Source organism: Lichenibacterium minor (assembly GCF_004137685.1).
Classification (GTDB): Bacteria; Pseudomonadota; Alphaproteobacteria; order Rhizobiales; family Beijerinckiaceae; genus Lichenihabitans; species Lichenihabitans minor.
Map to the genome: position 1 here is coordinate 1 of NZ_QYBB01000011.1, position 56,211 is coordinate 56,211.

Annotated in this window: 52 protein-coding genes and 3 tRNA genes (1 of these 55 only partly in view); 35 read left to right on the forward strand and 20 right to left on the reverse strand. The window is 71.5% G+C overall.

The genetic code is table 11. From position 1 onward, the window contains the following. Positions 1-113: 113 nt before the first annotated feature. The 4 genes from D3273_RS11400 to D3273_RS11410 all read left to right on the forward strand — a co-directional run bounded on the left by D3273_RS11400 (position 114) and on the right by D3273_RS11410 (position 2,173). Positions 114-190 (forward strand) — tRNA-Met (locus D3273_RS11400). A 218-nt stretch (positions 191-408) separates the two neighbouring features. Next, positions 409-720, forward strand: a complete 312-nt coding sequence (locus tag D3273_RS11405; protein WP_129226601.1) for a hypothetical protein — start codon at positions 409-411, stop codon at positions 718-720. Positions 721-956: 236 nt separating this feature from the next. Further along, the gene (locus D3273_RS29615; protein WP_281011255.1) at positions 957-1,079 is read left to right on the forward strand and encodes a hypothetical protein; all 123 of its coding nucleotides are present in this window, start codon (positions 957-959) and stop codon (positions 1,077-1,079) included. Then, positions 1,076-2,173: a substrate-binding domain-containing protein gene (locus D3273_RS11410; protein ID WP_129226603.1), complete on the forward strand. Its 1,098-nt coding sequence runs from the start codon at positions 1,076-1,078 to the stop codon at positions 2,171-2,173. The genes D3273_RS29615 and D3273_RS11410 overlap by 4 nt, the downstream gene beginning before the upstream one ends. Before the next feature lie 258 nt (positions 2,174-2,431). Here D3273_RS11410 and trpE read toward each other — a convergent pair whose 3' ends face one another. Beyond that, on the reverse strand, positions 2,432-3,949 hold the full coding sequence (trpE, locus tag D3273_RS11415; protein WP_129226605.1) for an anthranilate synthase component I: 1,518 nt from the start codon (positions 3,947-3,949) through the stop codon (positions 2,432-2,434). A gap of 2 nt (positions 3,950-3,951) precedes the next feature. Next, complete coding sequence (locus tag D3273_RS11420; RefSeq protein WP_129226607.1) at positions 3,952-5,859, reverse strand: peptidylprolyl isomerase; 1,908 nt, start codon at positions 5,857-5,859, stop codon at positions 3,952-3,954. Between the two features lie 152 nt (positions 5,860-6,011). Between D3273_RS11420 and D3273_RS11425 the strand changes: the two genes are divergently transcribed. Continuing rightward, a complete protein-coding gene (locus tag D3273_RS11425; RefSeq protein ID WP_129226609.1) occupies positions 6,012-6,992 on the forward strand; it encodes an aldo/keto reductase in 981 nt (326 codons plus the stop codon). A gap of 24 nt (positions 6,993-7,016) precedes the next feature. Here the strand turns inward: D3273_RS11425 and D3273_RS11430 are convergent, their stop codons facing one another. Continuing rightward, the gene (locus tag D3273_RS11430) at positions 7,017-8,645 is read right to left on the reverse strand and encodes an adenylate/guanylate cyclase domain-containing protein (RefSeq protein WP_129226611.1); all 1,629 of its coding nucleotides are present in this window, start codon (positions 8,643-8,645) and stop codon (positions 7,017-7,019) included. A gap of 115 nt (positions 8,646-8,760) precedes the next feature. Here D3273_RS11430 and tpiA point away from each other — a divergent pair, with 115 nt between their 5' ends. From tpiA to D3273_RS11460, 6 genes are all read left to right on the forward strand, one after another. Further along, entirely contained in the window at positions 8,761-9,516 is a 756-nt protein-coding gene (gene tpiA / locus D3273_RS11435) for a triose-phosphate isomerase (RefSeq protein ID WP_129226613.1), read from the forward strand. Positions 9,517-9,636: 120 nt separating this feature from the next. Beyond that, entirely contained in the window at positions 9,637-10,029 is a 393-nt protein-coding gene (secG, locus tag D3273_RS11440) for a preprotein translocase subunit SecG (protein ID WP_129226615.1), read from the forward strand. Between the two features lie 155 nt (positions 10,030-10,184). Next, on the forward strand, positions 10,185-11,813 hold the full coding sequence (gene pyrG, locus D3273_RS11445) for a CTP synthase (RefSeq protein WP_129226617.1): 1,629 nt from the start codon (positions 10,185-10,187) through the stop codon (positions 11,811-11,813). Between the two features lie 82 nt (positions 11,814-11,895). Continuing rightward, entirely contained in the window at positions 11,896-12,777 is an 882-nt protein-coding gene (locus D3273_RS11450) for a VOC family protein (RefSeq protein WP_129226619.1), read from the forward strand. Continuing rightward, positions 12,774-13,616, forward strand: a complete 843-nt coding sequence (gene kdsA / locus D3273_RS11455) for a 3-deoxy-8-phosphooctulonate synthase (RefSeq protein WP_129226621.1) — start codon at positions 12,774-12,776, stop codon at positions 13,614-13,616. Before D3273_RS11450 ends, kdsA begins: the two co-directional genes overlap by 4 nt. A 167-nt stretch (positions 13,617-13,783) precedes the next feature. Next, complete coding sequence (locus D3273_RS11460; RefSeq protein ID WP_129226623.1) at positions 13,784-14,749, forward strand: lysophospholipid acyltransferase family protein; 966 nt, start codon at positions 13,784-13,786, stop codon at positions 14,747-14,749. On the opposite strand, the gene queF is transcribed toward D3273_RS11460, so the two are convergent. The 6 genes from queF to D3273_RS11490 form a co-directional block, all read right to left on the reverse strand. Next, positions 14,731-15,189, reverse strand: coding sequence for a preQ(1) synthase (queF, locus tag D3273_RS11465; RefSeq protein ID WP_129226625.1), 459 nt, complete (start codon positions 15,187-15,189; stop codon positions 14,731-14,733). The genes D3273_RS11460 and queF overlap by 19 nt on opposite strands. Positions 15,190-15,293: 104 nt before the next feature. After that, positions 15,294-16,181 (reverse strand): glucosamine kinase nucleotide-binding domain-containing protein, encoded by an 888-nt coding sequence (locus tag D3273_RS11470; protein ID WP_165359462.1) that lies wholly within the window; start codon positions 16,179-16,181, stop codon positions 15,294-15,296. Between the two features lie 289 nt (positions 16,182-16,470). Beyond that, positions 16,471-17,223 (reverse strand): sulfite exporter TauE/SafE family protein, encoded by a 753-nt coding sequence (locus D3273_RS11475; protein ID WP_129226629.1) that lies wholly within the window; start codon positions 17,221-17,223, stop codon positions 16,471-16,473. Next, positions 17,220-18,173, reverse strand: coding sequence for an aldo/keto reductase (locus tag D3273_RS11480; RefSeq protein ID WP_129226631.1), 954 nt, complete (start codon positions 18,171-18,173; stop codon positions 17,220-17,222). Before D3273_RS11480 ends, D3273_RS11475 begins: the two co-directional genes overlap by 4 nt. Before the next feature lie 25 nt (positions 18,174-18,198). Beyond that, positions 18,199-18,441, reverse strand: a complete 243-nt coding sequence (locus D3273_RS11485; RefSeq protein WP_129226633.1) for a hypothetical protein — start codon at positions 18,439-18,441, stop codon at positions 18,199-18,201. A gap of 217 nt (positions 18,442-18,658) precedes the next feature. Further along, a tRNA-Ser gene (locus D3273_RS11490) sits at positions 18,659-18,745 on the reverse strand. A gap of 291 nt (positions 18,746-19,036) precedes the next feature. Between D3273_RS11490 and D3273_RS29620 the strand changes: the two genes are divergently transcribed. From D3273_RS29620 to mazG, 10 genes are all read left to right on the forward strand, one after another. Next, positions 19,037-20,116 carry a septal ring lytic transglycosylase RlpA family protein gene (locus tag D3273_RS29620; RefSeq protein ID WP_281011257.1) on the forward strand — a complete coding sequence of 360 codons (1,080 nt, stop codon included), beginning with the start codon at positions 19,037-19,039 and terminating at the stop codon, positions 20,114-20,116. A 92-nt stretch (positions 20,117-20,208) separates the two neighbouring features. Further along, positions 20,209-21,435 carry a D-alanyl-D-alanine carboxypeptidase family protein gene (locus tag D3273_RS11500; RefSeq protein ID WP_129226635.1) on the forward strand — a complete coding sequence of 409 codons (1,227 nt, stop codon included), beginning with the start codon at positions 20,209-20,211 and terminating at the stop codon, positions 21,433-21,435. After that, positions 21,432-22,103 (forward strand): dTMP kinase, encoded by a 672-nt coding sequence (tmk, locus tag D3273_RS11505; RefSeq protein ID WP_207210766.1) that lies wholly within the window; start codon positions 21,432-21,434, stop codon positions 22,101-22,103. Before D3273_RS11500 ends, tmk begins: the two co-directional genes overlap by 4 nt. Next, positions 22,100-23,158, forward strand: a complete 1,059-nt coding sequence (locus D3273_RS11510; protein WP_129226637.1) for a DNA polymerase III subunit delta' — start codon at positions 22,100-22,102, stop codon at positions 23,156-23,158. Before tmk ends, D3273_RS11510 begins: the two co-directional genes overlap by 4 nt. A gap of 17 nt (positions 23,159-23,175) precedes the next feature. Beyond that, positions 23,176-24,729: a methionine--tRNA ligase gene (metG, locus tag D3273_RS11515; RefSeq protein WP_129226639.1), complete on the forward strand. Its 1,554-nt coding sequence runs from the start codon at positions 23,176-23,178 to the stop codon at positions 24,727-24,729. Beyond that, complete coding sequence (locus D3273_RS11520; protein WP_245501119.1) at positions 24,726-25,541, forward strand: TatD family hydrolase; 816 nt, start codon at positions 24,726-24,728, stop codon at positions 25,539-25,541. Before metG ends, D3273_RS11520 begins: the two co-directional genes overlap by 4 nt. Positions 25,542-25,551: 10 nt before the next feature. Beyond that, positions 25,552-26,352, forward strand: a complete 801-nt coding sequence (locus tag D3273_RS11525) for an MBL fold metallo-hydrolase (RefSeq protein WP_129226641.1) — start codon at positions 25,552-25,554, stop codon at positions 26,350-26,352. Next, on the forward strand, positions 26,349-26,939 hold the full coding sequence (locus D3273_RS11530; RefSeq protein WP_129226643.1) for a GNAT family N-acetyltransferase: 591 nt from the start codon (positions 26,349-26,351) through the stop codon (positions 26,937-26,939). The genes D3273_RS11525 and D3273_RS11530 overlap by 4 nt, the downstream gene beginning before the upstream one ends. Positions 26,940-27,959: 1,020 nt before the next feature. After that, positions 27,960-28,631 (forward strand): cold-shock protein, encoded by a 672-nt coding sequence (locus tag D3273_RS11535; protein ID WP_129226645.1) that lies wholly within the window; start codon positions 27,960-27,962, stop codon positions 28,629-28,631. A gap of 104 nt (positions 28,632-28,735) precedes the next feature. Continuing rightward, a complete protein-coding gene (gene mazG, locus D3273_RS11540; protein ID WP_129226647.1) occupies positions 28,736-29,557 on the forward strand; it encodes a nucleoside triphosphate pyrophosphohydrolase in 822 nt (273 codons plus the stop codon). A 54-nt stretch (positions 29,558-29,611) separates the two neighbouring features. Here the strand turns inward: mazG and hflX are convergent, their stop codons facing one another. The 7 genes from hflX to dusB form a co-directional block, all read right to left on the reverse strand. Then, positions 29,612-30,985, reverse strand: coding sequence for a GTPase HflX (gene hflX, locus D3273_RS11545; RefSeq protein WP_129226649.1), 1,374 nt, complete (start codon positions 30,983-30,985; stop codon positions 29,612-29,614). Positions 30,986-31,028: 43 nt separating this feature from the next. Beyond that, positions 31,029-31,316 (reverse strand): RNA chaperone Hfq, encoded by a 288-nt coding sequence (gene hfq / locus D3273_RS11550; protein ID WP_129226651.1) that lies wholly within the window; start codon positions 31,314-31,316, stop codon positions 31,029-31,031. Positions 31,317-31,577: 261 nt separating this feature from the next. After that, positions 31,578-32,945 carry a nitrogen assimilation response regulator NtrX gene (gene ntrX / locus D3273_RS11555; protein ID WP_129226653.1) on the reverse strand — a complete coding sequence of 456 codons (1,368 nt, stop codon included), beginning with the start codon at positions 32,943-32,945 and terminating at the stop codon, positions 31,578-31,580. A gap of 5 nt (positions 32,946-32,950) precedes the next feature. Continuing rightward, positions 32,951-35,215, reverse strand: coding sequence for a sensor histidine kinase NtrY-like (locus tag D3273_RS11560; protein WP_245501120.1), 2,265 nt, complete (start codon positions 35,213-35,215; stop codon positions 32,951-32,953). A gap of 161 nt (positions 35,216-35,376) precedes the next feature. Further along, entirely contained in the window at positions 35,377-36,864 is a 1,488-nt protein-coding gene (gene ntrC, locus D3273_RS11565; RefSeq protein ID WP_129226655.1) for a nitrogen regulation protein NR(I), read from the reverse strand. A gap of 34 nt (positions 36,865-36,898) precedes the next feature. Next, entirely contained in the window at positions 36,899-38,074 is a 1,176-nt protein-coding gene (locus tag D3273_RS11570; RefSeq protein ID WP_129226657.1) for a two-component system sensor histidine kinase NtrB, read from the reverse strand. Continuing rightward, positions 38,071-39,033, reverse strand: coding sequence for a tRNA dihydrouridine synthase DusB (gene dusB, locus D3273_RS11575; protein WP_245501131.1), 963 nt, complete (start codon positions 39,031-39,033; stop codon positions 38,071-38,073). Before dusB ends, D3273_RS11570 begins: the two co-directional genes overlap by 4 nt. Before the next feature lie 314 nt (positions 39,034-39,347). Here dusB and D3273_RS11580 point away from each other — a divergent pair, with 314 nt between their 5' ends. Continuing rightward, on the forward strand, positions 39,348-40,544 hold the full coding sequence (locus tag D3273_RS11580; protein WP_428977770.1) for a bifunctional 2-C-methyl-D-erythritol 4-phosphate cytidylyltransferase/2-C-methyl-D-erythritol 2,4-cyclodiphosphate synthase: 1,197 nt from the start codon (positions 39,348-39,350) through the stop codon (positions 40,542-40,544). A gap of 4 nt (positions 40,545-40,548) precedes the next feature. After that, entirely contained in the window at positions 40,549-41,037 is a 489-nt protein-coding gene (locus D3273_RS11585) for a CinA family protein (RefSeq protein ID WP_129226663.1), read from the forward strand. An 18-nt stretch (positions 41,038-41,055) separates the two neighbouring features. On the opposite strand, the gene D3273_RS11590 is transcribed toward D3273_RS11585, so the two are convergent. After that, positions 41,056-41,517 (reverse strand): type II toxin-antitoxin system RatA family toxin, encoded by a 462-nt coding sequence (locus D3273_RS11590; RefSeq protein WP_129226665.1) that lies wholly within the window; start codon positions 41,515-41,517, stop codon positions 41,056-41,058. 250 nt (positions 41,518-41,767) lie between these two features. On the opposite strand from D3273_RS11590, the gene D3273_RS11595 reads away from it, so the two are divergent. From D3273_RS11595 to D3273_RS11610, 4 genes are all read left to right on the forward strand, one after another. Continuing rightward, positions 41,768-42,328, forward strand: a complete 561-nt coding sequence (locus tag D3273_RS11595) for a polysaccharide biosynthesis/export family protein (protein WP_129226667.1) — start codon at positions 41,768-41,770, stop codon at positions 42,326-42,328. 86 nt (positions 42,329-42,414) lie between these two features. Then, entirely contained in the window at positions 42,415-43,575 is a 1,161-nt protein-coding gene (locus tag D3273_RS11600) for a glycosyltransferase family 4 protein (protein ID WP_245501132.1), read from the forward strand. A gap of 71 nt (positions 43,576-43,646) precedes the next feature. Continuing rightward, on the forward strand, positions 43,647-45,158 hold the full coding sequence (locus tag D3273_RS11605) for an undecaprenyl-phosphate glucose phosphotransferase (protein WP_129226837.1): 1,512 nt from the start codon (positions 43,647-43,649) through the stop codon (positions 45,156-45,158). Beyond that, positions 45,148-46,416, forward strand: a complete 1,269-nt coding sequence (locus tag D3273_RS11610; protein ID WP_129226671.1) for an O-antigen ligase family protein — start codon at positions 45,148-45,150, stop codon at positions 46,414-46,416. Before D3273_RS11605 ends, D3273_RS11610 begins: the two co-directional genes overlap by 11 nt. Here the strand turns inward: D3273_RS11610 and D3273_RS11615 are convergent. Then, positions 46,406-47,677 carry a glycosyltransferase family 4 protein gene (locus D3273_RS11615; protein WP_245501121.1) on the reverse strand — a complete coding sequence of 424 codons (1,272 nt, stop codon included), beginning with the start codon at positions 47,675-47,677 and terminating at the stop codon, positions 46,406-46,408. The two genes, D3273_RS11610 and D3273_RS11615, sit on opposite strands and share 11 nt — an antisense overlap. A 207-nt stretch (positions 47,678-47,884) precedes the next feature. On the opposite strand from D3273_RS11615, the gene D3273_RS11620 reads away from it, so the two are divergent. From D3273_RS11620 to D3273_RS11640, 5 genes are all read left to right on the forward strand, one after another. After that, positions 47,885-48,448: a fasciclin domain-containing protein gene (locus D3273_RS11620; RefSeq protein ID WP_129226673.1), complete on the forward strand. Its 564-nt coding sequence runs from the start codon at positions 47,885-47,887 to the stop codon at positions 48,446-48,448. An 11-nt stretch (positions 48,449-48,459) separates the two neighbouring features. Then, positions 48,460-48,894, forward strand: coding sequence for a DUF423 domain-containing protein (locus D3273_RS11625; protein ID WP_129226674.1), 435 nt, complete (start codon positions 48,460-48,462; stop codon positions 48,892-48,894). A 168-nt stretch (positions 48,895-49,062) separates the two neighbouring features. Further along, on the forward strand, positions 49,063-49,611 hold the full coding sequence (locus D3273_RS11630; RefSeq protein ID WP_129226675.1) for a sigma-70 family RNA polymerase sigma factor: 549 nt from the start codon (positions 49,063-49,065) through the stop codon (positions 49,609-49,611). Continuing rightward, complete coding sequence (locus D3273_RS11635; protein WP_129226677.1) at positions 49,608-50,330, forward strand: anti-sigma factor; 723 nt, start codon at positions 49,608-49,610, stop codon at positions 50,328-50,330. The genes D3273_RS11630 and D3273_RS11635 overlap by 4 nt, the downstream gene beginning before the upstream one ends. 173 nt (positions 50,331-50,503) lie before the next feature. Beyond that, positions 50,504-51,121: a sigma-70 family RNA polymerase sigma factor gene (locus D3273_RS11640; protein WP_129226679.1), complete on the forward strand. Its 618-nt coding sequence runs from the start codon at positions 50,504-50,506 to the stop codon at positions 51,119-51,121. Between the two features lie 597 nt (positions 51,122-51,718). Here D3273_RS11640 and D3273_RS11645 read toward each other — a convergent pair. Further along, the gene (locus tag D3273_RS11645; RefSeq protein WP_165359463.1) at positions 51,719-53,194 is read right to left on the reverse strand and encodes a porin; all 1,476 of its coding nucleotides are present in this window, start codon (positions 53,192-53,194) and stop codon (positions 51,719-51,721) included. A gap of 806 nt (positions 53,195-54,000) precedes the next feature. Between D3273_RS11645 and D3273_RS11650 the strand changes: the two genes are divergently transcribed. From D3273_RS11650 to D3273_RS11660, 3 genes are all read left to right on the forward strand, one after another. Continuing rightward, positions 54,001-54,094, forward strand: a tRNA-Ser gene (locus tag D3273_RS11650). A gap of 37 nt (positions 54,095-54,131) precedes the next feature. Continuing rightward, positions 54,132-54,704, forward strand: a complete 573-nt coding sequence (locus tag D3273_RS11655; RefSeq protein WP_245501134.1) for a DUF2147 domain-containing protein — start codon at positions 54,132-54,134, stop codon at positions 54,702-54,704. A gap of 53 nt (positions 54,705-54,757) precedes the next feature. Beyond that, positions 54,758-55,027 carry a hypothetical protein gene (locus D3273_RS11660; RefSeq protein ID WP_129226685.1) on the forward strand — a complete coding sequence of 90 codons (270 nt, stop codon included), beginning with the start codon at positions 54,758-54,760 and terminating at the stop codon, positions 55,025-55,027. A gap of 60 nt (positions 55,028-55,087) precedes the next feature. Here D3273_RS11660 and gatB read toward each other — a convergent pair whose 3' ends face one another. Further along, positions 55,088-56,211, reverse strand: the 3' portion of a protein-coding gene (gatB, locus tag D3273_RS11665) for an Asp-tRNA(Asn)/Glu-tRNA(Gln) amidotransferase subunit GatB (RefSeq protein WP_129226687.1). The gene runs 361 nt beyond the window's last position; the window shows 1,124 of its 1,485 coding nt (coding positions 362-1,485); its start codon lies beyond the right edge, outside the window — the gene reads right to left on this strand; the stop codon is at positions 55,088-55,090.

A 56,211-nucleotide genomic window follows, 5' to 3' on the forward strand; every position in this document is an offset into this window, starting at 1 on the left:
TCAAGGCCCGGGAGAGTCGGTCGCCGCCAGGCCCGCCAAGATCAACGGAACACTTCACTCGACACGACAACCGACACGGCGGCGGACCCCGCACGGGACCGACGCCGGGGCGACGCGGGGTGGAGCAGCCCGGTAGCTCGTCAGGCTCATAACCTGAAGGCCGCAGGTTCAAATCCTGCCCCCGCAACCAACCATCACCATCCCGAAAGCCCCGAGGCCCACACCTCGGGGCTTTCGCGCGTCAAGGCGACTGTCGAGCGCCGACGTGAGGCGTCCCGCTGCGCGAGAGGCGTTCGCCCGTTCCGACGTGACATGACCGCGGCGACCTCACGCCCGTGTTGACAAAGCCACGTTTCGTTACCGATATCGAAGCACGAGCAGCGCGAGACTGCCGCCAAGGGGATCGGAATGCCGGACGGTGTTCTCAGCTACGACGTCGTCGAGACGTTCGGCGCCACGCGCTCTTTCCAGGACGTGTCCCTCGATGTCCGGCGGGGTGAGGTGCTGGCTTTCCTCGGCGACAGCGAGCCCGGCCTGCCCGCCCTGACCGACGGTGCACCCTATCGCGCCTGGACGCCGCCCGGCGGCCGCTTCGCCGTCCCTTCATCCGCCAAGACTTCGGCTGCGTCGAATGGAGAACGGCGGCCGACACTCTCGGCTTCGGCGACCGCACCCGTCAGGGCGCCGACAGTCGGTACGCCGCCGACCGCGTGGCGGTGATGCGGGACGGGCAGACGGTCGACGGGTTTAACATCCCCGACACGGACCCGTCCGCGCTGCGGGCGGCCCCGCTGACCTCGAAGGGTTCCAAGCAGCCGAGTTCAGTCCAAGTCCCGTGCGGCTCGGCGTCGAGGGACGCGTGGCGCCGGGGACCGGCACGACCGCCTTCGCGGTGCGCCTCGGCAAGCGGCGGCGGCGGCTCGTGCCATGCCGAGCCGCCGTTCGAGGAAACGGGGTTGCTCGTCGCCACGGGCATCTCTGGCTGCGCCCAGCGCGGTCTCGCCGCGGCGGTGGGCGCCGCGCTGCTCGATAAAACGAGGGCCGCCACGGCCCCGATCACCAAGGAGGAAATGCGATGAGATCGATGCTTCTGGGCGCCACGGCCGCGCTGGCCCTGTTCGCCGCGGCGGGCGCGCGCGCCGATGAACTCGCCGACGCCAAGGCGAGGGTCGCGGCTGCGACCGCGCGTGTCACCAAGTGGGACGGCCCGACGGCAGGCCCCAAGGCCGCGACGGACAAGACGATCATCTATATCGCGGGCGACCTCCGAAACGGCGGCACCGAGGGCGTGTCGCGCGGCGTCGGAGAGGCCGCGAAGGCGATCGGCTGGACGCTGCGCATCCTCGATGGGCGGGGCGACATCTCGGCGCGGACCGCCGCGGTGAACCAAGCCATCGCGCTCAAGCCCGATGGCATCGTGCTCGGCGGCTTCGACGCCGTCGAACAGAACGCCGCGCTGGCGACCTTGAAGGCGGCCGGCATCCCCTACGTGGGCTGGCACGCCACGGTGGCGCCGGGGCCGGACCCCACCACCGGCATGTTCGCCAACGTCAACACGAGCATCTCCGACGTGGCGCAGACCGCGTCCGACCTCGCCATCGTGGCCTCGAACGGCAAGGCGGGCGTCGTGATCTTCGGCGATTCTAACTACGAGATGGCCATCGGCAAGGCACGCATGATGGAGGCCGACATCAAGAAATGCTCCGGCTGCGCCGTGCTGAGCCTCGAGGACTCGCCGATGACCGAGGCCTCGACCCGCATGCCGCAGCTCACCACATCGCTGTTGCAGCGCTACGGCGCCAAGTGGACCTACTCGTTGGCGGTGAACGACCTCTATTACGACTTCATGGCGGCCTCGCTCGGCGCCGCCGGCGTCGACGGTGCGGGAGCACCACACAACATCTCGGCCGGCGACGGCTCGGAATCGGCCTTCCAGCGCATCCGTGCCAAGGACTACCAGATCGCCACGGTCGCCGAGCCCCTGACCGAGCAGGGCTGGCAACTCGTCGACGAACTGAACCGCGCCTTCGCGGGACGACCCTGGTCGGGCTACGTGTCGCCGGTCCACGTCGTCACGGCCGAGAACATCGCCTACGATGGCGGGCCGCGGAACCTGTTCGACCCCGACAACGGCTACCGTGACGCTTACAAGAGGATCTGGGCCGGATCCTAGTCGACCGACGCCCGGGGACGCTCGCGCCATCCCGTGTTGCCGACGCGTTCGTCCAGGGTCGGGCGCCCACCCTGGCTACGGAGCACGATCGAGCGGTGCGGCACGCCTCGGGCCCATCGACGACGTGCCGTCCTCGGAGACCGGCTGGCAAAGCCTCGACCGCGTGGCGAGCGCGAAAGCGCACCGCCGCTCGTGCGGCGCAAGAAGGCGGAGATGCTGTACGACCGCCGGTGCGATCGGGAAGGGCGGTGCCCCGCCTCACTGCCCCCGCCGGCCGGCCGTCGCGAAGCGCAGGGCCTCCTCGGCGGCGCGCACCAGCGCTTCCGCCTTGTTGACGCATTCGGTGTTCTCCGATTCCGGGACGGAATCGTAGACGATGCCGGCGCCGGACTGGATATGCATCGTCCCGTCCTTGATGACCGAGGTCCGCAGCACGATGCAGGTGTCCATCGTGCCATCGGCACCGAAATAGCCGATGCAGCCGCCGTAGATCCCGCGCTTGTCGTGCTCGAGTTCGTCGATGATCTCCATGGCGCGCACCTTCGGGGCGCCCGACACCGTGCCGGCCGGGAAGCCCGCCGCCAGCGCGTCGACGATGTCCCGGTCCGGCCGGAGGCGCCCCTCGACGTTCGACACGATGTGCATGACGTGGCTGTAGCGCTCGATGAAGAAGCGATCCGTCACCTCCACCGAGCCGATGTCCGCCACGCGGCCGACGTCGTTGCGCCCGAGGTCGAGCAGCATCAGGTGCTCGGACCGCTCCTTGGGATCGGCCAGCAGCTCCGCCGCCAGCGCCTCGTCCTCCGCCGGCGATCCGCCCCTCCGCCGCGTCCCCGCGATCGGCCGGATCGTGACGATCCCGTCGCGCACCCGCACCAGGATCTCGGGCGACGAACAGCAGATCTGGAACGTGCCGAAGTCGAGGAAGGACAGGTAGGGCGCGGGATTGATGCGCCGGAGCGCGCGGTAGAGCGCGAAGGGCGGAAGCGCGAAAGGGGCGGAGAAACGCTGTGACAGCACCACCTGGAACACGTCGCCCGCGCGGATGTACTCCTGCGCGCGCTCGACCATGCCGAGGTAGTCGGACACGGGCGTGTTCGAGGTGGGCCGTTCCGCCGGCGACAGCGGGTCCGCCGCGGCGCCCGGATGGGCGAGGGGCGCTTCGAGTTCGCCGATGACGCGGTCGAGCCGGCCCGCCGCCGCCTCGGCGGCCTGCCGCGCGGAAACGCCGGCCCGCGGGCGGACGGGGGTCACCACGATCATCTCGTCGCGCACGCTGTCGAACACCACCATCACGGTGGGGCGGACCAGATGGGCGTCGGGCACGCCGATCGGGTCGGGCTTGGCGGGCGCCAGCCGCTCCATGTGGCGCACCATGTCGTAGCCGAGGTACCCGAACACGCCCGCCGACATGGGCGGCAGGCCCGCCGGCATGGGAATGGCCGATTCGGTCAGAAACGACCGCAGCGCGTCGAGCGGCGTGCCGTCCAACGGCCGGAACGCGCCGGCGTCGGTCGCGGCGTCCCGGTTCAGCTCCGCCTGCGGCCCCGTGCAACGCCACACCGCGTCGGGGTCGAGGCCGATCATCGAGTAGCGGCCGCGGGTGGCGTTGCCCTCGACCGACTCCAGCAGGAACAGGTTGCCGGCGCGCTTGGAGGCGAGCTTCAGGTAGGCCGACACCGGGGTTTCGAGGTCGGCGACCAGCACGGACCAAACCACGGTGGCGCGCCCGGCCTCGTAGGCCGCCGGGACCGCCGCGAATCCTTGGTGGCCCATGGTCAATAGCCCGCGCCCGAGGAGGCCTGCTGCACGGCGGCCTGGTTGACCTTGGTGCCGAGCTTGGCGCCGAGCGTCCCGAGGTAGTCGTTGATCACCGCGTCCTGCAGCGCCGCGCCGTAGCGCTGCGCGATCCGCTTGATGTTCTCCGCGTCGGGGTCGAGCGGCGGCGTCACGCTGTCGATGACTTTGAACAGGGTGCGGCCCGTGGGGCCCGTCGCCGCCGACCCGGCGGAGCCCACCGGCACGTCGAAGGCCTTGGCGACCACGCCCGGGGGCAGGCCGGCCGCCCCGGCCCGCTTGGCATCGGCGACATGCTCGACGGCGAGGCCGAGCGACGCGGCCACGCCCTCCATGGTCTGCGTGCCGGCGTCGATGTCGCGCACGAGCTCGGCCGCCTTGGCGTCGAGCCGGCGCGACGTTTCCTCCTCGGTCCACACGGCCTGCACCTTGGCCTTGGCCTCGTCGAAGGTCAGCGGCCGGGCCGGATCGATGCCGGCCACCTCGAACCAGACCGTGCCGCCGTCGGGCGTCGACAGCGTGTCGTTGTCGACGCCGATGTCGGACGCGAAAGCGGCCTTCAGCAGGTCCGGGCCGTCGACCAGGCCCGCCACCGGCGCCCCGTCGCGGCCCTTGCCCTGCGCGTCGATCGTGTCGATCGTGCGGACCTGCAGGCCCGCCGCCGCGGCGGCCTCGGCGAGCGTCTTGCCGGAAGCGCGCGCGTCCTCGATCCGGTCGTGCAGCGCCGTCAGGGCCGCCCCGGCACGGCGGCCGGCGATCTCGCGCTTCAGGTCCGGCGCCACGGCGGCGAAGGGCTGGGTCGCGCCCGGCTCGACCGCGTCGACCTGCGCCACCACGGTGCCGAACGTGCCCTTGACGGGATCGGTGATGCCCATGGCCGGCAGGCCGAAGGCGGCGTCCGCCACCGCGCGGTCGAAGATGGCCTCCTTGGCCACCGTGCCGAGGTCGACGAGCTTGTCGCCGAGGCCGTCCGCCTTGACGGCGTCGGCGAAAGGCTCTCCGGCGCGCACCCGGCGCACGAAGGCCGCCGCCGCGTCCTCGGTGGGGAAGACGACCTGGCTGACGTGGCGCTTCTCGGGCGTGGAGAAGCGCGCCGCCTTGTCCTTCTCGTAGAGCGCCTGGGCGTCGGCCTCCGAAACGTCGTCCGGCTTCGCGACCGTCGCGGGCGTCACGGCCAGCACGACGAGCTTGCGGTACTGCGGGGCCGTGAAAGCGGCCTTGTGGCCGTCGTAGTAGGCGCGCGCCGCCGCGTCGTCGGGCACCGGCGCCGGCCCGGCCGCCGATGCCGGCAGGGCGATCGCGTCGAGGCTGCGGGTTTCGTCCTCGTAGCGGTGCAGGGCGTCGATGGCCGCCGTCGGGGCCTCGATGCCGCCGATCAGCGCCCCCACCAGCTCCTGGCGGAGATAGGTGCCGCGCTGTTCGCGGATGAAGCTCGCTTCCGTGAAGTTGTTGTCGCGCAGCACCTCGTTGAACCGCGCGCGATCGAAAGCCCCGCCCGGCCCGGCGAAGGACGGGTCGGACAGGATGCCCTTGGCGATCTGCCGGTCCGAGATGGCGAGGCCGAAGCTCTGCGCCCGGTCGTCGAGCGCCGCGTTCGACATCAGGCGCGACAGCACCCGGGCGTCGAGGCCGATGCGGTGCGCCTCCTCGTTGGTGACGGCGCGGCGCGTGCGGCGCTGGATGTCCTGCAGGTCGGCTTGGTAGGCCTGCCGGTAGGCCGCGGTGGTGATCGTGACGTCGCCCACCTGCGCCACCGCGTTGGCGCTCCCGCCGCGGAACGGGTCGCCGATGCCCCAAATCACGAAGGCGATGAGGATGACGCCGAAGATCAGCGTGGTCAGCGCCTTGCCGATCCAGGTCGATTGTGCGGCGCGGATGCCTCCGAGCATGGGGTCGTTTCTCGCGGTGGAGGGGGCGGGCGCGGGGTCGCGCGACTGGGGCGCAGATCTATAGGCGACGGCACGCCAGCGCAACGCGGGCGGATCTTTCGACGACCGCCCCGGATTCCCGACCCATGAGAGCGGGCCGGAGATCGAACGAGATGGAATCCATTAACCTGGGGCGGACGGGACTGAAGGTGTCGCGGCTCTGCCTCGGCTGCATGACCTACGGCGAGCCCGGGCGCGGCAACCACCCGTGGACGCTGCCGGAAGCCGAAAGCCGGCCCTTCCTGAAACGGGCGCTCGACCTCGGCATCACCTTCTTCGACACCGCGGACGTGTATTCCGACGGGTCGAGCGAGGAGATCGTCGGCCGGGCGCTGGTCGATTACGCGCGGCGCGACGGGATCGTGCTGGCCACCAAGGTGCACGGGCGCACCCACCCCGACGCCAACGGCGCCGGCCTGTCGCGCAAGCACATCATGGCGTCGATCGATGCCAGCCTGAAGCGCCTCGGGACCGACCACGTCGACCTGTACCAGATCCACCGCTACGACCCCGACACGCCCATCGAGGAAACCCTGGAAGCGCTTCACGACGTCGTGAAGGCCGGCAAGGCGCTCCACATCGGGGCGTCGTCGATGCATGCGTGGCAGTTCTGCCGCTCGCTCCACCTGGCGGACCGCCATGGCTGGACCCGCTTCGTATCCATGCAGAACCATTACAACCTGCTCTACCGCGAGGAGGAACGCGAGATGGTGGCGCTGTGCCGGGCCGAGGGCATCGGCATGATCCCGTGGAGCCCCCTGGCGCGGGGCCGCCTCACGCGGCCGCCCGAGACCAGGACCGACCGGGCCGAAAGCGACGCCTTCGGGAAAACGCTGTACGGCGGTTTCGAAGCGTCGGACCGGGCCGTCATCGACCGCGTGGGCGAGATCGCGGAGGCTCGCGGCGTGCCCCGCGCCCAGGTGGCCCTGGCCTGGCTCCTGTCGAAGCCCGGCGTGACCGCGCCCATCGTCGGAGCTTCGAAGCCCGCCCACCTCGACGACGCCGTGGCGGCCCTGGAGCTGACGCTGTCGGCGGAGGAGGTCGCCCGCCTCGAAGAGCCCTACGTCCCCCACGCGGTGGCGGGCTTCGCGTAGAAGCGCTCGCCGGCCTGGGGCCGGTCAGCCCGGCAGGGCGTCGAGGAAGAACGTCGACATCGTGCCGCGGCCCTTCACCTGGATGGGCGCCCGCGCTTCGGCGCCGAAGCGGCCGCCGAGGGCTGCCAGGGTTTCCCCCGTGACGTGGACGCGGCCCGCCTCGCTCATCGCTTCCATGCGGCTCGCCACGTTCACGGTGTCGCCCCACACGTCGTAGATGAACTTGTCCTTGCCGATGATGCCGGCCGCGACGGGCCCCGTGTGGAGCCCGATGCGGATGCGCAGGTCCTGGCCCATCGCACGGCTGGCTTCGGCCACGGCGGCCGGCATGCGCAGCGCCATAGCGGCGGCGCGGGCCGCGTGGTCGCGGCAGGCTTCCGGCAGCCCGCCCGCCGCCATGTAGGCGTCGCCGATCGTCTTGATCTTCTCGAGCCCGTGTTCCGCCGTCAGGCGGTCGAAGCGCGAGAAGATGCCGTTCAGGAGCTCCAACACCACGTCGGGCGGCAGGGTGGCGGTGGTCTGGGTGAAGTCGACGAGATCGCTGAACAGGATGGTGGCGGAGGCGAAGCTGTCGGCGATCACCGATTCGCCGTTGCGGAACCGTTCCACGACGCTGCGGGGCAGGAGGTTGAGCAGCAGCCCTTCGGACCGCTCCTGCTCGGTCCGCAGCTTCTGCGTCGTCGCCTGGTCGCGGTCCCGCAGGAACTTGCGCTCCAGCGAGGCCGTCATCCGGGCGCGCAGCAGCACCGGGTTGATGGGCTTCGTCAGGTAGTCGTCGGCGCCCGACTCGATGCAGTGGACAGCGCTCTCGATCTCGTCGAGCGCCGAAACGATGATCACCGGCAGGGCCGCCGTTTCGGGCGCGCCCTTGATGCGGCGCAGCACCTCGATGCCGCTGACGCCCGGCATGAGCAGGTCGAGCAGGACGAGGTCGAACTCCGTGCCCTCGAGCAGCTCCAGCGCGCCTTCGCCGTTGTCGCAGCTCGTCACCTCGTGCCCGTCGCGGCGCAGGCGGCGCGACAGGAGGTCCAGCGTCGACGCGTTGTCGTCGACGACCAGCACGCGGCCGAGCGCGCGAGGCCCGGTCACGGCCGGCTCCATCAGGACGGAGCGGATCGCCTCCATGGGCTCGTGCAGGGCGGAATCGTGGTCGAGCAGCCGTTGGGCTTCCTCGCCGCGGCCCTGGTGGGCCAGCCGCATGAACTCCACCATGGCGTCGATCTGCGCCAGGAGCCGCCGCGCCGCGTCGAGCATGTCGGCGAGCGTGCCCGCCTGGGCGGCGCCGGCCGCGCCCTCGATCTCCTCGGCGAGCAGCTCGCCGTAGCCCAGGATGGCGGTGATGGGCGTCCGCAGCTCGTGGCGGAGGTGGCTCGACGCCGCAGCGGCGTCGCGCCCTTCCATCAGGTTCTCGGTCGCGGAAGGGTCGAAGAGGGACCGGACCATGGCGTCGAGCCGCGCCGCGGCGGCGGACAGCCGGCCCACGTCGGCGCGCGAAGCCTCGTCGGGCCAGTCCTCGGCGAGCAGCGCCGCCAGGCCCGTGATGGCTTCCACCGGGGCCTGGAACTCGGCGCGCGCGAACACCGCCAGCAGCCGGGGCAGGGCCTCCCCGGCGGGGTCCGAGCCGTCGATCTCGCGCCCCCCTGGGTCCGACAAACTTCCACCTCGAGGGCTCGGCGGAGGCGGCCGCGCGCCGGGCTTTGCAAGCCGCGATGCCGATGATACCCCGCCCCGGCCGTCCCCTCAATGCTCCAGGCAGGAATCCTCCACCATGGCCACCTCGCGCCCCCTGCTCGCGGGCAATTGGAAGATGAACGGCACGCGGGCGTCGCTGTCCGAGATCGCCGCCCTGCGGGACGCCGTGGCGGCCGGCCGAACGCGCGGGGCCGACGTGCTGATCTGCCCGCCGTTCACGCTGGTGATGGCGGCGGCCGACCTTTGCGCCGGCACGGGCCTGATGATCGGGGGGCAGGACTGCGATGCACACCCCGCCGGCGCGTCGACGGGCGACGTGTCGGCCGAAATGCTGCGGGACGCCGGCGCCGGCGCCGTGATCGTCGGCCATTCCGAGCGGCGCGCCCATCGCGGCGACACGGATGCGGTGGTCCGCGCCAAGGCCGAAGCCGCCGGGAGGGCCGGGCTGATGGCGATCCTGTGCGTCGGCGAAACGCGGGCCGAGCACGACCGGGGCGAAACGCTGCGCGTCATCGGCCGGCAGATCGACGATTCGGTCCCGCCGAGCGCCAGTGCGGCAGGCCTGGCGCTGGCCTACGAGCCGGTGTGGGCCATCGGCACCGGGGTGGTGCCGTCGGCGGACGACATCGCCACCGTGCACGCCTTCATGCGCCGCCGGCTGCGCTCGCTGCTCGGGGCCGAGGGCGGCGGCGTGCGCCTCCTCTACGGCGGCTCCGTCAAGCCCGACAACGCCGCCGAAGTGCTGGCCGTGGAGCACGTCGACGGGGTCCTGGTCGGGGGGGCGAGCCTGAAGGAGGCGGAGTTCCTCGCCATCGCCGAAGCGCGGCGGTGACCGGATCCGGGCCGCGTCGCCGGGCCGGAAATTTGCATCGCGGGGCCCATGGTGTATGGGAACCGCATTCTTTCCGATCGCCCCGGCGAGCCGGCGCCGGCCGCCCCCCGAGTGTCACAGATGCAAACCGTCCTGATCGTGTTCCACCTGATGATCGTGATCGCGCTCGTGGCCACCGTGCTGCTGCAGCGGTCCGAGGGTGGTGCCCTGGGCGTCGGCGGGGGCGGCGGCTTCATGACCGGCCGCGGCCAGGCCAACGCGCTGACGCGCGCGACCGCCATCCTGGGCACGCTGTTCTTCGTGACCAGCCTCGCCCTGACGCTGCTGGCCCATTACAACCGCGCCCCGAAGTCGCTGCTCGACGCCCCCGCCGCGTCCCGCGCGACGCCGGCCGGCGCCGTGCCGGTCCAGCCCGGCTCGACGCTGATGGACCAGCTGAACCAGATCGAGAAGCAGAAGAGCGGCGCGGCCCCGGCCGCCCCGGCGCAGCCCGAGGTGCCGAAGTCGCAGTGACGGCCTCGGCCTGACATGAGGGGAGGGGCGGCTTCGACGGCCGCCCCTTCGTCGTTTCCGCAGGGCCGATCCCCGGATCGGCCCATCGCATGATCGGTGCGCCGCGGCCGTGAGGTCGGCCCGGCGCGCCCGCGTTGAGACAGGTGTTGAACCCGATGGCACGCTACGTCTTCATCACCGGCGGCGTGGTGTCGTCGCTGGGCAAGGGCCTCGCGTCGGCGGCGCTGGGCGCCCTGCTCCAGGCCCGCGGCTACACGGTGCGGCTGCGCAAGCTGGATCCCTACCTCAACGTCGACCCCGGCACGATGAGCCCCTACCAGCACGGGGAAGTCTTCGTCACCGACGACGGCGCGGAGACCGACCTCGACCTCGGCCACTACGAGCGCTTCACCGGCCGACCGGCGACCCGCGCCGACAACATCACCACCGGCCAGATCTACCAGGACATCATCGCCAAGGAGCGGCGCGGCGACTTCCTCGGCGCCACCGTGCAGGTGATCCCCCACGTCACGAACCACATCAAGGAGTTCGTGCTGGAGGGCAACGACGACATCGATTTCGTGCTGGTCGAGATCGGCGGCACCGTCGGCGACATCGAGGGGCTGCCCTTCTTCGAAGCCATCCGCCAGCTCGGCAACGACTTGCCGCGCGGCCACGCCGTCTACGTCCACCTGACGCTGCTGCCCTACATCCCGACCGCGGGCGAGCTGAAGACCAAGCCGACGCAGCATTCCGTGAAGGAGCTTCGCTCCATCGGCATCCAGCCCGACATCCTGCTGTGCCGCTCCGACCGGCCGATCCCCGTCGAGGAGCGCCGCAAGCTCGGGCTGTTCTGCAACGTCCGCGAGGACGCCGTGATCGAGGCGCGCGACGTGGCCTCGATCTACGACGTGCCCCGCGCCTACCACGAAGCGGGGCTCGACCGGGCGCTGCTGGCGGCCTTCGACATCGCCCCCGCGCCCAAGCCCGACATGACGCGCTGGAACGCCGTGACGGAGCGCGCCCTCAACCCGGAAGGCGAGGTCCGCATCGCCGTCGTGGGCAAGTACACGGGCATGAAGGACGCCTACAAGTCCCTCATCGAGGCGCTGATGCACGGCGGGCTCGCCAACCGCGTGAAGGTGAAGCTCGACTGGATCGAGGCGGAAGTCTTCGAGGGCGACGGCACGGCGTCGCAGCTCGAGGACGTCCACGCCATCCTGGTCCCGGGCGGCTTCGGCCAGCGCGGCGCCGAGGGCAAGATCGCCGCGGCGCGATTCGCGCGCGAGCGCAGGATCCCGTATTTCGGCATCTGCTTCGGCATGCAGATGGCGGTGATCGAGGCCACGCGGGCGCTGGCCGGCGTCGCGGACGCCAATTCCACCGAGTTCGGCCCCTGCGCCGAGCCGGTCGTGGGCCTGCTGACGGAATGGATGCGCGGGAACGCGCTGGAGCAACGCCTCCACGACGGCGACCTCGGCGGCACGATGCGGCTCGGCGCCTATCCCACCACGCTGGGGAGCGGCACCAAGATCGCCGCCATCTACGGCGGCACCGAGATCACCGAGCGCCACCGCCACCGCTACGAGGTCAACACGGATTACCGCGCCCGGCTCGAAGCGCACGGCATGGTGTTCTCCGGCCTGTCGCCCGACGGGCTGCTCCCGGAAACGGTGGAACTCGCCGACCACCCGTGGTTCATCGGCGTGCAGTACCATCCGGAGCTGAAGTCGCGCCCCTTCGACCCGCACCCGCTGTTCGCGAGCTTCGTGGCGGCGGCGCTGACCCAGTCGCGCCTGGTCTGAACGGGGGTCGGGCGGCTTCGCCGCCGGACTGCCCGGCCCGTACGCTGCGGGCGAGGGCGCCATCCGGAGGGGGACACGAGCCATGCGGGCCATCGACCATCTCGTGCTCGCCGTCCCCGACCTTGCCGCCGCGGCCGCGCGCTACCGGGCGATGGGCTTCACGGTCGGGTCGCGCAACCTCCATCCCTGGGGCACCGAGAACGCCGTCGTGCAGCTCGACGGCAGCTACCTCGAACTGATCGGCCTGTCGGATGGGTTCCTCCCCCCGCCGCCCGACCACCCGGCGGCGCCCTTCGCCGGCCCGGTCGCCGCCGCGGTGGCGCGGGGCGGCGGGCTCCCCCTCGTGGCGCTCGGCTCCGCCGACGCCGACGCCGATGCGGCGCGCTTCCGCGCGGCCGGGCTGGGGCAGGGGCGGCGCCTCGACTTCCGGCGTGCCGCGGCGTCACCGGACGGCACGGCCGCGACGCTGCGCTTCGGCCTCGCCTTCGCCGCCCTCCCGACCCTGCCCGAGGCCGGGCTCTTCGCCTGCCGGCACCACCAGCCCTTCGGCGATGCCGCCGGGCGGCGGCACGTCAACGGCGCGCTCCGGCTCGGCGCCGTCGTGCTGGCCGCCGACCGCCCCGGCGCCCTCGCCCCCGCGGTCGGGGCCGTCGTCGACGCGGCGGCGGGCGGGCCGGCCGGGCGCCCGACCTTCGACACGCCCACCGGCCAGCTTGCCATCATGACGCCCGCCGATGCCGAGGCGCGCTACGGCGCCGGCGCCGTCGCGGGCCGCTTCGCCGCCGTCGCGCTCGTGGTCGCTGCGCTCGCACCCGTGCGCGCGCTGCTCGACCGCGCCGGCATCCCCCATGCCGAGGTCGCCGGCGCCGTCGTGGTGCCGCCCCATGCCGCCTTCGGCGTGGCGCTGGCCTTCGCGCCCGCCCCGTGCCATTCCGGGCCCCGCAACGGGGACGCGGCGGCATGACGAACAACGGCGAAGTGGTGGTGGGGCAGGGGCCCCGCGCGGTGCGGATCGGCAACCGGCTGCCGCTGGCGCTGATCGCCGGCCCCTGCGCCATGGAAAGCCGCGACCACGCGCTGTTCATGGCCGACGCCCTGGCGGCCCTGGCCGAGCGGCTCGGCATCGGCCTCGTCTACAAGAGCTCCTTCGACAAGGCCAACCGCTCCTCCGCCGACAGCGCCCGCGGCATCGGCCTCGACGCCGCCCTGGCGATCTTCGAGGCCGTCAAGGCGCGCACCGGCCTGCCCGTCCTGACCGACGTCCACGACGCCGCCCAATGCGCGCCCGTGGCCGAGGTGGTGGACGTGCTGCAGATCCCGGCCTTCCTGTGCCGGCAGACCGACCTGCTGCTCGCCGCCGCCGCCACGGGCCGCGCCGTGAACGTCAAGAAGGGCCAGTTCCTGGCCCCGTGGGACATGGGCAACGTCGTCGACAAGCTGGTGGGCGGCGGCAACCCGAACGTGCTGGTGACGGAGCGGGGCGCCTCGTTCGGCTACAACACGCTGGTGTCCGACATGCGCGCCCTGCCGGTGCTGGCCGCCACCGGCGCGCCGGTGGTCTTCGACGCCACCCATTCCGTGCAGCAGCCCGGCGGGCAGGGGAAGACGTCCGGCGGGCAGCGCGAGTTCGTGCCCGTGCTGGCCCGCGCCGCCGTGGCGGTCGGGGTCGCGGCCGTGTTCATCGAGACCCACCAGACGCCCGGGACGGCGCCCTCCGACGGGCCCAACATGGTGCCGCTCGACGACATGGAAGGGCTGGTCGCCACGCTGCAGCGCTTCGATCGCCTCGCCAAGGCGCTTTAGAACGGATCGCGATCGGGTGGAGTCACCTGGTCGCGTGAACATGACCTTAAAAACAGGGAGCTAGTGCCGGCATCGCGGGCCGAGGCGAGCGGCACCGGCTCCAGGCCGCGGCGGGGCGTCGTCCCGCGTCATCTCGCCTTCACGCGGGCCTGCTAGGCACGACAGCCATGAGCGACCCGAACTTCAGCTACGCCGACGACGCGATGCCGCCCGTGAAGCGCGGCCTCATTCGCCTGGTCGAGGCCGCCACCGGCCAGCGCCAGCTGCGCCGGCTCTACCTCGACAACCGGCGCCACGGCGTCGCGGGCGAGAGCTTCTTCGCCGCGGCGGTGCGCAGCCTGAGGCTCGACGTCCGTTTCGACCCCGCCGCGCTGGCCGCCATGCCGCGCACCGGCCCTGTCGTCGTGGTGGCGAACCACCCCTACGGCGTGCTCGACGGCATCGTGATCTCGTGGCTGGTCGGGCAGGTGCGCTCGGACTTCCTCGTGCTCACCAACGCCGTGCTGCTGCGGGCGCCCGAGATCGCCGCCCACGTGCTGCCGATCGACTTCGCCCCGACCGAGGGCGCCACGCGGACCAACGTCGCGTCGCGCGCCGCGGCCCGCCGCCACCTCGATGCAGGCGGCTGCGTTGTGGTGTTCCCGGCCGGCGGCATCTCGACGGCGCCGGACCGGCTCGGCCGCGAGCGCGCCACGGACGGGCCCTGGCAGCCCTTCACGGCGCAGCTCGTGCAGCGGTCCCGCGCCACCGTGGTGCCGGTGTGCTTCGAGGGGCAGAACAGCCGCCTGTTCCAGATCGCCAGCCACCTCAGCCCGGTCCTGCGCCTGTCGCTGATCTTTCACGAGGTGAAGAGCCGCATCGGCAGCGCCATGCTGGTCGCCGTCGGGCGGCCCGTGCCCTTCTCGGCCCTGCCGGCCTGCCTCGACCGCCAGGCCCTGGCGGACCACCTGCGGGCGCTCACCTACGGGCTCACGCCAGCCTTCCCGCAGCTCGCCCTGGCGGGACCCGCGGCGCCCGCCCGCCCGCGGGGCGCCGGGGAGCCGCTGCTCGGCCTCAAGCGCCGGATGTCCGACGGCCGGCGGGCGGTGGCGCGCAAGCTGGCGGGGCGCCGCGGTCAGCCGCGGCCGCGATAGGGCGGCACCCCCTGGTCGGGCAGCCAGAGCCCCTCGGGCGGCGCGCCGGTCTGCCAGAACACATCGATGGGGATGCCGCCGCGCGGGTACCAGTAGCCGCCGATGCGGAGCCAGCGGGGCAGCAGGAGCGACTGCAGCTCCTTGCCGATCCGCACCGTGCAGTCCTCGTGGAAGGCACCGTGGTTGCGGAACGACGTGAGGTACATCTTCAGCGACTTGGATTCGACGAGCCAGCCGTCCGGCACGTAGTCGATGACGATATGGGCGAAGTCGGGCTGCGCCGTGACGGGGCACAGCGAGGTGAACTCGGGCGCGGTGAAGCGCGCGAGGTAGAGCGTGCCGGGATGCGGGTTCGGCACGCGGTCGAGCCGGGCTTCCTCGGGCGAGCCGGGCTGGGCGACGGTTTGGCCGAGCAGCGTCGGCGTGAGGGGATCGGACAAGGCTGGACTCGCGGGGGCGGGGCCGCCGGCGCGGCCTTCGTGGCCGAGTTAGTCCCCCCTCCGCCCCCGCACAAGCCTTCTGCGCACAGCCAGCGCCCCGGTGCTCAGGGCAGGCGGCCGCCGGCCAGCAGGACGGCGCCGTCCCGCGCGTCGGCGTGTGGCGGGGCCAGCGCGTCGGCGACCGCGGCGGGCAGGTAGGGCCGCACCGCAGAAGCCCCGCCCCCCACGAGGCAGATCCGGTCCGCGCCGAGCCGCCGCACCGCGGCGACGAGTTCGGCCAGCGACGCCGCGGCGCCGCGCACGATCGACAGCGCCACGGCGTCCCCCCCGGCCGCCGCGGCGAAGCAGGCGGGCGCTTCCGCCCCGTAATCCGCCGAGCGCGCCGCGAGGCCCCAGCGGATCACCGCGGCGGGATCGTCGCCGAAGCGCGCCATCAGGCTTCGGGTGAAGGGCGTGTGGGGCTCCAGGCCGTCGTGGGCCCGCAGGGCGCGGCGCCACGCGTCGAGCCCGATGCGGGCGCCGGACCCGTCGTCGCCGAGCACGAAGCCGCGGCCGCCGACGACGATCTCGCGCCCACCCACCAGGGCCAGGCCGGCGCTGCCGGTGCCGGCGATGACGAGGCCGCCGTCCGCCCCGCCGTGGGCGCCGAGGCAGGCCGTCACGGCGTCGTTGGACACCCGCACCTCGGCGAAGCCCGGGAGCGCCGCCGCCACCTCGGCCGCGATGGCGGGCGACGACACGCCGGCGAGCCCCAGGCCGACCCGCAGGCGCCCGCCCGCATCGGACTGGAGGCCCGCCGCGGCGAGCGTGGCGCCGATGCAGTCCCGGACGGCGGCGAGCGCCCCGGCGAAGTCGAGGTAGACGTTGGCGCTGCCGCCGACCGCCTCGCCCAGCACGGCACCCGCGCCGTCGCGCAGCCGCGCCCGGCAGGTCGAGCCGCCGCCGTCGATGCCCATGAACAGGGCAGGGGCCTTCTCTTCCGTGCCGGCCATCGTCCCGTTCCCCTTCCCGCCAGACTGTTCCCGGGCTGTAGCGCCCGCTTGCCCGCGCGCCAAGGCGGAGCGGACCTCGTCGGGCGGCCGTTTCACGGGGTGTCGTTCGGCATGAAGAACGATGTTCCGTGAAACGAACGACTCCGCGGGCGCAGACGGGCGCGCGCGCCGTGGGGCGCGGCGCGCCTCGGGGGCGGTGGGCATGGGGGCCGGCCGGAGCGGAGCCGCGGCGCCGCGCGGGCGGCGTCCCTCCCCCGTCGCGGGACGGGCATCGTCGATGACGGGGTAATCAGACGGGGTGGGCGAACAGGCCGATCGTCAGCATCACGCCGATCGCGACGACGCCGACGCGCAGCAGCTTCTCGTCGACCCGGCTCAGCATCCAGGCACCGGCGAGGCCGCCCAGCACGGCGCCGACGCCGAGGGCCAGGGCCGACACCCAGGCCACGGAGGGTGAAAAGGCGAAGATCGCCACGGCGGCGGCGTTCATCACCCCGGCCAGCACGTTCTTGGATGCGCCGGCGTTGCGGGTCGGCAGGCCCGCAAGGGTCAGGGCGGCGAGCATGAGGAAGCCGATGCCGCCGCCGAAATAGCCGCCATAGACGGCGATGAGGAACTGCGCCCCAGCGGCCTGGGCGGCCGTCAGGTGCACGGCGGCGGCGTCCGCGCGCCTGCGGCCGAAGGACCCGTAGGCGAAGACCGCGGTGGCGAAGAGCACGAGCCAGGGCACGAGCCGCGCGAAGAACGAGGCCGGCGTGACCAGCAGCAGGACCCCGCCGGCCGCGCCGCCGACCAGGCTGATGCCGAGCAGGGCCCGGAACGACAGGTTCTGGGCCCCGCGGACATGGGCGCGCCCGGCGAAGCCGGTCGACAGCTGGCCGGGGAACAGCGCGATGGTCGATGTGATGTTGGCGGCCCGCGCGTCGAGCCCGCTCAGGATCAGCGCCGGCAGGGTGACGAACGACCCTCCCCCGGCCAGCGCGTTCTGCGTGCCGGCCCAGAGCCCGGCGGCGAAGAGCAGGGGGAGGCCCGTGCCGGTCATGCGGGGGCGGAGGCGGCGGCGAGCTCGGCGCGGTCGCCGGCCGACAGGTCGAGCGAAGCCGCGGCGGCGAGGTCGCGGAACTGGTCGAGCGACGTCGCGCTGGCGATCGGCGCCGCCACCGACGGCTGCGCCATCAGCCAGGCGAGCGCCACCGCGGCGAGCGACGCCCCGCGCCGCGCCGAAACGGCGTCGAGCGCCCCCAGGATGCGCAGGCCGCGCGGGTTGAGGTGCCGGCCCATGTTGCCGCCGCGCGTGCTTTTCCCGAAATCGGCCTCCGAGCGGTATTTGCCGGTGAGGAAGCCGGATGCCAGGGCGAAATAGGGGATCACGCTCACGGCCTCGGCGACGCAGAGGTCTTGCACGGCGCCCTCGAACCCGGACCGGACCGAAAGGTTGTATTCCGGCTGCAGCGTTTCGTAGCGCGGCAGCCCCCGCGCTTCGCTGATCGCGAGCGAGGTGCGCAGCCGGTCCGCGGAAAAGTTGGACGCCCCGATGATGCGGACCTTGCCGGCCTTCACGAGGCGCGCATAGGCGTCCAAGGTTTCCTCGATCGGCGTGTCGCCGTCGTCGGCATGAGACTGGTAGAGGTCGACGTAGTCGACGCGCAGGCGCTTCAGCGAGCCGTCGATCGAGCTCTCGATATGGGCACGGTCGAGCCGGCCCGCCCGGTCCGGCTGTCCCATGCCGACCTTGGTGGCGAGCACGATGCGGTCCCGCCCGCCGCGCGACGCGAGCCAATCGCCGATGACCGTCTCGGATTCGCCGCCGACATGCCCCGGCACCCAGCGGGAATACACGTCGGCCGTGTCGATGAAGTCGAAACCCGCGCCCACGAAGGCGTCGAGGAGGGCGAAGGACGCGTCGCGGTCGGCCGTCCAGCCGAAAACGTTGCCGCCGAAGCACCAGGGCGCCACGGCGATGTCGGATCGACCCAGTCTGCGCTTCATCATCGGTGATGCCCTCCCGCCGTCCGCGTCAGCCGCCGACCGCGTCCCTGACGCATTTCGTCGTGAACGACGTCTTGGCCGCCCCGGCGAGCTTCTTGCCAGCCGCGGCCGCGTCGCAGGACGCCGCGGCGTCGCGCCGGCATTTCCCGAGGAAGCTGGTCTTGGCGGCCCCGCCGAGTTTCTTGTCCGCCGCGTTGGCGGTGCAGGTGCCGTCCGCGTGGGCGGCCGACAGGCCCGCCATCAGGGCGGCGGCGATCAGGACGGCTTTCATGGCGTTTCCCCTCGCATGCGGGCCCGCGATGGCGATTCGGACCGCCCGCTGCCGGGCCCCGGCGGCAGGAGCCTTGCACCCGAACGGGGGAGCGTCAATTCCGGGGTCGGGCATCGAAGCGGCCCCGAGCGGCGCACCGGCATCCGACGCCGACCGAACGCGACGCTGTGCTCGCCGGCAAGCGAGGGGGACGGCGGGCACCGGGCCGGGCTGCCGGCGGACGGGGTGGGATTCGAACCCACGGTAGGCTTGCACCCACGGCGGTTTTCAAGACCGCTGCCTTCAACCACTCGGCCACCCGTCCTCGCCGGCACCATAGTGCAGGTCCGCCCGCCTGGCCATCGTGATCTCGGGCGAGGGACCTTGAGCTGTGCCGTAATTCGACCTCATTCCAAGGGCGAAACGGGGCAGGGCCTGGCGCCCCGGCGGGCGTGGCGCGGACGGCGGCGCGTTTAAGCCTTCCGAAAGCGGCGGGGCCGAAAATGCTGTGTATCGACAGTCCGAACCGCTCGCACCGGCCCGCCGCCCTCCCCACCGGGACGGTGCGGGGCGGAGATCGGAGCGCCTGCGTCCGAGCAGGATCCCGCGTCAGACCATGAAGTTCCCGGCCGCCGCGCTTTCCGCCACCGCCCCGCCCGCCCCCGCCGCCCCGATGGCCGCCGCCCTGCGCTGGGGCGCCCTAGCGGTCTGCGCCGCGGCGCTGGCGGGCTGCGCCACGCAGCCGTCGCTGAACCCGGGCCGGCCCGGGGGCGGCCGGTATTTCGACCCGATCCTCGGTGTCTGGGCCAGCCCGCGCCTCGTCGAGGACGGGCAGGCGGTGCCGCGCGGCGGCGGCGGATACCTCGTCGGGCGCCCCTACACGATCGGGGGCCACACCTACGTTCCCAACGCCGACCCGAAGGGATATGCGGCCGTGGGCACCGCGTCCTGGTACGGCGACGCTTTTCACGGCCGCCGCACCGCGAACGGCGAAATCTTCGACAAGGGCTCGATCTCGGCCGCCCACCCGACGCTGCCTTTGCCGAGCTACGTGCGCGTGACGAACCTCAAGAACGGCCGCTCGCTGATCGTGCGGGTCAACGACCGCGGACCCTATCACGGCGGGCGGGTGATGGACGTGTCGCAGCGCGTCGCCGAAGCGCTGGCCTTCAAGACCGAGGGGACAGGCCGCATCCGCATCGACTATGTCGGGCGCGCCAGCCTCGCCGGCGCGGACGACGACAGGCTGCTCGCCACCCTGACCACCGACGGCCGCCCGGCGCGGCTCGACGGCATGGCCGAGCCGGCGCGGGTCGCCGACGAGGCGCTGCCGCCCCCGCCCGACGGTCCCTCGCCGCTGCCCAACATCCCGGCCCGCGTGGCGTCCCTGCCGATCTTCCGGCGCGGCCACGCCGCCGCGGTGCCGGTGGCGGGGCCGATCGACCCGGTCGTGCCCGCGCCGGCGCGCCCCCTCGCGGCCCCGCTCCTCCCCAGGCCGTTTCCGGCGCCCGCCCTCCGCGGCAGGGCCGGCGGCGGGCGGGATCCCTTCTTCAAGCCGCTGTTCCCGCCGCCGAAATCCGAACCGGCGCCGCGCGCGACCCTGTCCTTCGCGGGACCGGCGCGGCGGGTCGAGGCTGGAAAGCCGGGCGGAGCGGTCCCGCACCGAAAGCCGGTGGCCCACGAGGAGGCGCGCTGACGGGCGCCATCCGGTCCTTTGGCCGCCGGGCCGGCCGGGCTACACTGGCCCCGGGCGCCGCTTCCCGCCGCTGTCCCGACGCGAGATCCCCCGTGCCGACGCGCTTCTTCCTCATCGCCGCCCTTCTGGGTTGCGCCGTTCCCCCGGCGCGCGCCGCCGAAGCCTTCCAGACCGCGGCGCCCTTCGCGCTCCTGCTGGATGCCGACACCGGCTCGGTGCTGTTCGACAAGAACGGCGACAAGCAGATGGCGCCCGCCTCGACGACCAAGATCCTCACCGCCGAGATCGCCTTCCGCGAGATCAAGGAAGGGCGCCTCAAGCTCGACGACGTGTTCCTCGTGTCTGAGAACGCGTGGCGCTCGGGCGGGGCCAAGTCGGGCGGTTCCACCATGTTCGCGGCACTGAACAGCCGCATCCCGGTCGAGGACCTGATCCAGGGCCTCGTGGTCCAGTCCGGCAACGACGCCGCGATCGCGCTCGCCGAGGGCATCTCGGGTTCGGAGGACAGTTTCGCGGCCCTGATGAACCGGCGGGCCCACGAGCTCGGCATGGACCATTCCGTGTTCAAGAACCCGTGGGGCAGGGGGGACCCGAACCAGCGGGTGACGCCGCGCGACATGGCGACCCTGGCCCGGCACGTGATCCACACCTATCCGGACTTCTACCGCTACTTCGGCGAGCGCGAGTTCACCTGGAACAGGGTGCGCCAGCTCAACCGCAACCCGCTGCTGGGCATGAACATCGGGGCCGACGGGCTGAAGACCGGCGACATCGCCGAAAGCGGCTTCGGCCTGGTCGGATCCGCGGTGCAGAACGGGGAACGGCTGATCGTGGTCGTCAACGGGCTGCGCACCGCGAAGGACCGCGCCACCGAAAGCTTCAAGCTGCTGACCTGGGGATTCCGCAATTTCGAGCCGCGCGACCTTTACGGCGCCGACGAGGTGGTGGGCACCGCACAGGTGTTCGGCGGCGAGGTCGGCGAGGTGCCGCTCGTCGCCGGGGCCCCCGTGAAGCTGCTCGTGCCCCGCGGTGCGGGGGAAACGCTGTCCGGCCGCATCACCTATCGCGGGCCGCTGCGGGCGCCGGTGCAGCAGGGCGCCACGGTGGCGGAGCTGCATGTCGCGCACGACGGAGCCGACATCCTCGTCGTGCCGCTGAAGGCGGCCGCGGCGGTGGGCACCGGCTCGCTGCCGCGCCGCGCGCTCGACGCCGGCTGGGAGCTCGGCGCGACCCTGATCCGGCAGAATTTCGGCCGCCCGCCCGGCGCGGGGGCCGGGCCGGGGGGCCGGGCCGAACAGCCGGCGGGGGCGGCGCCGTGACGGCGGGGCAGGGCGGCTTCATCACGCTCGAGGGCGGCGAGGGCACGGGCAAGTCCACCCAGGCGCGGCGCCTCGTCGACCGCATCCGCGGGCTCGGCCTCGACGCGGTGGCGACGCGCGAGCCCGGCGGCTCGCCCCGCGCCGAGCTGATCCGCGACGCGCTGCTGTCCGGCGCGGTGAAGCCGCTCGGCCCGGTGGCGGAAGCCATGATGTTCGCCGCCGCCCGCATCGACCACCTCGACGTCACGATCCGCCCTGCCCTGGCCCGCGGCGCCTTCGTGGTCTGCGACCGCTTCGCCGATTCGACGCGCGTCTACCAGGGCGCGCTGGAGGGCGTCGACGCGGGCCTGCTCGCGGGCCTCGAGCGCGTGGCCGTGGGCCCGACGATGCCGGACCTCACCCTCGTGCTCGACCTCGACGTCGCCATCGGGCTCGCCCGCGCTCGCGCGCGGCGCGGGGCCGGCGCGGCGGACCGGTTCGAGCGCGAAGCGGACGGGTTCCACGAGGGGCTGCGACGGGCCTTCCTCGAGAACGCCGAGCGCGAGCCGGAGCGCTGCCTCGTGGTCGACGCTTCGGGCGACGCCGACGCCATCGCGGAAACGCTGTGGCTGATCGCGCGGGCCCGCTTCCCCGCGCTACGCCGACCCAACCCGGGAGCGCGGCCGTGAAGGACGGCGAGGCCGCCCCCGAAAGCGACCGCGCCGAAGGCGCCCCGCACCCGCGCGAAACGGCCGGGCTGTTCGGGCAGGCGCGCGCCGAGCGCGAACTTCTCGACGCTTACCGGGCCGGCCGGCTGCACCACGCGTGGCTCATCGGCGGCCTCGCGGGCACCGGCAAGGCGACGCTGGCCTGGCGCTTCGCCCGCTTCCTGCTGGCCAACCCCGATCCCGCCGCGGGCGCGGTCCGGGACGCGGCGGACCTGCGGGTGCCCCCGGACCATCCCGCGGCACGGCAGGCGGCGGCGGGCGCGCCGGGCGACGTCGCGGTGCTGCGGCGCGGCTGGAACGACAAGACCGGCAAGTTCTTCTCCGACATCCGCGTCGACGAGGTGCGGAAGATGTCCGGCCTGTTCCAGCAGGCGAGCCGGGCCGGCGGCTACCGGATCTGCATCATCGACACGGCGGAGGACCTCAACACCAACAGCGCCAACGCGCTGCTGAAGCTCGTCGAGGAGCCGCCCTCGCGCTCGCTGTTCCTGATGCTGGCCCACCACCCCGCCCAGGTGATGCCGACGCTGCGCTCGCGCTGCCGCAAGCTCGCCCTGGACCCGCTCGGCCCCGCCGACGCCGTCGCGGCGCTGCGGGCGCTCGGGGCTCCCTGGTCGACGATCGAGCCCGCGACGCTCGACGAGGCCGTGCGGCGGGCCGGAAACTCCGTGTCGGGCACGCTGCCTTATCTCGGCGGCGAACGGCTGAGCCTCGACGGCGACACGGCGCGCCTGCTGGCGCGGCTCCCCGAGGTCGATTGGGCCGGGCTTCACCGCCTGGCGGACCGGATCGGGTCCGACGAGGACGATTTCGCGGTGCTGACGGGCGCCATCCTGGACTGGCTGCACGAGCGCCTGCGGGCCGGTTCGGGCGGGGCCCGCCGCCTTGCACCCCTGGCCGAGGTATGGGAGAAAGTCCGCCGCTCCGCGCGCGACACGCTGGCCCTTAACCTGGACAAGAAGACGTTCCTGTTCTCGACCTTCGCGGATCTCGCCCAGGCGACGCGCGCGCTTTGACCCCAAGAAGAAGCTTCATGGCCCCGCGCCCCACCTACTGCATTTCGTCCGCCATCCCCTACGCCAACGGCGCCCCGCACATCGGCCACGCCTACGAGCGGATCGCCCAGGACGCCATCGCGCGCTTCAAGCGGCTCGACGGTTTCGACGTGCTGAGCCTGTCGGGCATGGACGAACACGGGCAGAAGATGCAGCAGACGGCGGCGCGCGAAGGGCTGACCCCGCAGGGGCTCGCCGACCGCACCGCCGAACAGTTCCTGTCCATGAACCGCCTGCTCGGCACCGAGGCCGACGACGTCGTGCGCACGACCGAGCCCCGGCACCGCGCCGCCGCGCAGGAGATCTGGCGCCGCATGGAAGCGCGCGGGGACGTGTACCTGTCGAGCTACAAGGGCTGGTATTCGGTCCGCGACGAAGCCTTCCACGACGAGGCCGACCTCGTGCCGGGCCCCGACGGCACCCGCCTCGCCCCGACCGGAACGCCGGTCGAATGGGTCGAGGAGGAAAGCTGGTTCTTCCGCCTGTCGGCCTACGGGGACCGCCTGCTGGCCCATTACGCCGCGAACCCCGATTTCGTCACCCCGGAGAAGTACCGCAACGAGGTCGTGAGCTTCGTGTCGCGCGGGCTGAACGACCTGTCGATCAGCCGCACGGCCTTCGACTGGGGCGTGCCGGTGCCGGGCGATTCGAAGCACGTGATGTACGTCTGGGTCGACGCGCTGACCAACTACCTCACCGGCACGGGCTTTCCCGACGCGTCGGACCCGCGCGCGCGCTTCTGGCCGGCGGACGCCCACCTCATCGGCAAGGACATTTCCCGCTTCCACGCCGTCTTCTGGCCCGCCTTCCTCCTGTCGGCCGGGATCCCGCTGCCGCGCCGGGTGGTGGTGCACGGGTTCCTGTTCAACAAGGGCGAGAAGATGTCGAAGTCGGTCGGCAACGTCATCTCGCCGACGACGCTCGCCGAGCATTACGGCGTGGACCCGCTGCGCTACTTCTTCCTGCGCGAGGTGCCCTTCGGCCAGGACGGCAGCTATTCGCACGAGGCCATCGTGGCGCGCATCAACGCCGACCTGGCCAACGGCATCGGCAACCTGGCGCAGCGCTCGTTGTCGATGATCGCCAAGAACTGCGGGGGCAGGGTGCCGGACTGGGGAACGCTGACGGAGGCCGACCGGGACCTGCTCGGCGAGGCCGACGCCCTGCTCGACCGCGCCCGGGACGCCATGGCCCATTACGCGCTGCACGATTACCTCGCCGCCGCGTGGCGGGTGATCGCCGCCGCGGACCGCTACTTCGCCGGCGAGGAGCCCTGGGTGAAGCGCAAGACGGATCCCGTCCGCATGGGCACGGTGCTGGCCGTGGTGGCCGAAGTGGTGCGCGAGATCGCCATCGTGGTGCAGCCCGTGATGCCCGGCGCCATGTCGCGGCTGCTGGACTTCCTGGCCGTGCCGGCCGAGGCTCGCGACTTCGCCCATTTCGGGCCCGAGCATCGCCTGACCCCGGGCACCGCCCTGCCCGCGCCTTCCGGCGTGTTTCCCCGCTACGTCGAGGCGGAGCCGGCCGCGTGACGCTGACCGACAGCCATTGCCACCTCGACTTCCCCGAGTTCGCGCCCGAACTCGACGCCGTGGTGGAGCGCGCCCGCGCGGCGGGCGTGGCGCGCATGATCACCATCTCGACCCGCGTCGCGCGCAACGGCGACATCGTCGCGCTGGCCGAGCGCTTTCCCGACGTGTTCTTCACCGTCGGCACGCATCCGCTGCAGGCCGCCGAGGAACCGGACGTTTCGGTGGAGCGCCTGGTCGCCCTGTCGGCGCATCCCAAATGCGTCGGCATCGGCGAAGCGGGGCTCGACTACCATTACGACGCGGCACCGCGCGACCTGGCCGACCGGGTATTCCGCACCCACATCGCGGCGGCCCGCGAAACGGGTCTGCCGCTGGTCATCCATTCGCGCGACGCCGATGCCGACATGGCCGCGACCCTCCGCGACGAGATGGGCCGCGGGCGGTTCTCCGCCGTGCTGCACTGCTTCACCGCTTCGGCGGAGCTGGCCACCACGGGGCTGGAGCTCGGGCTGTCCATCTCGTTCTCGGGCGTCGTCACCTTCAAGAACTCGGGCGACCTGCGCGACGTCGCCCGCGGCGTGCCGCTCGACCGCATGCTGGTCGAGACGGACGCGCCCTTCCTGGCCCCCGCGCCACACCGCGGCAAGCGCAACGAGCCCGCCTTCGTGGCCCACACGGCGCGCGTCCTGGCGGAGCTGAAGGGCCTCGACGTCGACGCCTTCGCGGCGGCGACCAGCGCCAACGTCGACCGGCTGTTCTCCAAGCTCCCGCCCCGCGCCGGGCAGGGCGCGCCCGAGATATCGCGCCCATGATGTCGCGCCCATGACCGGAACCATCACGATCCTCGGTTGCGGCTCCTCCGGCGGCGTGCCGCGCGTGGGGCAGGGGTGGGGCGCCTGCGACCCGGCCGAGCCCAGGAACGAGCGCCAGCGCTGCTCGATCCTGGTGGAGCGCATGAGCGAAGCCGGAACCACGCGCGTGCTCGTCGACATGTCGCCGGACCTGCGGCGCCAGCTCCTGGCGAGCGGGATCCGCTCCCTCGACGCCATCGTGCTGACCCATCCCCATGCCGACCATGTCCACGGCATCGACGACGTGCGGCCGCTGGTCCTGGGCGCCAAGAAGCGCATCGCCGTCTACATGGACGACGCGACCTCGAGCGACGTGACGCAGAAGTTCGGCTACGTGTTCCGTACGCCCCCGGGCAGCTCCTATCCGCCGCTGCTCGACGAGCACCGGATCGTCGCCGGAGAAGCGCAAAGCTTCGCGGGGGCAGGGGGGACGATCCCCATCACGCCCTTCAGGCTCGAGCATGGCGAGATCGACGCGCTGGGGCTGCGCATCGGCGACGTCGCCTACACGCCGGACCTCAACCGCATCCCGCCCGACAGCGAGCCCTTCCTCGAGGGCCTCGACCTGTGGATCGTGGATGCGCTGCGCTACAAGCCGCATCCCAGCCACTTCTCGCTCGACGAGGCGCTGGCCGCCATCGCCCGGTTCAGGCCGAAGCGCGCCGTGCTGACCAACCTTCACAACGACCTCGACTACGCGACGCTGCGCGCGGCGCTGCCCGACGGCATCGTGCCGGCCTACGACGGCATGGCCCTGCCCTTCGCGCCATGACGGACGACGCCATCCCGCCCGGCCACATCGCCGAGACCGTGACGTCCCTCGAGATGTTCGCCTGCCCGGAGCCGGCGCGGCACGCGCCCACGCTGCCCCCGGGCTGCCGGATCGAGCGGGTGGTCCGGCCCACGGTGGCGTTCTATCGCTTCCTCTACGACACTGTGGGCGAGCCGTGGATGTGGGGCGGGCGCCGGCGCTGGACCGATGCCGCGCTGGCCGAATGGATCCAGGACGACCGAACCGAGATCTGGCTGCTCGGCGTCGACGGCCAGCCGGGCGGCTTCGCGGAACTCGACCGCCGTGCCGACGACGACGTGGAGCTGAGCTACTTCGGCCTCCTGCCCGACTTTGTCGGGCGGCGCCTGGGTCCGCTCCTGCTCCGCACCGCCGTGCACCGGGCCTGGGCCGGCCTGCCGCGACGTTTCTGGGTCCACACCTGCGACCTCGACCATCCCGCCGCCCTGGGCCTTTATCGGCGCGAGGGCTTCGTGCCGTTCCGCACCCATGTCGAGATCGTGCCGGACCCGCGGGCGACCGGCCACATTCCGCCGCATGTGCAGCCCCATCGCCCGATCCTGACCTGATCGGGGACGGGGCAGGGGAGCTCGGGGGCTCCAAGCCGGGCCGCCCTGCCCGCATCCGGTGGCGCCGGACTGCGCCGCGGTCCGCAGCGATCGGCCGCCACGGCTCCGACCGAGGCGACGATGCCGAGGGTCGCCGGCTTCGGACAGGGCCGTCTGAATGAGGCGCACGCGCAGACTTCGCAGGGATGCGATCCTCGGAGGTGGCGCTCTGGACAGGCTCGTGGCCTGTCGCGCCGTGACGGGGATGGTTAACGCAGCGGGAAGGAATGCCGGGCTAAGACTTGGTCGACGTCCGCCCGTCGGGCATGACGGGTTACGAATCGTTAAGCTTAACAGGCCCTTGCCGATCCGGACTTTTCGCTGCCCGCGTACCCAGGTTTAGTTCCATAATATAGATTATGCGAATTGGATCGATTGAGCGATAAGGCCGTAGCTAACCTGACGTGACGGGCCGGTCGGGCCCACCTGTCCGCAGCCCTAGGCGGCCCTGGGCAGCCGCGCCGCGCGCCGTCGTGTCGAGCCGATCGTGATGCATGCCGTCCCGGGACGCGCGGCGCTCCTGACCTAGCTCGGTTCCCGACGCGGTCCGGACGCGCTCCCGGCGACGTTTCCCTTGATGCCGACCCGAGACCGCGGCGGCACCGTCACCCGCCGCAAAGCCCGAAAACCCCCTGTATCGCGCCGGAATAGCGGTGGCGAAGGGAACGGAAATGGTTTAGCGTTCCTTCAAGACGTGGGCTCCGCAGATCCCCCACCCGCGTCGTCATCGGCTCCCGAAGGGGAACGGAGCATCGACGGTCGATTGCGCCGCCGTCGTTGTTGGACAGACAGGCGCATGCCAAGGCGGGGTCGCTTTGGCCGGGTTTGGTGAAGACAATGCCCAGCCACGGTTGTACGCTGAGGGCCCGCGAGAGCGATCGTCGCGGGATTGTGAGACGTGGCCACCATGGGCGCGACATCGGGTCGTCGTTCCGGTCACGGTGTGGGCGGTTGGGTTGAAGGCAAAGACGAGCTGGCGACATGAGCAAAGGTAGAGATTTCCGGGGACCGAGGAAGCGGGGATTCGACGACGACATGCCGTCATCCCCCTACGAGTCCCGCCCGTCCCGGCCGGCTTCGCGCCCGTTCGGCAGCGGCGCCCCGAGCGGCTTCGGCGGCGGCGGTGGCGACATGATGGCCCCCCCTCCGGCCGGCCCCACGGTCGATGCCGTCGTGAAGTGGTTCAAGGCCGACAAGGGCTTCGGCTTCGTCGAGCTGCAGAACGGCCAGGGCGACGCTTTCCTTCACATCGGCGCCATCCAGTCCGCCGGCTATGAGACCGTGCCGCCCGGCGCCAAGCTTAAGGTGATGGTCGGCAACGGCGCCAAGGGCGCCCAGGTGACCCGCGTGGTTGAGGTCGACACGGCCGGTGCCCAGGAGCGCGCCCCTCAGCGGTCCTTCGACACGCCGCGCCCTGCCCGTCGCGCGCCCGATCCGTCGACCGCCATCGAGGTGTCCGGCAAGGTCAAGTGGTTCGACGACACCAAGGGCTTCGGCTTCGTGTCGAGCAACGATGGCGGCAAGGACATCTTCGTCCACATCTCCATCCTCGGCCCGGCCGGTCTGTCGCATCTCGCGGAGGGCCAGCCCGTGTCCATGCGCGTCGTCGACACCCCGAAGGGTCGCGAAGCGCTGTCGATCTCGGCCGACTGAGCTGAGCCTGCGCCGGGCGGGTCGTCCCGCCGGCGCTCAATCCCGCCCTATCGATGCCCGTGGATCCCGTCCGCGGGCATTTTCGCGTTTCAACGAGAGCCACCATGACGCCGTCCCGCGACATCGCCCGCCTCATCGAGATCATGGCGGCGCTGCGCCACCCGGACACCGGCTGCTCCTGGGATCTGGCACAGAGCTTCGCCAGCGTGGCGCCCTTCGCGATCGAAGAGGCTTACGAGGTTGCCGACGCGGTCGAGCGCGGCGACCGCGAGGACCTTCGCGAGGAACTCGGCGACCTGCTGCTGCAGGTGGTCTTCCAGGCCCGGATCGCCGAGGAGGAAGGCAGCTTCGATTTCGGCGGCGTGGTCCAGGCCATCACGGCGAAGCTCGTGCGCCGCCACCCGCACATCTTCGGCGACCGCCGTGACCTGACGCCCGAGGAGGTCAAGGCGGCCTGGGGCCGGATCAAGGCGGAAGAGAAGGCGGAGCGCGCCGAACGGGAGCGTCGGGCCGGCGCGGGGCAGGGCACCCAGGGGCTGCTGAGCGCCGTGGGCAGCGGGCTCGCCCCCCTGCCCCGCGCCGTGAAGCTGCAGCAGCGCGCCGGCACGGTCGGGTTCGATTGGAACGATCCGCGGGCGGTGCTCGACAAGATCCGCGAGGAGGCCGACGAGGTCGAGGCGGCGCTGGGCGACCGCGACGCCGTGGCGGGCGAGATCGGCGATCTCCTCTTCGCCGTCGCCAACCTGGCGCGGCACGCCGGCGTCGACCCGGAGGCCGCGTTGCACGGCGCCAACCGCAAGTTCGAGCGGCGCTTCGGACATATCGAGCGGACGCTGGCGTCGCGCGGCTCCAGCCTCCAGGAGGCCGGCCTCGACGCCATGGAAGCCCTGTGGAACGAGGCCAAGGGCCTGGAAGCGTCGAACTGAACCGAGGGCAGGGGCAGGCCGCGCCCTGCCCCGGGCCTGAGCGACCGGGCGGCCCTAGTCCGGCTCGACGAGCACGCGCTCGGCCTGCGGGAACCGGTTCTGCACCCGCTCCATGCGCTCCGGCGCCACCCGCACGGTGAGGTGGATGGTGCCGTCCTCGCCGTCCTGGCGCGCCAGGATCTCCGTCGTCTCGTAGAGCCAGTTCAGCCCGCGCCCGTCGCTCGGGTCGAGGTCGACGTTGAGCGAGGTGGCATGGGTGGCGAGGCGCCGCTCGATGGTGGCGAGGAGGTCGTCCACCCCCTGCCCCGTCAAGGCCGACACTACCGCGGGCCGCTCGTCGGCCCGCTTGTGGGCGGCGGCGTCCAGCGTCGCGGCGAGACGGTCCTCGTCGAGCAGGTCCGCCTTGTTCCACACCTCGATGACGCGCTCGCGATCGTCGGCGTCGACGCCGAGTTCGCGCAGGATCGCCAGGACGTCCGCGCTCTGCGCCTGGGTGTCCTCGTGGGCCACGTCGCGGACGTGCAGGATGACGTCGGCCGAGACCACCTCCTCCAGCGTCGCCCGGAAGGCCGACACCAGCATGGTCGGCAGGTCCGAGATGAACCCCACCGTGTCGGACAGGATCACCTTGCCCCGATGCGGCAGCTTCAACACGCGCAAGGTGGGGTCGAGCGTGGCGAAGACCATGTCGTCGGCCAGCACGGCCGCCTTGGTCAGCCGGTTGAACAGCGTCGACTTGCCGGCATTCGTGTAGCCGACGAGAGCCACCGTGGGGAACGGCACGTCCACGCGGGTCTTGCGGTTGGTGGCGCGCGTCTGCTTGACGTGTTCGAGGTCGCGCTCGATCCGCGCCATGCGCTCCTCGATGAGGCGCCGGTCGGTCTCGATCTGGGTTTCGCCGGGGCCGCCGAGGAAGCCGAAGCCGCCGCGCTGCCGTTCGAGATGGGTCCAGGACCGCACGAGCCGGGACTTCTGGTACGCGAGATGGGCCAGCTCCACCTGGAGGGTGCCCTCCTTGGTGCGGGCGCGGCGCCCGAAGATCTCCAGGATCAGGCCGGTCCGGTCGATGACCTTGGTGCCGAAAGCCTTCTCGAGGTTGCGCTGCTGCACCGGCGACAGCGCGCAATCCATCACGACGAGGCCGATGTCCAGCTCCTCGCAGGCTTCCGCCAGCTCCTCGACCTTTCCCTTGCCGAGATAGGTCGAGGGCCGCACCGTGCCGAGGTTGACCACGACATCGCGGCGGACGTCGAGGTCGATGGCGTCGCCGAGCGCCACCGCCTCGCCGATGCGGGCTTCGGGAGAGCGGGCCTCGCGCGCCGCTGCGCCCCGGCCGCTCGGGTAGGGCCCGACCACCAACGTGCGCGTGGCTTCGGCGGCGGTCTGCTCGACGGCGTCCGTGCCGTCATCCCCGTGTTTCGACTTCAATCGCGTGTCCCGATGGCTCGTGGGCGTCAGCCGGCGGCGGGCCTCACCGCGGGCGCTCGCCGACCGGGGCGGCCGCCGCCGCGGCGGCGGGCACGTCCTCGGGCGCTTCGAACATCTGGATGGGCTGTCCCGGCATCACCGTGGATATGGCGTGCTTGTAGACCAGTTGCGAGTGGCCATCCCGGCGCAGCAGGACGCAGAAATTGTCGAACCACGTCACCACGCCCTGCAGCTTGACCCCGTTGACCAGGAAGATGGTGAGGGGGACCTTGTTCTTGCGCACGTAGTTGAGGAACGTGTCCTGCAGGTTCTGTGTTCGTTCAGCCGCCATGGTCCTGTCCACTGCTCGTCGCCGCTTGCTCGCGGTCTCGATGCCGCAGCCCGGCCTCGCGCGTCGGCCCCGCCGACACCTCCGAAAGGCGTCGTCCGGGCGTTCCCACGGGGCGGACTTCGCCCGCGAGCCTGCCCGAACGGGCGGCGCGCGGGCGGCCCGGCTCGCCGCCGGGCCGCCTGCATCCCGCCGTATTAGAGGCAGGATCAAGCAGAAGTCGCAAGCGGAACTTCCCGCGCGTCCCCGTCGGCCTGGGCCGGGTCAGTCGATGGCGAGAGACTTCAGCTTCCGATGGAGCGCCGAACGTTCCATGCCGATGAACTCGGCCGTGCGGGAGATGTTTCCGCCGAATCGGCTGATCTGGGCCACCAGGTATTCGCGCTCGAACACTTCTCGGGCTTCGCGCAGCGGCAGGCTCATCAGCTTCTCGCCCCCTGCCCCGTTGGGCGTGGCCGGCACCAGCGCACCGATCTCGGAGGGCAGCATGTCGGCGGTGATCTCGGCCTCGGGATCGCCGGCGGCGAGGATCATCAGCCGTTCGACGTTGTTGCGCAGCTGGCGGATGTTGCCCGGCCAGTCGTGCGACTGCAGCACCGCCATGGCGTCGGCGCCGATCCGCCGCCGGGGCAGGCCGGTGTTGGCCGACACCTGGTCCATGAAGAAGGACACGAGTTCGGGGATGTCGTCGCGCCGCTCCGACAGGGCCGGCACCCGCACGGGCACGACGGCCAGCCGGTGGAACAGGTCCTCGCGGAAGCCCCCTTCCGCGATCAGCGCCGGGAGGTCGCGCGCCGTCGACGAGATGATGCGGACGTCGACGTGGACGCGCGCCGTGCCGCCGACCCGTTGGAAGTTCTGGTCCACCAGCACGCGCAGGATGCGGCTCTGGGTTTCCCGGGGCATGTCGGCCACTTCGTCGATGAAGAGCGTGCCCCCGTGCGCTTCTTCGAGCGCGCCGACCTTCCGCCCGCGCCCGTCCGCCCCTTCCACGCCGAACAGCTCCGTTTCCATCGCTTCGGGCAGCATGGTGGCGGCGTTGATCACCACGAAGGGCGAGGCGGCGCGGCCCGACCCCGCGTGGATCATGCGCGCCGCCAGCTCCTTGCCGGTGCCGGGAGCGCCGGCGATCAGCACGCGGGAGTTGGCGGGGCCCACCTTGTCGATCACCTGGCGGAGCTGATTCGAGCTGGTCGAGCGGCCGACGACGCGGTCCGTGGTGAGCGAGCGCGTCTTCAGCTCGACGTTCTCGCGCTTCAGCCGCGAGGTTTCCAGCGCCCGCTCGGCGACCAGCACCAGCCGGTCGGCCTTGAAGGGCTTCTCGATGAAGTCGTAGGCGCCGAGCCGGATGGCCGACACCGCCGTCTCGATGTTGCCGTGACCCGAGATCATCACCACCGGCAGCGTCGGGTGCTGCTCCTTGATGATCTCCAGCAGCTGCAGGCCGTCGAGCCGCGAGCCCTGGAGCCAGATGTCGAGGAACATCAGGTGGGGCCGTCGCGCCGCCAGCAGGGCCAGCGCGTCGTCGGCGTCCTTGGCGACGCGCGTGCCGTGGCCCTCGTCCGACAGGATGCCCGACACGAGTTCGCGGATGTCGGCTTCGTCGTCGACGATGAGGATGTCCGTGGCCATGGCTCTCAGGCTTTCTCGGCGAGGGAGCCCGACGCCGGGGCGGCGTCGGCTCGGGCCGGCGGGTCGATGGGGAAGTGCAGGCGCACACGGGCGCCGCGGTGGCCGGGCGCGTCGAGGAGTTCGATCCCGCCGCCGTGATCCTCCAGGATCTTGGCGACGATCGCGAGCCCCAGGCCCGTGCCCTCGGCCCGGGTCGTCATGTAGGGCTCCAGCAGCCGCTGGCGGTTCTCGGTCGGGAAACCCTTGCCGTTGTCGACCACGTCGATCACGGCCTGGCCGTCGGCGGCGCGGTGCAGCGACACGGCCACCCGCCCCGGCTCGCGCTCGTCGGGCGGCAGCGACGCCATGTGGGCGGCGACGCCCTCGGTGGCGTTCTTGACGATGTTGGTCAGGGCCTGGGACAGGAGCCGCCGGTCGAATCGCGCCACCAGCGGCTCCGCCGGCAGCTCCTCGTCGAGGACGATCTCCGGGTTGCCGACCCGCATCAGGAAGGCGACCTGGGCCACGCATTTGGCGAGGTCGTCCTCGGCCAGCAGGGCCTTCGGCATGCGGGCGAAGGAGGAGAACTCGTCCACCATCCGCTTCATGTCCTCGACCTGGCGGATGATCGTGTCGGTGCACTGGTCGAACACGTCGCGCCCTTCCGTGATCACCTTGCTGTAGCGGCGCTTCAGCCGTTCGGCCGACAGCTGGATGGGCGTCAGCGGGTTCTTGATCTCGTGGGCGATGCGGCGCGCCACGTCGGCCCAGGCGGAGGTGCGCTGGGCCGACACGAGGTCGGTGATGTCGTCCAGCGTCACCACGGAGTTGCGCTCGGCCTTGCCGCTGAGCTCGCTCGCCACGCGGACGTTGAAGGTCCTTTCCCGGCCCGCCCGGGACAGCGTCACCTGGCCCTGCTGCAGCCGCTGGCGGCCGCCCCGGGTTTCGGACAGCAGGCCGGACAGCTCGGGGACGGCCGTCCCCAGCGAACGCCCGACGGCCGGCGTTCCGGCCGGGTCGGCGAGGTCGAGCAGTTTCTGCGCCGACGCGTTCACCACCGTCACGTCGCCCTTGGCGTCCACGCCGATCACCGCCGCCGGCACGCCCGACAGCACCGCTTCGGTGAACAGCCGGCGCGCGTCGATCGTTTCGCGGGCCGCGATCAGGCGGTTCTGCTGCAACCGCAGCTCGGAGATCATCTTGTTGAAGGTTTCGCCCAGGCGGGCCAGGTCGCCCTCGGACCGCCGGATCGGCACCTGCACGTAGAGGTTCCCGGAGGACACCTGGTCGGTGGCGTCGATCAGCCGGCGGATCGGGGCCACCAGGAGGTTGGCGAAGGACAGGCCGAGCCAGATCGCCGACAGCAGCATGATGGCCGCCAGCAGGCCGTACATGACGATGAAGGCCACCTGGATGGACTTGCGGTGGAGGTCGAAGTTGAGGAACGCCCGGGTGATCTCCTCGGCGTGCTGCTGGAAGCCGATGGTGAAGGGGTCGAGCGGGCGCGCCACGTAAAGGAAGCTGTTGTCGAAGGTCGGCATGGAGCGCATGGCCACGAAGGTGCGGCCGTTGTCCGGGCGGTAGCAGACCTGTTCGCCGCGGCGCACCTCGTCGAGCACCGCGGCGTTCGGCGTCACGACCTGGAGGGGCTGGCCGGTGTCGACCTTCTCGGTCACGGCCCCGTTCGCGTTCATGATCACGGCCGTGGTGAACCCGAGCGACTGCACGCGCGAATCGAAGAAGTTCTGGAAGAACTTGCGGTCGCCGTAGCCGATCCGCGCCCGCGACAGGTCGAGCGCCGTGAGGTCGGCGTCGCGCTGAAGCGAATCGCACTGCTTGGAGCGGATCAGCTTGCCGGCCGCGGTGGTCTCGCCGATGAAGCTGCCGACGTCGTCGACGAAACCGGGGTACAGGCCCCGTTCCAGGGCGACGGCCCCCACCACCGCCATGATCACCGCCGGCACCGCCGCCGTGATGCTGAACAGCCCCACGATGTAGGCGTGCAGCCGGGCGCCGGCCTGCTTGGTGCGCCAGGCCGCGAGCAGCTTCCAGGCTTCCGCCGCCACGAGGCCGAACAGCACCAGCGCGATGATGCCGTCGGCGAGGAACACGTCCACCACCACGGCGTCGGTGGGGACGATGGGGGTGAAGCCGGTGAACACCGCGAAGCTCGCCAGGGCCGACGCCAGCGCCAGCGCGACGACGACGGGCGCGATCCGCAGGTTGAACCGCCGGTCGTCGCGCTTCACCGTGGCGGTGTCGGGGCCGTCCCTGCCTGTCTGATCCGTCAAGCGCGTCGATCCGTGGAGCGGGGACCCGGGCTGGCGTCTGCGCCCGGGGCCGTCGCGGTGCTGCCGTGCCGGCCGGGGTCGCCGGCCGTTGCATTTATACAGCACTGTTGCCGGATTGCAGCAAATTCAGGGCGCCCCGGAGGGGAGGGCTCCCCTCCGGGTCAGCGCGGCAGGCGCATCAGCTTGATGTCGAGCTCCCGGACCTTCTTGCGCAGCGTGTTGCGGTTCAGCCCGAGCATCTCGGCCGCCTTGATCTGGTTGCCCCGCGTCGCCGCCAGGGCGGCCGACACGAGCGGAACTTCGAGCTCGCGCAGCACGCGATGGTAGAGGCCCGGCGGCGGCAGGTCCTCGCCGTGCTTGGCGAACAGGTCGGCGAGGTGTCGCTCGACGGCGCCCGTCAGCCCGCCCTCCTCCGCGCCGGCCGCGGGAGCGTCGAAGCCCCCGCCGAGCAGACCCGCGGCGATCTCGGACGTCGGCGCCAGGGTCTGGTTCGGCCTGTTCAACCCGAGCTCCGCTTCCACCAGCGGCGCCGTGATGACCTCCTGCGGGTAGAGGGCCGCGAGGCGGCGGACCAGGTTCTCGAGCTCGCGCACGTTTCCGGGCCAGCGGTAGCGCTTGAGCCGGTCGTGGGCGCCGGTGTCCATGTGCTTCAGCGGCAGGCCTTCGGCGGCGGCGGCGGTGAAGAAGTGGCGGGCGAGGTGGGGGATGTCCTCGGCGCGCTCGCGCAGCGGCGGCAGGCGGATCGGCACGACGTTGAGACGGAAGAACAGGTCCTCGCGGAACAGGCCCTGCCCGATCGTGACGCGCAGGTCCTTGTTGGTGGCGGCGACGATGCGGACGTTGGTCTTGATCGGCGTGCGGCCGCCCACCGTTGTGTATTCGGCCTGCTGGAGCACGCGCAGCAGCCGCGTCTGCGCTTCCATCGGCATGTCGCCGATCTCGTCGAGGAACAGCGTGCCCCCTTCCGCCTGCTCGAAGCGGCCGGCCGACCGGGTGTTGGCGCCCGTGAAGGCGCCCTTCTCGTGGCCGAACAGCTCGGATTCGATGAGGTCGCGCGGGATCGCCGCCATGTTGATGGCGACGAACGGCCCGGACTTGCGCTTGCCGTAATCGTGCAGCGCGCGGGCCACCAGCTCCTTGCCGGTGCCCGACTCCCCCGAGATCATCACGGTGAGGTCGGTCTGCATCAGCCGCGCCAGCGTGCGGTAGATTTCCTGCATGGCGGGCGAGCGGCCGATCAGCGGCATCGCGTCGAGTTCCTCGCCCTGGGGCGTCTCCTTCTGGCGCGGCTCCGCCATGGCGCGGCCCACGATGGCCACGAGCTCCTTCAGGTCGAAGGGCTTCGGCAGGTAGTCGTAGGCGCCGCGCTCGGACGCCTTGATGGCCGTCATGAAGGTGTTCTGCGCGCTCATCACGATGATGGGCAGGTCGGGGCGCAGCTTCTTGATGCGGGGCAGCAGCTCGAAGGCGTTCTCGTCCGGCATGACGACGTCCGTGATGACGAGGTCGCCGTCGCCCGCCTGGACCCAGCGCCACAGCGAGGCCGCCGTGCCGGTCGTCCGGACGTCGTAGCCGGCGCGCGACAGCGCCTGGCTCACCACGGTGCGGATGGCGGTGTCGTCGTCGGCAACGAGGATGTGGCCGTTCATCGCCGATACTTCCCTTACGCTGTGCGCCGGACCGTCACGCCTCGCTTCCGCCCCGCCCGTCGCGCGCGGCGAACATGGGCAGGAGGACGCGAAAGGTCGTCCGGCGCGGATAGGACTCGCATTCCACGGTTCCCCCGTGGTCGCCGATCACCTTCGCCACCAGTGCAAGTCCAAGGCCAGTTCCCGAGGATTTGGTGGTCACGAAGGGATCGAACAGGTGGGCGGCGATGTCGGACGGCACGCCGGGACCGTTGTCCCGCACGCAGAACTCGAGCGGCAGGCTGACGGGCGTCGGCGAGCCCGGCGTGCGCAGCCGGACGCCGGGCCGGAAGGCCGTCGTCAGCTCGATGGTCCCGTCGATCGTGTCGGGCCCGAGGGCTTCGGCGGCGTTCTTGACGAGGTTCAGGAACACCTGGATCAGCTGGTCGCGGTTGCCGAACACCGGCGGCAGCGACGGGTCGTAGGTTTCGGCGAAGCGGATGTGGCGGGCGAAGCCCGCCAAGGCGACGCGCTTCACGTGGTCCAGCACGGCGTGGATGTTGACGCTGTCCCGCTCGATCGGCCTGAGGTCGGAGAAGGCCTCCATGCGGTCGACCAGCTTCACGATCCGGTCGGTTTCCTCGCAGATCAGGCTGGTCAGGGCCCTGTCCTCGTCGCCCACCGCCGTTTCGAGGAGCTGCGCCGCGCCGCGGATGCCCGACAGCGGGTTCTTGATCTCGTGCGCCAGCATGGCGGCCAGCGCAGAAACTGAGCGCGCTGCACCCCGATGGGTCAGTTGCCTGTCGAACTTCGCGGCAATCGATCGTTCCTGAAGCAGGATCATCACCCGGCCGCGCGGCTCCTGCATGGGGCTGACGTGGATGTCGACGACGCGGTCCGGCCCGAGCTTCGGGTTGCCGAGGTCGACCTGGTATTCGTTGAGGGCCGCGTCGCGCCGTCTGGCCTGCTCGAGCAGGGACAGCAGCGGCGACGCGAAGGGGACGATGTCGCTGAGGCGGTGGCGCCTGAGCACGGCGCGGCTCATATCGAAGAAGGTTTCGGCGGCGGCGTTGGCTTCCACCACGGTGCCGTCCGCTTCCACGGTCAGCACCGCATGGGGCAGCAGGTTCATGACGTCGCCCGCCTGGGCGAAGCCGCCGTCGGCGCGGGGTCCGCCGGCACGGGCGCTCCCGGCGCGGTTGCCAGCCGGGCGGGGCTCGGGATCGGTCATGCCGCGAGGTCCAGGTCGGCGGGAATGTCGAAGACGCGGCCCAGCATGCGGCGGGTCGCCCGGTGGTCGTCGCTGGTCGCCATGGCGGCGCGCAGGGCCGCGCAGGCGCCGAGCGCCGCGGCGTCGCCGGCGAGCTCCGCCGCGCGGTGCTCCGCATAGGCGACGAGGTGCTTGCGGGCATGGCGGTTGCCGCCTTCGGGGCCGAAGCCGTCGAGCAGGGCGTCGAAATGCGCGAGCGCGGCGTCCCGGCGCGCGGCGAGCGGCGGGGGCGCCCAGGCTTCGCCGCGCAGGTCGGCGGCGATCTCGCCGACGAGCCAGGGGCGCCCCACCGCCGCGCGCCCGACCATCACGGCGTCGGCGCCCGACGCGGCCAGCATGGCGCGGGCGTCGGCCACGGACGCGCAATCGCCGTTGACGACCACGGGGATCGACACGGCCCGCTTCACCGCCGCGACCGCGCCCCAGTCGGCGCGGCCCTTGTAGAACTGCTGGCGCGTGCGGCCGTGCACGGTCACCAGCGCCGCGCCCTCGGCTTCGGCGCGGCGCGCGAGCTCGGGGGCGTTGAGGCAGGCGTCGTCCCAGCCGAGCCGCATCTTGACGGTGACGGGCACCGAGACGGCGGCCACAACCGCCCGGACGAGCCGGACCGCGGCGTCGAGGTCGCGCATCAGCGCCGAACCGGCGAGGCCGCCCGTCACCTTCTTGGCGGGGCAGCCCATGTTGATGTCGATCGCGACCGCGCCGCCGTCCGCCGCCGCGCGGGCCCCATCGGCCAGCGCTTCGGCCCGGCACCCCGCGATCTGCACGACGTGCGGGTCGAGCCCGGCGCCGGCGGCCCGCGCGAGGCTCGCCGCCTCGCCCCGGGCGAGGTGGTCGCCCACCACCATCTCGGACACGGTCAGCGAGGCGCCGAAACGCTGCGCGGCGCGGCGCATGCCGAGGTCGGTCACCCCCGCCATCGGCGCCAGCAGGGCCCGCCCCCCGAGCGACAGGGCGCCGAGGCGGAGCGCCGCGGCGCCCTGCCCCGCCGGGGGGCGCAGCTCGGAAGTTCGGGAGTGTGCCATCGTCGCGGTCCAGGGCCCAGCAGCCCGACGACCGCGGGGGTCGCTGCCGCTTTGCGCGCCAATCGGAAATCTGCCCACAGCATAGCCAATCGCCGCGGAGCGGCAAGGTCGGCGGGGCGGTGCGGCCCGGACCCTCCTCTCCGGTTTGACGCAGGGAGCGAAAGGCTGGAGATAGGGCCGCTCTCAAGGGAAGCCGCGACGGGTCGATGATGGAACGAGTTCACGTGCTGGTCGTGGCGGCGGGGCGCGGGTCCCGCGCCGGGGAAGGGCTGCCCAAGCAGTACCGCGTCCTCGCGGGCCGGCCGGTGCTCGCCCGCACGCTCGAAGCCTTCGTCGACCGGGACGACGTCGCTGGCGTGGCGACCGTCATCCACGCCGACGACCGCGCCCTCTACGACGGCGCCGCGGCGGGCCTCGCGGGACGCGATCGCCTGGCGGCCCCCGTCACGGGCGGCGCCACCCGGCAGGACAGCGTCCGCGCCGGGCTCGACGCGCTCGCGGCGCGGGGGGCCGAGCCCGACGACATCGTGCTCATCCACGACGGCGCCCGACCCTTCGCGATGGCGGAGCTCGTCGCGCGCGCCATCGCGGCGGCGGCCCGCTTCGGCGCGGCCGTGCCGGGCTGCGCGGTGTTCGACACCGTCAAGGCCGTCGACGCATCGGGACGGATCACGGGCACGCCGGACCGCTCCGGCCTGCGCGCCGTGCAGACGCCGCAGTCGTTCCGGTTCGGCCTGATCCGCGAGGCCCACGGCCGCGCGGTGGCCGAAGGGCGGCACGACCTCACCGACGACGCCGCCGTGGCGGAGTTCGCCGGCCATGCCGTGACGGTCTTCGAGGGCGACCCGGCCAACACCAAGATCACCACGTCGTCCGACCTCCAAGCCGCGGAGCTCCGCTTGCAGACCGCCCTCCTCGACGTCCGCACCGGCCAGGGCTTCGACGTCCATTCCTTCGTCGAAGGCGACCACGTCTGGCTCGGCGGCGTGAAGATCCCGCATACGCGCAAGCTCAGCGGACATTCCGACGCCGATGTCGTGCTCCACGCCCTCACCGACGCGCTGCTCGCCACCATCGGCGACGGCGACATCGGCTCGCATTTCCCCCCCTCCGACATGCAGTGGAAGGGCGCTTCCTCCGACCGGTTCCTGCGCCACGCGGTGGAGCGCGTGCGGGCCCGCGGCGGCGTCATCGCCAACATCAACGCCACGATCGTGTGCGAAGCGCCGCGCATCGGCCCGCACCGCGAAGCGATGCAGAAGCGCATCGCCGAGATCGCCGGCATCGGTCCCGACCGGGTCGGCATCACGGCCGGCACGTCGGAGCGGATGGGCTTCACGGGGCGCGAGGAGGGCATCGTCGCCTGGGGCCTCGCCACCGTGCGCCTGCCCGTCACGGCGGACTGAACGGGTGCTGCCCGCTCCCTTCCTCGACCGCGCGACGGCGCTCGTCGCCGCCTGCCGCGACCGCGGCCTCGTCCTCGCCACGGCGGAATCCTGCACGGGCGGGCTGGTGTCCGCGCTCATCACGGAGGTGCCGGGGTCGTCGGCGGCCTTCGACCGCGGGTTCGCGACCTATTCCAACGCCGCGAAGGCCGAGATGCTCGGCGTGTCGCCGGCGCTGATCGCCGCGGAGGGCGCCGTGTCCGAAGCCGTGGCGCGCGCCATGGCGGCGGGCGCGCTCGCCCGGTCGGGCGCCGACATCGCCGTGTCGATCACCGGCGTGGCCGGCCCGGGCGGCGGGACGGCGGCGAAGCCCGTGGGGCTGGTGCATTTCGCCCGCGCGCGCCGCGACGGCGCCGTCACGGCGGTGGAGCGCCGGTTCGGCGACATCGGCCGCAACGCCGTGCGGCTGGCCTCGGTGGCGCAGGCCTTGGAGCTCTTCGAAGGCGCGCTGTGAGGACCGCGCCGGCGCGCTTCAGCCGTAAACCTTGTCGGCGCGCTCCTCGAAGGCTTCCGCGAAGCGGCTGAAGGCACCTTCGAACATCGAGCCCATCAGGAGCCCCAGCATTCGGCTCTTGAACTCGTAGGTGATGAAGAACTCCACCGTGCACCCGGCGGAACCGTCGCCGGGCGGCCGGTCGCGAAAGGTCCAGCGGTTTTCAAGGCTGCGGAACGGCCCGTCGATATATTCGGCCACGATGACGTTCGTGGCGCGGTCCAGCGTCACCCGGCTGGTGAAGCTTTCCCGGATGGCCTTGAAGCCCACCCGCATGTCGGCCACCAGCACCTCGCGCCCGTCCGGCAGCGTCGACCGGCGCCGCACCGTCAGGCCCTGGCACAGCGGCAGGAAACCCGGATACTTCTCCACGTCCGCCACGAGGTCGAACATCCTGGCGGCCGGGTGGGCGACGTTGCGGGTCGTGCGGAACGAGGGCATGGCGGGAACACGCGGCTTCAGCTTGGGATGCGGGCGGGTCGCCCCGCCCCGGATCGGGTCACGCCGATATGGCGACGCGCCGCGCCTGGAGTAGCGCCCCGCGCCCCCCTGCCGCAAGCCGCGGCGGCGCGGACCTCCGATGCGCCCCGTGCCCCGCGCTTTCGGTTTTCGTTAACCCTAACGACCTACTGATGGAGGCCGTCATCCCCCGCCGCGACGAATCGTCGGGGCCTCCTGCCCGGACCATCCCATGCGCCGAATCGCACTCGCCTTCTGCCTCGCCGGCGTCGCCGCGCTCGGCGGCTGCGCCAATCCGATCTACCGCACCGACGTCTTCAAGGCGCAGCTCACCGCCCCCTACACGCTGGCCAGCGGCGACCGCATCCGCGTGATCGTCTTCGGCCAGGACGCGCTGTCGAACTCCTATGCGATCAACGGTTCGGGCATGATCTCCATGCCGCTCATAGGCGACGTGCCGGTCGGCGGGCTCACAACCGCCGACGCCCAGCGCGTCGTGGAAACCAAGCTCCGCGGCGGCTTCCTCCGCGACCCGCACATCGCCATCGAGGTCGAGGCCTACCGGCCCTTCTTCGTGCTGGGCGAGATCACCACCGCGGGCCAGTATCCCTTCATCAACGGCATGACGGTGCAGAAGGCCATCGCGGTCGCGGGCGGCTTCGGCCCACGCGCCGACCGCGGCTCCGCCGCCATCACCCGCATGGTCAACGGCGTCCAGGTGACGGCCCGCGTGCCCCTCGCCTACCCGGTCCGCCCCGGCGACACCGTCAACATCGAGGAACGCTTCTTTTAACATTCGAGCGCCATGGTGGGCCGTCGCAGAAGCGGGGCTCGATCATGGCGCACGGCACCGGACTGGATCACTCCCCGTTGAAGGTGATGCATGTCCTGCGCGCGCCGTTGGGGGGGCTCTACAGGCACGTCCTCGACCTCAGCCGCGAACAGTCCCGGCGCGGCCATGCGGTGGGCCTCATCGTCGATTCCACGACCGGCGGCGAGGCCGCGGACAGGACCCTGGCGGCGCTGGAGCCGAGCTTGGCGCTCGGCCTGTCGCGCGTCCCCATGCGGCGCGATCCCCACCCGGCCGACGCGATCGTCCTGGCCCACGTCGTGAAGCGTCTCGCCGCCACGAAGCCGGACGTGGTGCATGGGCACGGCTCCAAGGGCGGACTTTTCGCCCGCCTGCCCGGCTTCATCCCCGGGTCGGCCGGGGGCATCCGCGCCTACACGCCCCACGGCGGCAGCGTGAACCACCGGCCCGGCACTGCGGTCCACCGCGCCTACATGGGCGTGGAACGGTTCCTCGGCCGCCGCACGGATGTCATGCTGTTCGAAAGCGCCTTCATCGGCGCCCGCTACCGCGCCCTGGTGGGGCCGCCGCGCCACCTGGCCCGTGTGGTCCACAACGGCATCGACGACCACGAGTTCGAGCCGGTCGCGCCCGCGGCCGACGCGGCCGATTTCGTCTACGTGGGCGAACTCAGGGCCGCCAAGGGCATCGACGTCCTCCTGGAGGCGCTCGACACCACGGGCCGGACTCTGGGACGGAACCTCAGCGCCGTGCTGGTGGGTTCCGGCCCGGACCGCGGGGTGCTGGAACGCCTCGCGGCCGAGCTCGGCCTGGGCGACCGCGTCGCCTTCCCGGGCCCCATGCCGGCGCGCCGCGCCTTCGCGCTCGGCCGCACGCTGGTGGTGCCGTCGCGCGCCGAGTCCCTGCCCTACGTGGTGCTCGAGGCCGCTGCCGCCCGCGTGCCGCTGATCTCGACCGACGTCGGCGGCATCCCGGAAATCTTCGGGCGCTATCGGGATCGCCTCATCCCGCCCGACGACGTGGCGCGGCTCGGCGGCGCCATGGCGGCGGCCCTGGCGGCCTCGCCCGAACGCCGCGACCGCGATGCGGCCGACCTCGCCGCCGCGGTGCGCGACGGCTTCTCGATCTCGGCGATGGTCGACACCGTGCTGGCCGCCTACCGCGATGCGCTGTCGGCGCGGGACCGCCCCGCCGCATCCCGAGCCGCCGAAGTCATCCTTTCCCCCTGAGCCGCAGGCTGGATCCCGTGAAACTCTCCAAGACGACCGCGGCCGCCTTCACGCCGGACGACTTCCGACAGATGGGCGCCGCCGCGGAGCCCCCCGGCTCCGCGCCCGAGAGCGGCGACCCGAGCCGCGCGCTGCTGTCCCTCGCCGAAACCATGGGGCACCTCGACGCGAGCCCGCATTACTCGCCCCTGGTGCTGGCGGGGTTGGTCCGCGCCGTCGAATTCGCCCTGCTCTGCGCCACCGGCGTGCTGGTCCACCTGGCCTACGTCGTGCCGCAGGTCGGCTACAGCTTCGCCTACGAGATTGCCGTCCCGTCGATGGCGGCCTTGACGATCCTCGCCTTCCAGGCGCTGCGCATCAACAATGTGGCGGCCTACCGCTCGCCCATCGGCCAGGGCTTCCGCCTCGCCGGCGGCTGGAGCCTGGTGGTGCTGGCGGCGCTCGCCGTGATCTTCTTTCTCAAGCTCGACGCGACGTTCTCGCGCGTGTGGATGATGGGCTGGTACGTGCTCGGCCTCGGCACCCTGCTGGTGGAGCGCGGGATCCTGTCGCTGGTCACCGCCCACATGACCCGCACGGGCAGGCTCGACCGCCGCACCGTCGTGGTCGGTGGCGGCCCGGCCGGGGCGGCCCTGCTCGAGGAGCTGTCGAAGCAGAAGGACACGGACCTGCGCATCATCGGCGTCTTCGACGACCGCACCGACGCGCGCTCCCCCGACGTGGTGGCGGGCTATCCCAAGCTCGGCCGCGTCGACGACCTCGTGGCGCTGGCCCGCCATACCCGCATCGACCTCATCATCTTCACCCTCCCCATCACGGCCGAGGGCCGGCTGCTCACCATGCTGCGCAAGCTGTGGGTGCTGCCCATCGACATCCGCCTGGCGGCCCACACCAACAAGCTGAAGTTCCGGCCGCGGTCCTACTCGTACATCGGCTCGGTCCCGGTGCTCGACGTGTTCGACAAGCCCATCGCGGACTGGGACGTCGTGATGAAGGTGATCTTCGACCGCGTGGTCGGCGCGACGGCGCTCCTCGTCCTGTCGCCGCTGCTGCTCGCGGTGGCGATCGCGGTGAAGCTCGACTCGAAGGGCCCCGTGTTCTTCCGGCAGAAGCGCTACGGCTTCAACAACGAGCCCGTCGAGGTGTTCAAGTTCCGCTCGATGTACACCGACAAGCTGGACTTCACCGCCTCGAAGCAGGTGACCCGCGGCGACCCGCGCGTGACGCGCGTCGGCCGTTTCATCCGCAAGACGTCGATGGACGAGCTGCCGCAGCTGTTCAACGTGGTGTTCAAGGGCAACCTGTCGCTGGTCGGCCCGCGCCCCCACGCGGTCCACGCCAAGGCGGCCGACCGCCAGTACGACGACGTGGTGGACGGCTATTTCGCGCGCCACCGCGTCAAGCCGGGCATCACCGGCTGGGCGCAGATCAACGGCTGGCGCGGCGAAACCGACACGCCGATCAAGATCCAGCGCCGCGTCGAACACGACCTCGCCTACATCGAGAACTGGTCGCTGTTCTTCGACATGTACATCCTACTCATCACGCCCTTCGCGCTGCTGAAGACCGAGAATGCATACTGAAGCGCTCCTCCCGTCCGCCGGCCCGGCCCCGCTCCGGCCGGGCCGCGCGCTCGGGCGCCGGGTCGATTACGGCCGGTTGGTCAACTGGAGCTTCGCGGCCTTCGTCTTCTGCGGCTCGGTCGCCATCGTCGAGCCGTCCCCCTACGATTTCGCCTCGATGCTGGCGATCCCCATCTGGTTCGTCGGCGGCTTCAAGGTGCACCGCACCTTCCTGCCCTTCTTCGCCCTCATCGTCCTCTACAACCTCGGCGGCTTCATCGGGCTGATCCCCTACGTGGCGGAACACGACCCGACGCTGTTCATGCTGCAATCGCTCTACCTCGCCCTGACGACGCTGGTCTTCGCGCTGTTCTTCGCCGAGGACACCGCGCGCCGGGCGGAGATCGTCCTCCAATTCTACGCGGCCAGCACGGTCTTCGCGGCCCTCGCCGGCATCGTGGGCTATTTCGGCGTCGCGGGGCTCGGCGAAACGCTGTCGCGCTACGGCCGCGCGTCCGGCACCTTCAAGGATCCCAACGTCCTCGGCTCCTACCTCGTGATGGGCGCCGTGTACTACGTCCAGCTCATCGTGCTCGGCCGCACCCGTCACGTGCTGGCGACCGGCGCGGCCCTGCTGATCGTCGTGGCCGGCATCCTGCTGTCCTTCTCGCGCGGCTCCTGGGGCGCCTTCCTGGTCGCCACGCTGCTCAGCATCGGCATGGCCTTCCTGACCAGCGCCGAGCCGCGGATGCGGCGCCGCATCGTCACGGTGGCCCTGGCCGCCGCCGCGGTCGCCGCGCTGGCGGTGCTGGTGCTGCTCGCCCTGCCGAACACCCGCGATTTCTTTCTGCAGCGGGCCGCGCTCGAGCAGGACTACGACGAGGGCGTGACGGGGCGCTTCGGCAACCAGCTCCGGTCCATCCCGATCCTGCTGGGCCTGCCCAACGGCTTCGGCCCGCTGCGCTTCCGCCTGATCTTCGGCCTCGAGCCGCACAACTCCTACGTCAACGCCTTCGCGTCCTATGGCTGGCTCGGCGGCTTCGCCTTCGTGCTTCTCGTCGCACTCACGGTCACGATCGGCTTCCGCGTGGCCTGGAAGCCTTCGCCCTACCGGCGCTCAGCGCAGGTCTTCTGGCCGTCCCTGCTCGTGTTCCTGCTCCAGGGATTCCAGATCGACATCGACCATTGGCGCCACGTGTTCCTGATGCTCGGCGCTGTCTGGGGCATCGAAACGGCGCGCGTCCGGTGGCTCGAGCGGGGCGGCGGCGTCACGCGGTGAGGCGGAGTTCGGCCTCTATCGGAAGGAGGCCGCGATACAGCCCGACGATGGCGTCGACGTGCCGGTCGAGCGTCGCCGGCGCCCGCCAATAGGACGCGTAGGCGGCGCGCGACAGGGTGTCGACGTCCGCGACGGCGAACCGCCGGATGGCTTCAGCGAGGTTGGCGGCGTCGTTGCGCCGGAACCAGAAGCCGTCGACCCCGTCCTCGATGCAGTCGCGGCCGGCGCAGCCGTCCGACACGATCACGGGCGTGCCCAGCGCCTTCGCTTCGAGCACCGTCAGGGGCTGTCCCTCGTACCAGATCGAGGGGAACACCAGCGCGCCGGCGTCCCGCAGGTAGCGCTGGACCTGCTCCGGGCCCTGCCACCCCACGGTGCGGACCTCCGGATAGCGCCGCTTCAGCTCGTCGAGCTGCGGCCCGTCCCCGACGAACAGGGCTTCCGTCCCCGCCTGGCGCGCCGCTTCGGCGAAGAGCAGCGGCCCCTTCTCGGGCGAGATCCGCCCCACGAAGGTGAGAGGCCCCCGTGCGCCGGCGGGTTTCGGCCCCAGCGGGGCGACGCCGATCGGGTTCGACACGAGGTGGATCCGCGCGCCCGCGGGCAGGTGGTGCCCCACCGCATCGACCTGGAACCGCGAGATCGCCACGATGTCGGAAAACACCGCGGGCATCTTCGCCACGCGCTCCATGGCCACATGGCGGGCGGCCCGCCACAGCTTGCGGCTGTAGCTGCGCGAGTCGCAGTCCGTCGTCACGCAGGCCGCCGACATCGGCTTCAGCGCGCAGGGCTGCTCCGTCCGGTAGTTGAAGAAGCCGCCGTTGGGGCAGAGCAACGAATATTCGTGCAGCGTGTAGACCGCCGGCAGGCCCGAATCGGCGATCGGCGGCGCGATGGCGGGCGACAGGGCCTTGGCCCAGCCGTGGACGTGGACGACGCTTCGGCCCCGGGGCACTGTGGCCAGCAGCGCGCGCAGGGCGTCGGCGGCCACGCCGTTCCACAGGCCCTGGACGGCCGCGGCGGCGAGCGAGCGGTTGTTGAGGAGGTCCGCCTGCCCGAGGCACACGGTCCTCACCCCGGCGGCCTCGAGCTCGGGCGCCACGGGCCCGGCCGCGGCGAAGACGATGGGGTCGTGCCCGGCGCGCTTCAGCCCGATGGCGCTGTCGAAGGCGACGCGCGCCTGTCCGCCCGTGACCGACGCGTGATCCAGGACCAGAACGACCGTGAGGGGGACGGGACTCGGCGCCATGGCGATGGGACTCACGAGCGGGTCCGGGCGAGCCGGCGACGAACCCACGCACTATCGACCCGCGGCGCGTCGACGGCGAGCGCCGCGTCGCGACGTGGTGAACGGTTGGGCGGCCGGCCGGCCTGCGCGCGAAAGAATGCGACGGCCTGAAACTCCCGACGGATCGCCCCGTAACTCCGCGGTCCCCATTCGAGGGGTCCAGCATTGATTTCGGAGAACACCATGTCGATCCAGTCCGGGAAGCGGAACGCCCTCGTCGGTCTCGCCGTCGCCCTTTCGCTGTCGGCCGCGCCGGCCTTCGCCAACCCCAAGGTCGGCGGCGCCGCCATGTACGCCGACAAGCCCATCGCGGTGAACGCCAGCCACGCCAAGAACCTGACGACGCTGGTCGCCGCCGCCAAGGCCGCCGGCCTCGTCGACACGCTGGCCGGCCCGGGCCCGTTCACGGTCTTCGCGCCCACCAACACGGCCTTCGGCGCCCTGCCCAAGGGGACAGTGGCCACGCTGCTGAAGCCCGAGAACGTCGACAAGCTGAAGGGGATCCTGCTCGGCCACGTGGTGCCCGGCGACCTCGCCCCGGCCGATCTCGACAACCAGATCAAGGACGGCGGCGGCAAGGCCGTGCTGAAGACCGCGGGCGGCGACTCGCTGACCGTCATGAAGCATGGCAAGAGCTTCAGCGTGATGGACGGCGCCGGCGGCACCGCTGACGTGACGATTTCGGACGTCAAGCAGTCCAACGGCGTGGTCTACGTCATCAACAAGGTTCTCCTGCCCGCCAGCTGAACGGACGCGCCATGCTCGATCGCCCCATCGCATCCCAAGACGCCCCGAGCGGGCCGGCCCGGCGGCTCCTGCCGGGCGTGATTCTGGCCTTCGTCGGGATCGCGGGTCTCTTGGGCGCGTCGGGCGTGGCCGTGGGGGCGGCCGGCGCCCACAGGGGCGGCGGCGATCTCGCCCGCACGTCCTCCGAATTCCTGCTGGTCCATGCGGCAGCCATCGTCGCCGGGGCCTGTGTGGCCCCGGCGCTCGGCCGCATCTCCGTCCTGGTGGTGACCGCCTTGGGCCTGCTGGCCGTCGGGGCCGCCCTGTTCGGCGGCGAACTGGCCGTCGCGGCGCTGTTCGATTGGCGGCCCGTGCCGCTGGCGGCGCCGACGGGCGGCCTGTGCCTGATCGCGGGCTGGCTCTGCCTGTCGGCCTGCGCCGTCGTGGCGGGGACGCGGCGCCGGTGACCGGCGGCGCGGCGTGTCTTCCAGGCCATGGGTCTCATGTCATTTGACACCATCCCGTGGTCGAGCGACGCGTTCGCCTTGGCACGGCGGGACGCTATCGCTAGCGTGACGCCCATCTCGACGGCGGTCCGGCCCATCCTGGGCGGCAGAGGCCAGGATGGGCGTCCGATGCTGGAACACAGGCGTGACCTGGTCGACCTGTTGGATCGGGTGGCGGCGCGCGACCGAGATGCGTTCGAGGATCTGTACCGGGCGACCAGCGCCAAGCTTTACGGCGTCGTGGTCGGCATCCTGGTGCGGCGCAGCCTCGCCGACGAGGCGCTCCAGGACGTCTATGCCCGGATCTGGGAGCGCGCGGGGGATTTCGACCCGTCCAAGGGATCGCCGATCGCCTGGATGGCCGCCATCGCCCGCAACCGGGCGCTCGACGATCTCCGCCGCGCCAAGGCGGCACCCGTCAGCGCCCTGCCCGACGGGTTCGACGTGGCTTCGGACGCCGGAAGCGCGCTCGACGCCATGGAAACCAACGATCGCCTCCGGGCGCTGATCGCCTGCCTCGACCAGCTCGACGGCGAGAAGCGCGAAGCGGTCCTCCTCGCCTACTACCGCGGCTGCAGCCGGGAAATGTTGTCGTCGCGTTTCGGCCGCCCCGTGCCGACAATCAAGACCTGGCTCCACCGCAGCCTGCTCCAATTGAGACTCTGTTTGCGCCGATGAGTGACCCCGACGACAGGGACATGCTGGCCGCCGAATACGTCCTCGGGACGTTGGATGCGGCGGAGCGCGCGAGCGTGGCCGCGCGGCTGGGCGCCGATCCCGAACTCGCGGGCGCGGTCAGCGCCTGGGAAGACCGGCTGTCTCCCTTGATCGACGGCGTGCCCGAGGTGACGCCGCCCGCCGAAGCCTACGCGGGCATCGCGGCCCGGCTGTTCGGCGACGCGCACCGCGATCTCGCCCGCAGTCCGGCCGGCGCCGTGCTGGCGCTGCGCCGGCGCGTCCGGGTCTGGCAGTCGGCGACGGGTGGCTTGGCCCTGCTGGCCGCCTCCCTTCTGGGCTGGATCGCCCTGCGCGACGGCGCGGTCGCGCCGGACGCGCAAAGGTTCACGGCCGTGTTGCAGCGGGACGCGGGCGCGCCCGTGATGGTCGTGGACGTCGACCTTTCGGCGCGTCGGCTGACCGTCCGCCCGCTGGTCGCCGCGGCGCCGGCGGGCCACGCCTATGAGCTGTGGATCATCGATCCCGCCCTCGGCGCGCCGCGCTCGCTGGGCCTCGTGCCGGCCGGCGGGGGATCCAGCGATACGTTGCGGCCGTTGGACGCCGGGGTGATCACCGAGGCCACGTTCGCCGTGACGGTGGAAGCCGCCGGCGGGTCCCCGACGGGCCAGCCGACCACCGCGCCCGTGCTCACCGGCAAGCTCTCGCCGTTCCCGTCCTGACGGGTTGATTTCACGTCGGAACCATCCAATATCCGCGGCGGTGCAGGCAATCCCTGCCCAGGCTCGATCGCTCGCGTTCCGGGCCTCGGCGGCGGAGCCCGGGACGGGTCTCGGTGCCTTCGTCAGTGCCCGGGGGCGGTGCCCGCGGTCCAGCGTCATCAGGGAAGATCGTCATGAGCACGCCTACCGGTGGGGACCAGCGCGGCGAAGCCGTGCCGTTGTCCGGCGAAGCGGCGGCCAAGCGGCTGAAGGAGGAGATGCTCGGCACGATCCCGAGCCTGCGCGCCTTCGCTTTCTCGCTCTGCGGCAACGGCGACCGCGCCGACGACCTCGTGCAGGAAACCCTGATGAAGGCCTGGATCAACCAGAATTCCTTCACCCACGGCACCAGCATGTCGGCCTGGCTCTTCACGATTCTGCGCAACGTATTCTACTCGGAATACCGGAAGCGCCGGCGCGAGGTCGAGGATGCCGAGGGCACGATGGCGGCCCGGCTGGTGTCCGTCCCCGAGCAGAACGGCCACATGGACCTGCAGGACCTTCGCAGCGCCTTGGCCAAACTGCCGCCGGAGCAGCGGGAAGCCCTCATCCTCGTCGGGGGGTCGGGTTTCGCCTACGAGGAGGCGGCCCAGATCTGCGGCTGTGCCCTCGGCACGCTGAAGAGCCGCGTGAACCGCGCCCGCACCGCCATCGCCAACCTGATGGCGATCGAGAAGACGGGCGACGTCGGCCGGCCGGAATGGCACGCCATGGGCGACCTCGGCAGCATCATGATGTGGGAGCGCAACTGACCGGGGCGGGTGAGCCTCCCACGTCCCGGTCGGCATCGCAGCGTTTCCGACACACCCTTTTCGTCCGCCGGGTCGGGCGACGGTCCGAGCCCGTCCGACCCGACCGCCGGTGCTCCGCCCGCGCGATGACATCGGCCCGGCATCGCCGGTCATAGAGCCGCCCCCGATCGCCTCGCCACGACAGCTTGCGCGGGCTTACATGGGCTCGGTGGTCGGCGTCGCCAACCGTCATGGCCGTCCGTCGACACCCATCCGTCCCGGCCCGACGCTTCGATGCCGACGCGAGGTCGAGGGGTCGCGGCGAGCGATGGTCCGGCGGTAGGCAACACGCACAGCCGACCTCGGCCGCGTCCGTATCGATGATGCAGGCGCCGCCCGACGCGGGGTCGCCGGGCCGATGATCGCCCCTTCTTCCCAGACCGATCGATGACGCACGTTTCGACGACATGAGCCGAAGCGTGAAGCTCGCGCGCACGGCCTCGCGCGAGCGCGATTCGTCTGCTCGGCGGACCCGAGCCGCACGCGCGACGCCACGACTGAACGAGAAAAGCCCGGCGGTGTCCCGCCGGGCTTCTCTGTTTCGTGATCCGAAGGATCTTAGAAGTCGCGCTCGATGCGGAGGCGGGCTTCGAAAGCGTCGGGGTTCTTGGAGACGCCGATCGGCAGGGCCGTGGCGGCCTGGCCGGGGTTGTGGGCCAGCGTCTGGTAGATCTTGGCGTAATCGAACTCGAGGCCGATCTCGAGGTTCTTCACGGGATCATACAGGAACTGGTTGCCGACGCGGAACTGGCTGACGTCGCCGAGGCCGCCGAGCGTCCAGTCGATGTTCTTGGCGCGTCCGTAGCCGCTCTCCTCGTAGGAGCCGAACAGAACGTCGTGGAACGTCGCCGTGAAGTAGTGGTTGATGGCCGCCATGACCGAGAAGCCGCGGCTCAGGGCGAGGTTGTACGAGCCGTTCGTCGAGCCGGCGTTGCCGATCGCGATTGCGTCATGGTCGATGTGCTGGAAGCCACCGATGAAGCGCGACTGGAAGCCGGCGTTCGCGTAGCCCACCGAGTCCTGGTAGAGGTACGCGCCGTTCTGGTAGGCACCCTCGATCCAGATGTCGTCGCCGGCCGCCAGCATCGGCAGCTTCAGCTGGACGCCGCCCTGCACCGCGAAGCCGTCGGCGTCGTTGTGGTTGAAGCCCTGGCCGCCCGTGCCGGCATAGGGACCCGAAACGGTGTTGACCTGGTGGTAGGCGGCCGACAGCTGGGCCGAACCCCAAGCCTGGTCGAGGCGCACGTTGCCGACGAGGTCCGGGATCGTCTCGCCGCCGTAGCCGACCGTCAGAGCGGTCGCGCCCTGGTTCACGCCGCCGACTTCGAAGGCGCCGCCCTGGATGGTGCCGATGCCGTCGTTGCGCTGGTTGTGGTCTTCGATGGCGAAGGTAGCCGAGAACCCGCCAGCGCCGGTGTAGGTGTAGGCGAAGACGTTGTTCGACAAATCGGAGTTGGCGATGCCTTCGTAGTTGTAGTTATCGGCATAGAAGTCGAAGAAGGACTGGACGCGCCCGGCGGTGATGCCGGCGAACTGGATGTAGCCCTTGTCGAGGTAGGCGGAGTTGCCGCCCTGGTTGGCGAAGGTGTTCTGGCCGCCAGCCGAACCACCGCCGGCATAGAGGCCCTGCAGACGGTCGATCTGGTAACGGACATAGGCGCGCAGGGTGCCGTAGGCGGTCTGCGTGCGGGTGTCGACGGCGATACGACCGCGGGCGAAGAAGCCCGACTCGTCTTCGGCGCGGCCCGGGACCGTGGTGCCGCCAGCGACCAGGCGGGTCGAGCTGCCGACCGTCGCGGTCGGGTAATACTGGCGGGCGTTGTTGACGAACAGCCCTTCGACGCGGACGAGCCCGCCGACCTGGATGCAGGTGTCAGTGCCGGGGATGTAGAAGAACCCCACGCCGGTCCAATCGCAGACCCGGACGTAATCGACAGGCGCTGCCTTCCGGACGGGAAGATCGGCAGCCTGGGCGCCAACGGTGGCAGCGAATGCGGCCGCCGAACCGAGAAGTAGGCTCTTACCGAGCTTCATCGTCAAACCTCCAAAATGTATGACCCAACGGGAATGGTTTTGCTTCGTGACCAGCTGCATCCTGGAGATTTGATCGTCTCTCAAGCCGCATCGAACCTTTAGCGCCCCGTGCTCCCCGACTCGCGACCCGATGCATCCGCCTTTTTACTTCACCCCGAGGGGAGAGATCGGCGTTGGGCGACGGGCCTTCGAATGCGTGGGGCGTCTCCCCTCCGCCGAGACAACATACTCGGCATCGCAGATTCGACAATTGTCAGATCGCTTCCGGACGCCCTCCTGCCACCTTTGGAACGGTGATGTGACATTCCCGCAACGATAGCATGAGCGGGGAGAACAGACGGGTTCGAGCGCTTCCCGACCCAAGCATCCGGGCGCGCTCATCGGGAGCTTGCGCGAGGCCGACCTGTCTCTCTTCCGAGTCGGAAGCAGTACAGCCGTGGCGGGGACCCCGCGTCCTTCCGCTCGGGCGCGACATCGCGCGGCGAGCGGCGCGGGCGTCCCATCGGCGCCGGCCGCGGTTCGGGACCCAGGGGTCCGCGCGTCGGCCGCACAACGAGTCCCACCGCGCCGGCTCCGTCCGGCCGCCGCCGTCACGGCGAAGCGCCATGTCGCTCCCGTGCCGGGGACCGACGTCCGGCCGCGACGGCACGCCAGCGACGGCGGGTCGTCGCCCGTGCCGCACCTCTTCCACGCCGCCTTCCTGTTTTCGCCCGAATCGAAGACCATTCTTGCAATGTGAAACGGCGTGGGGCATAGGTTGCCTCGCTCCAGCGAGCGGACGCGAGTTGTCCGGTGACGGGCAAGACGGAGATGTGGCCGAGAGGCTGAAGGCGGCGGTTTGCTAAACCGTTATAGGGTTGTAAAGCCCTATCGAGGGTTCGAATCCCTCCGTCTCCGCCATCGTCGCCGTTCTTCGCTGAAGAGTGACAGGGTGATCATGGTCAGGGCGAATAATATTGCTGCTCTCGGGGTGCTGAGCCTGGGGATCATGGGCATCGGCCAAGCCGTCGCGGCGGAAGACCCGACCGGGTATTGGGCGACCGAGAAGAACGAGTCGCAGATCCATATCACGCATTGCGGCGACAAGCTGTGCGGCAACATCTTCTGGATGAAGGAGCCGTCGGACGGCAAAGGGGCCATGAGGCTCGACAAGGAGAACGAGGACGAGGCGAAGCGAAAGCGCACCCTCCTCGGCCTTCAGCTCATCAACATGAAGCCCGAAGACGATTACTGGAAGGGGACGGTTTACAACCCGCAGAATGGCAAGACCTATGATGCCACTCTGAAGATCCTCAGCCATACGCAGGTCGAGCTCAAGGGTTGCGTCGCCTACATCCTGTGCGGTGGCCAGAAGTGGACCCGCGAAGACCCGAAGACCGTGAACACCGCCGAATCCGGCACCGCGAAGCCCGCGGCTGCCCATCCGGAGCCGGCGCATCCGACGCCGGCAGGCACCGCGGCCCATAAGGCATCCGTGCCGGCCACCGGAGCCGCGACGCCCCCCGAATGAGGACGGGCCGCATCTCTCCGGCGCCGTTCGCCGCGACCGTCGCCGGAGGCGGGATGGTCTTGCTCGCGCTGTTCGGCCTCGAAGGCGAGGCCGCTGCGGCGACACCGGCCATCCAGCCACGGGCACCGGTCGCGCGAAGCGCGGATCCCGCCGCGCCTCGGCCATCCGGGCCCGCCAATCCGGAGCTGGACCAGTCGTCGCGCAACGTGGTGGCCCGGGCCCGCATGCTGGAATGCGGGCACCAGTGGAGCAATCTCAAGCGGGCCGGAACGGCATCCGGCACCTGGAAGGACTTTTCGCGCGGGTGCCTGGCCCAGCGCTGATCGCCGCAACGGTGAAACGAAAGGGCCCGGACGGCATCTGCCGTCCGGGCCCTTTCGTCGTCACAGGCCGAGCTTGCTCCTCAGCACGTCGTTGACCACCTGCGGGTTGGCTTTGCCGCCCGTCGCCTTCAAGGCCTGACCGACGAACCAGCCCAACATCGTCGGTTTCGCCTGCACCTGCGCGACCTTGTCGGGGTTCGCCGCCATGATGGCGTCGATCGCCGCCGCGATGGCGCCGGTATCGGTCACCTGCCGCAGGCCGCGCCGCTCGACGATATCGCGCGGGGACGCGCCGCTTTCCTCGCCCGTCATCAGGGCGAGCACGTCCTTGGCGATCTTGCCCGAAATGGTGCCGTCGGCGATGAGGTCGACGAGGGCCGCCACTTGCTCGGGCGTGATGTGGGTGTCCTGGACGGACCGCCCGATCGCGTTGGCGTAGGCGGCGACGTCGCCCGTGATCCAGTTGGCCACGATCTTGGCGTCCCGCTTCACCCCGCCCGACGCGACGGCGCGCTCGTAATAGGCGGCGAGGTCGCGTTCCGCTACCAGCACGGAAGCGTCGTAGGGCGACAGGCCGTAGTCCGACACGAACCGCGCCTTCTTGGCATCGGGGAGTTCCGGCAGGCCTGCCGCCAGTTCGTCCACGTAGGCCTGGTCGAACTCCAGGGGGAGAAGGTCGGGGTCGGGGAAGTAGCGGTAGTCGTGCGCCTCCTCCTTCGAGCGCATGGAGCGCGTTTCCCCGCGGACCGGGTCGAACAGGCGGGTTTCCTGGTCGATGGCGCCGCCGTCTTCCAGGATGGCGATCTGGCGCCGCGCCTCGGTGTCGACCGCCTGGCCGATGAAGCGGATCGAGTTGACGTTCTTGATCTCGCAGCGCGTGCCGAGCGGCCCACCGGGGCGCCGCACCGACACGTTGACGTCGGCGCGAAGGCTGCCCTTCTCCATGTCGCCGTCGCAGGTGCCGAGATAGCGCAGGATCGTCCGGAGCTTGGTCACGTAGGCCTTGGCCTCGTCCGCCGAGCGGATGTCGGGACGGGACACGATCTCCATCAGCGCCACGCCGGACCTGTTCAGGTCGACGAAGCTTTCGGTCGGCGACTGGTCGTGGGTCGATTTGCCGGCGTCCTGCTCGAGGTGCAGCCGCTCGATGCCGACGCGGATCTGCTCGCTCGGCGTCACGTCGA

Bases quoted from the DNA above. Each gene is read 5' to 3' on its own strand.
- D3273_RS11405 (WP_129226601.1), top strand. From the start codon at position 409: ATGCCGGACGGTGTTCTCAGCTACGACGTCGTCGAGACGTTCGGCGCC.
- D3273_RS11410 (WP_129226603.1), top strand. From the start codon at position 1,076: ATGAGATCGATGCTTCTGGGCGCCACGGCCGCGCTGGCCCTGTTCGCC.
- trpE (WP_129226605.1), bottom strand. From the start codon at position 3,949: ATGGGCCACCAAGGATTCGCGGCGGTCCCGGCGGCCTACGAGGCCGGG.
- D3273_RS11420 (WP_129226607.1), bottom strand. From the start codon at position 5,859: ATGCTCGGAGGCATCCGCGCCGCACAATCGACCTGGATCGGCAAGGCG.
- D3273_RS11425 (WP_129226609.1), top strand. From the start codon at position 6,012: ATGGAATCCATTAACCTGGGGCGGACGGGACTGAAGGTGTCGCGGCTC.
- tpiA (WP_129226613.1), top strand. From the start codon at position 8,761: ATGGCCACCTCGCGCCCCCTGCTCGCGGGCAATTGGAAGATGAACGGC.
- secG (WP_129226615.1), top strand. From the start codon at position 9,637: ATGCAAACCGTCCTGATCGTGTTCCACCTGATGATCGTGATCGCGCTC.
- pyrG (WP_129226617.1), top strand. From the start codon at position 10,185: ATGGCACGCTACGTCTTCATCACCGGCGGCGTGGTGTCGTCGCTGGGC.
- D3273_RS11450 (WP_129226619.1), top strand. From the start codon at position 11,896: ATGCGGGCCATCGACCATCTCGTGCTCGCCGTCCCCGACCTTGCCGCC.
- kdsA (WP_129226621.1), top strand. From the start codon at position 12,774: ATGACGAACAACGGCGAAGTGGTGGTGGGGCAGGGGCCCCGCGCGGTG.
- D3273_RS11460 (WP_129226623.1), top strand. From the start codon at position 13,784: ATGAGCGACCCGAACTTCAGCTACGCCGACGACGCGATGCCGCCCGTG.
- D3273_RS11470 (WP_165359462.1), bottom strand. From the start codon at position 16,181: ATGGCCGGCACGGAAGAGAAGGCCCCTGCCCTGTTCATGGGCATCGAC.
- D3273_RS11475 (WP_129226629.1), bottom strand. From the start codon at position 17,223: ATGACCGGCACGGGCCTCCCCCTGCTCTTCGCCGCCGGGCTCTGGGCC.
- D3273_RS11480 (WP_129226631.1), bottom strand. From the start codon at position 18,173: ATGATGAAGCGCAGACTGGGTCGATCCGACATCGCCGTGGCGCCCTGG.
- D3273_RS11485 (WP_129226633.1), bottom strand. From the start codon at position 18,441: ATGAAAGCCGTCCTGATCGCCGCCGCCCTGATGGCGGGCCTGTCGGCC.
- D3273_RS29620 (WP_281011257.1), top strand. From the start codon at position 19,037: ATGAAGTTCCCGGCCGCCGCGCTTTCCGCCACCGCCCCGCCCGCCCCC.
- metG (WP_129226639.1), top strand. From the start codon at position 23,176: ATGGCCCCGCGCCCCACCTACTGCATTTCGTCCGCCATCCCCTACGCC.
- D3273_RS11525 (WP_129226641.1), top strand. From the start codon at position 25,552: ATGACCGGAACCATCACGATCCTCGGTTGCGGCTCCTCCGGCGGCGTG.
- D3273_RS11530 (WP_129226643.1), top strand. From the start codon at position 26,349: ATGACGGACGACGCCATCCCGCCCGGCCACATCGCCGAGACCGTGACG.
- D3273_RS11535 (WP_129226645.1), top strand. From the start codon at position 27,960: ATGAGCAAAGGTAGAGATTTCCGGGGACCGAGGAAGCGGGGATTCGAC.
- mazG (WP_129226647.1), top strand. From the start codon at position 28,736: ATGACGCCGTCCCGCGACATCGCCCGCCTCATCGAGATCATGGCGGCG.
- hfq (WP_129226651.1), bottom strand. From the start codon at position 31,316: ATGGCGGCTGAACGAACACAGAACCTGCAGGACACGTTCCTCAACTAC.
- ntrX (WP_129226653.1), bottom strand. From the start codon at position 32,945: ATGGCCACGGACATCCTCATCGTCGACGACGAAGCCGACATCCGCGAA.
- ntrC (WP_129226655.1), bottom strand. From the start codon at position 36,864: ATGAACGGCCACATCCTCGTTGCCGACGACGACACCGCCATCCGCACC.
- D3273_RS11570 (WP_129226657.1), bottom strand. From the start codon at position 38,074: ATGACCGATCCCGAGCCCCGCCCGGCTGGCAACCGCGCCGGGAGCGCC.
- dusB (WP_245501131.1), bottom strand. From the start codon at position 39,033: ATGGCGGGGGTGACCGACCTCGGCATGCGCCGCGCCGCGCAGCGTTTC.
- D3273_RS11580 (WP_428977770.1), top strand. From the start codon at position 39,348: ATGGAACGAGTTCACGTGCTGGTCGTGGCGGCGGGGCGCGGGTCCCGC.
- D3273_RS11590 (WP_129226665.1), bottom strand. From the start codon at position 41,517: ATGCCCTCGTTCCGCACGACCCGCAACGTCGCCCACCCGGCCGCCAGG.
- D3273_RS11595 (WP_129226667.1), top strand. From the start codon at position 41,768: ATGCGCCGAATCGCACTCGCCTTCTGCCTCGCCGGCGTCGCCGCGCTC.
- D3273_RS11600 (WP_245501132.1), top strand. From the start codon at position 42,415: ATGCATGTCCTGCGCGCGCCGTTGGGGGGGCTCTACAGGCACGTCCTC.
- D3273_RS11605 (WP_129226837.1), top strand. From the start codon at position 43,647: ATGGGCGCCGCCGCGGAGCCCCCCGGCTCCGCGCCCGAGAGCGGCGAC.
- D3273_RS11610 (WP_129226671.1), top strand. From the start codon at position 45,148: ATGCATACTGAAGCGCTCCTCCCGTCCGCCGGCCCGGCCCCGCTCCGG.
- D3273_RS11620 (WP_129226673.1), top strand. From the start codon at position 47,885: ATGTCGATCCAGTCCGGGAAGCGGAACGCCCTCGTCGGTCTCGCCGTC.
- D3273_RS11625 (WP_129226674.1), top strand. From the start codon at position 48,460: ATGCTCGATCGCCCCATCGCATCCCAAGACGCCCCGAGCGGGCCGGCC.
- D3273_RS11630 (WP_129226675.1), top strand. From the start codon at position 49,063: ATGCTGGAACACAGGCGTGACCTGGTCGACCTGTTGGATCGGGTGGCG.
- D3273_RS11635 (WP_129226677.1), top strand. From the start codon at position 49,608: ATGAGTGACCCCGACGACAGGGACATGCTGGCCGCCGAATACGTCCTC.
- D3273_RS11640 (WP_129226679.1), top strand. From the start codon at position 50,504: ATGAGCACGCCTACCGGTGGGGACCAGCGCGGCGAAGCCGTGCCGTTG.
- D3273_RS11645 (WP_165359463.1), bottom strand. From the start codon at position 53,194: ATGAAGCTCGGTAAGAGCCTACTTCTCGGTTCGGCGGCCGCATTCGCT.
- D3273_RS11655 (WP_245501134.1), top strand. From the start codon at position 54,132: ATGGTCAGGGCGAATAATATTGCTGCTCTCGGGGTGCTGAGCCTGGGG.
- D3273_RS11660 (WP_129226685.1), top strand. From the start codon at position 54,758: ATGGTCTTGCTCGCGCTGTTCGGCCTCGAAGGCGAGGCCGCTGCGGCG.